Source organism: Sphingomonas gellani (assembly GCF_900110035.1).
Taxonomy (GTDB): Bacteria; Pseudomonadota; Alphaproteobacteria; order Sphingomonadales; family Sphingomonadaceae; genus Sphingomonas; species Sphingomonas gellani.
Window position 1 is genome coordinate 1 of the sequence record NZ_FOCF01000012.1, and the last position, 55,027, is coordinate 55,027.

61 protein-coding genes are annotated in these 55,027 nt (G+C 64.0%); 35 read left to right on the forward strand and 26 right to left on the reverse strand.

Annotation, left to right across the window (positions count from 1 at the left end; genetic code table 11):
- The 4 genes from BMX37_RS16990 to BMX37_RS17010 all read right to left on the reverse strand — a co-directional run.
- Positions 1 to 582: GNAT family N-acetyltransferase (locus BMX37_RS16990; RefSeq protein WP_170842050.1), on the reverse strand; the 582-nt coding region annotated here is incomplete at its 3' end.
- Positions 583 to 1,660: 1,078 nt separating this feature from the next.
- Entirely contained in the window at positions 1,661 to 1,978 is a 318-nt protein-coding gene (locus BMX37_RS17000; RefSeq protein ID WP_093666985.1) for a DUF6968 family protein, read from the reverse strand.
- A 299-nt stretch (positions 1,979 to 2,277) separates the two neighbouring features.
- Complete coding sequence (locus tag BMX37_RS17005) at positions 2,278 to 3,078, reverse strand: helix-turn-helix domain-containing protein (RefSeq protein ID WP_093666986.1); 801 nt, start codon at positions 3,076 to 3,078, stop codon at positions 2,278 to 2,280.
- A 261-nt stretch (positions 3,079 to 3,339) separates the two neighbouring features.
- A protein-coding gene (locus BMX37_RS17010; RefSeq protein WP_244501661.1) for an IS3 family transposase occupies positions 3,340 to 4,469 on the reverse strand; the annotation gives its coding sequence in 2 pieces (ribosomal slippage) (positions 3,340 to 4,220 and positions 4,220 to 4,469; 1,131 coding nt in all).
- A 280-nt stretch (positions 4,470 to 4,749) separates the two neighbouring features.
- Between BMX37_RS17010 and BMX37_RS17015 the strand changes: the two genes are divergently transcribed.
- Together BMX37_RS17015 and BMX37_RS17020 are read left to right on the forward strand one after the other, a co-directional pair.
- Positions 4,750 to 5,523, forward strand: a complete 774-nt coding sequence (locus BMX37_RS17015) for an SDR family NAD(P)-dependent oxidoreductase (protein ID WP_093666988.1) — start codon at positions 4,750 to 4,752, stop codon at positions 5,521 to 5,523.
- 56 nt (positions 5,524 to 5,579) lie between these two features.
- Complete coding sequence (locus BMX37_RS17020; RefSeq protein WP_170842051.1) at positions 5,580 to 6,179, forward strand: TetR/AcrR family transcriptional regulator; 600 nt, start codon at positions 5,580 to 5,582, stop codon at positions 6,177 to 6,179.
- 48 nt (positions 6,180 to 6,227) lie between these two features.
- Here BMX37_RS17020 and BMX37_RS17025 read toward each other — a convergent pair whose 3' ends face one another.
- Entirely contained in the window at positions 6,228 to 6,899 is a 672-nt protein-coding gene (locus tag BMX37_RS17025) for a TetR/AcrR family transcriptional regulator (RefSeq protein ID WP_093666990.1), read from the reverse strand.
- An 80-nt stretch (positions 6,900 to 6,979) separates the two neighbouring features.
- On the opposite strand from BMX37_RS17025, the gene BMX37_RS17030 reads away from it, so the two are divergent.
- Positions 6,980 to 8,110 carry an FAD-dependent oxidoreductase gene (locus BMX37_RS17030; RefSeq protein WP_093666991.1) on the forward strand — a complete coding sequence of 377 codons (1,131 nt, stop codon included), beginning with the start codon at positions 6,980 to 6,982 and terminating at the stop codon, positions 8,108 to 8,110.
- 328 nt (positions 8,111 to 8,438) lie between these two features.
- A complete protein-coding gene (locus BMX37_RS17040) occupies positions 8,439 to 9,251 on the forward strand; it encodes a hypothetical protein (protein ID WP_093666992.1) in 813 nt (270 codons plus the stop codon).
- Between the two features lie 39 nt (positions 9,252 to 9,290).
- Here the strand turns inward: BMX37_RS17040 and BMX37_RS17045 are convergent, their stop codons facing one another.
- A complete protein-coding gene (locus tag BMX37_RS17045; protein ID WP_212611484.1) occupies positions 9,291 to 9,851 on the reverse strand; it encodes a TetR/AcrR family transcriptional regulator in 561 nt (186 codons plus the stop codon).
- 52 nt (positions 9,852 to 9,903) lie between these two features.
- Here BMX37_RS17045 and BMX37_RS17050 point away from each other — a divergent pair, with 52 nt between their 5' ends.
- From BMX37_RS17050 to BMX37_RS17065, 4 genes are all read left to right on the forward strand, one after another.
- Entirely contained in the window at positions 9,904 to 10,605 is a 702-nt protein-coding gene (locus BMX37_RS17050; RefSeq protein ID WP_212611485.1) for a DUF1349 domain-containing protein, read from the forward strand.
- Positions 10,605 to 11,159, forward strand: coding sequence for a sugar O-acetyltransferase (locus tag BMX37_RS19355; protein WP_093666993.1), 555 nt, complete (start codon positions 10,605 to 10,607; stop codon positions 11,157 to 11,159). Before BMX37_RS17050 ends, BMX37_RS19355 begins: the two co-directional genes overlap by 1 nt.
- A 71-nt stretch (positions 11,160 to 11,230) precedes the next feature.
- Positions 11,231 to 13,672, forward strand: coding sequence for a glycoside hydrolase family 3 protein (locus BMX37_RS17060; RefSeq protein ID WP_093666994.1), 2,442 nt, complete (start codon positions 11,231 to 11,233; stop codon positions 13,670 to 13,672).
- A 46-nt stretch (positions 13,673 to 13,718) separates the two neighbouring features.
- Positions 13,719 to 15,059 carry a glycoside hydrolase 5 family protein gene (locus tag BMX37_RS17065; RefSeq protein ID WP_093667061.1) on the forward strand — a complete coding sequence of 447 codons (1,341 nt, stop codon included), beginning with the start codon at positions 13,719 to 13,721 and terminating at the stop codon, positions 15,057 to 15,059.
- Here the strand turns inward: BMX37_RS17065 and BMX37_RS17070 are convergent.
- A complete protein-coding gene (locus tag BMX37_RS17070; RefSeq protein WP_093666995.1) occupies positions 15,056 to 15,985 on the reverse strand; it encodes a DMT family transporter in 930 nt (309 codons plus the stop codon). The genes BMX37_RS17065 and BMX37_RS17070 overlap by 4 nt on opposite strands.
- Before the next feature lie 50 nt (positions 15,986 to 16,035).
- On the opposite strand from BMX37_RS17070, the gene BMX37_RS17075 reads away from it, so the two are divergent.
- The 4 genes from BMX37_RS17075 (at position 16,036) to BMX37_RS17090 (ending at position 18,227) form a co-directional block, all read left to right on the forward strand.
- Positions 16,036 to 16,566, forward strand: coding sequence for a helix-turn-helix domain-containing protein (locus BMX37_RS17075; RefSeq protein WP_244501662.1), 531 nt, complete (start codon positions 16,036 to 16,038; stop codon positions 16,564 to 16,566).
- Positions 16,567 to 16,821: 255 nt separating this feature from the next.
- Positions 16,822 to 17,211, forward strand: a complete 390-nt coding sequence (locus BMX37_RS17080) for a hypothetical protein (RefSeq protein ID WP_093666997.1) — start codon at positions 16,822 to 16,824, stop codon at positions 17,209 to 17,211.
- 153 nt (positions 17,212 to 17,364) lie between these two features.
- The gene (locus BMX37_RS17085; protein ID WP_093666998.1) at positions 17,365 to 17,838 is read left to right on the forward strand and encodes a VOC family protein; all 474 of its coding nucleotides are present in this window, start codon (positions 17,365 to 17,367) and stop codon (positions 17,836 to 17,838) included.
- A gap of 125 nt (positions 17,839 to 17,963) precedes the next feature.
- Positions 17,964 to 18,227, forward strand: coding sequence for a hypothetical protein (locus tag BMX37_RS17090; RefSeq protein ID WP_093666999.1), 264 nt, complete (start codon positions 17,964 to 17,966; stop codon positions 18,225 to 18,227).
- Between the two features lie 223 nt (positions 18,228 to 18,450).
- On the opposite strand, the gene BMX37_RS17095 is transcribed toward BMX37_RS17090, so the two are convergent.
- A complete protein-coding gene (locus tag BMX37_RS17095) occupies positions 18,451 to 18,741 on the reverse strand; it encodes a hypothetical protein (protein ID WP_093667000.1) in 291 nt (96 codons plus the stop codon).
- A gap of 706 nt (positions 18,742 to 19,447) precedes the next feature.
- On the opposite strand from BMX37_RS17095, the gene BMX37_RS17100 reads away from it, so the two are divergent.
- The 4 genes from BMX37_RS17100 (at position 19,448) to BMX37_RS17115 (ending at position 23,568) form a co-directional block, all read left to right on the forward strand.
- A complete protein-coding gene (locus tag BMX37_RS17100) occupies positions 19,448 to 20,455 on the forward strand; it encodes an IS110 family RNA-guided transposase (protein ID WP_093667001.1) in 1,008 nt (335 codons plus the stop codon).
- Positions 20,456 to 20,725: 270 nt separating this feature from the next.
- On the forward strand, positions 20,726 to 21,097 hold the full coding sequence (locus BMX37_RS18580) for a hypothetical protein (protein WP_212611486.1): 372 nt from the start codon (positions 20,726 to 20,728) through the stop codon (positions 21,095 to 21,097).
- A 1,336-nt stretch (positions 21,098 to 22,433) separates the two neighbouring features.
- A complete protein-coding gene (locus BMX37_RS17110; RefSeq protein ID WP_170842052.1) occupies positions 22,434 to 22,907 on the forward strand; it encodes a Crp/Fnr family transcriptional regulator in 474 nt (157 codons plus the stop codon).
- A 139-nt stretch (positions 22,908 to 23,046) separates the two neighbouring features.
- Positions 23,047 to 23,568 carry a GAF domain-containing protein gene (locus BMX37_RS17115; RefSeq protein ID WP_139198140.1) on the forward strand — a complete coding sequence of 174 codons (522 nt, stop codon included), beginning with the start codon at positions 23,047 to 23,049 and terminating at the stop codon, positions 23,566 to 23,568.
- A 181-nt stretch (positions 23,569 to 23,749) separates the two neighbouring features.
- Here BMX37_RS17115 and BMX37_RS17120 read toward each other — a convergent pair whose 3' ends face one another.
- Both BMX37_RS17120 and BMX37_RS17125 read right to left on the reverse strand, forming a co-directional pair.
- Complete coding sequence (locus BMX37_RS17120; protein ID WP_093667004.1) at positions 23,750 to 24,121, reverse strand: response regulator; 372 nt, start codon at positions 24,119 to 24,121, stop codon at positions 23,750 to 23,752.
- Between the two features lie 7 nt (positions 24,122 to 24,128).
- Positions 24,129 to 25,199, reverse strand: a complete 1,071-nt coding sequence (locus BMX37_RS17125; protein ID WP_093667005.1) for a sensor histidine kinase — start codon at positions 25,197 to 25,199, stop codon at positions 24,129 to 24,131.
- A gap of 277 nt (positions 25,200 to 25,476) precedes the next feature.
- Between BMX37_RS17125 and BMX37_RS17130 the strand changes: the two genes are divergently transcribed.
- The gene (locus BMX37_RS17130) at positions 25,477 to 26,166 is read left to right on the forward strand and encodes a chloramphenicol phosphotransferase CPT family protein (RefSeq protein ID WP_093667006.1); all 690 of its coding nucleotides are present in this window, start codon (positions 25,477 to 25,479) and stop codon (positions 26,164 to 26,166) included.
- Here the strand turns inward: BMX37_RS17130 and BMX37_RS17135 are convergent.
- Complete coding sequence (locus tag BMX37_RS17135) at positions 26,129 to 27,034, reverse strand: LysR family transcriptional regulator (RefSeq protein WP_093667007.1); 906 nt, start codon at positions 27,032 to 27,034, stop codon at positions 26,129 to 26,131. The two genes, BMX37_RS17130 and BMX37_RS17135, sit on opposite strands and share 38 nt — an antisense overlap.
- Positions 27,035 to 27,114: 80 nt before the next feature.
- On the opposite strand from BMX37_RS17135, the gene BMX37_RS17140 reads away from it, so the two are divergent.
- Complete coding sequence (locus tag BMX37_RS17140) at positions 27,115 to 27,645, forward strand: NAD(P)H-dependent oxidoreductase (RefSeq protein ID WP_093667008.1); 531 nt, start codon at positions 27,115 to 27,117, stop codon at positions 27,643 to 27,645.
- A gap of 68 nt (positions 27,646 to 27,713) precedes the next feature.
- Here BMX37_RS17140 and BMX37_RS17145 read toward each other — a convergent pair whose 3' ends face one another.
- Positions 27,714 to 28,184: a MarR family winged helix-turn-helix transcriptional regulator gene (locus BMX37_RS17145; protein WP_212611487.1), complete on the reverse strand. Its 471-nt coding sequence runs from the start codon at positions 28,182 to 28,184 to the stop codon at positions 27,714 to 27,716.
- Positions 28,185 to 28,246: 62 nt separating this feature from the next.
- On the opposite strand from BMX37_RS17145, the gene BMX37_RS17150 reads away from it, so the two are divergent.
- Positions 28,247 to 29,749: an FAD-dependent oxidoreductase gene (locus BMX37_RS17150; RefSeq protein WP_093667063.1), complete on the forward strand. Its 1,503-nt coding sequence runs from the start codon at positions 28,247 to 28,249 to the stop codon at positions 29,747 to 29,749.
- A gap of 106 nt (positions 29,750 to 29,855) precedes the next feature.
- On the opposite strand, the gene BMX37_RS17155 is transcribed toward BMX37_RS17150, so the two are convergent.
- Both BMX37_RS17155 and BMX37_RS17160 read right to left on the reverse strand, forming a co-directional pair.
- A complete protein-coding gene (locus BMX37_RS17155; protein ID WP_093667009.1) occupies positions 29,856 to 30,971 on the reverse strand; it encodes an NADH:flavin oxidoreductase/NADH oxidase in 1,116 nt (371 codons plus the stop codon).
- 43 nt (positions 30,972 to 31,014) lie between these two features.
- Entirely contained in the window at positions 31,015 to 31,524 is a 510-nt protein-coding gene (locus tag BMX37_RS17160; RefSeq protein WP_093667064.1) for an SRPBCC family protein, read from the reverse strand.
- A gap of 99 nt (positions 31,525 to 31,623) precedes the next feature.
- Between BMX37_RS17160 and BMX37_RS17165 the strand changes: the two genes are divergently transcribed.
- Positions 31,624 to 32,544: a LysR family transcriptional regulator gene (locus BMX37_RS17165; protein WP_093667010.1), complete on the forward strand. Its 921-nt coding sequence runs from the start codon at positions 31,624 to 31,626 to the stop codon at positions 32,542 to 32,544.
- 336 nt (positions 32,545 to 32,880) lie between these two features.
- Here BMX37_RS17165 and BMX37_RS18930 read toward each other — a convergent pair whose 3' ends face one another.
- Positions 32,881 to 33,057 (reverse strand): hypothetical protein, encoded by a 177-nt coding sequence (locus BMX37_RS18930; RefSeq protein ID WP_170842053.1) that lies wholly within the window; start codon positions 33,055 to 33,057, stop codon positions 32,881 to 32,883.
- 84 nt (positions 33,058 to 33,141) lie between these two features.
- Positions 33,142 to 33,555, reverse strand: coding sequence for an NUDIX hydrolase (locus BMX37_RS17175; RefSeq protein WP_093667012.1), 414 nt, complete (start codon positions 33,553 to 33,555; stop codon positions 33,142 to 33,144).
- A 212-nt stretch (positions 33,556 to 33,767) separates the two neighbouring features.
- Here BMX37_RS17175 and BMX37_RS17180 point away from each other — a divergent pair, with 212 nt between their 5' ends.
- Together BMX37_RS17180 and BMX37_RS17185 are read left to right on the forward strand one after the other, a co-directional pair.
- Positions 33,768 to 34,784: a hypothetical protein gene (locus BMX37_RS17180; protein ID WP_170842054.1), complete on the forward strand. Its 1,017-nt coding sequence runs from the start codon at positions 33,768 to 33,770 to the stop codon at positions 34,782 to 34,784.
- A gap of 98 nt (positions 34,785 to 34,882) precedes the next feature.
- Positions 34,883 to 35,425, forward strand: coding sequence for a GNAT family N-acetyltransferase (locus BMX37_RS17185; protein ID WP_093667014.1), 543 nt, complete (start codon positions 34,883 to 34,885; stop codon positions 35,423 to 35,425).
- A gap of 71 nt (positions 35,426 to 35,496) precedes the next feature.
- On the opposite strand, the gene BMX37_RS17190 is transcribed toward BMX37_RS17185, so the two are convergent.
- Positions 35,497 to 36,456 carry a GlxA family transcriptional regulator gene (locus BMX37_RS17190; RefSeq protein ID WP_244501663.1) on the reverse strand — a complete coding sequence of 320 codons (960 nt, stop codon included), beginning with the start codon at positions 36,454 to 36,456 and terminating at the stop codon, positions 35,497 to 35,499.
- A gap of 40 nt (positions 36,457 to 36,496) precedes the next feature.
- Positions 36,497 to 37,648, reverse strand: coding sequence for a DJ-1/PfpI family protein (locus BMX37_RS17195; protein WP_093667016.1), 1,152 nt, complete (start codon positions 37,646 to 37,648; stop codon positions 36,497 to 36,499).
- Positions 37,649 to 38,139: 491 nt separating this feature from the next.
- Here BMX37_RS17195 and BMX37_RS17200 point away from each other — a divergent pair, with 491 nt between their 5' ends.
- A complete protein-coding gene (locus BMX37_RS17200) occupies positions 38,140 to 39,183 on the forward strand; it encodes a DUF1176 domain-containing protein (RefSeq protein ID WP_170842055.1) in 1,044 nt (347 codons plus the stop codon).
- Between the two features lie 120 nt (positions 39,184 to 39,303).
- Here BMX37_RS17200 and BMX37_RS17205 read toward each other — a convergent pair whose 3' ends face one another.
- A complete protein-coding gene (locus BMX37_RS17205; RefSeq protein ID WP_139198142.1) occupies positions 39,304 to 39,903 on the reverse strand; it encodes a hypothetical protein in 600 nt (199 codons plus the stop codon).
- A 352-nt stretch (positions 39,904 to 40,255) separates the two neighbouring features.
- On the opposite strand from BMX37_RS17205, the gene BMX37_RS17210 reads away from it, so the two are divergent.
- The gene (locus BMX37_RS17210; RefSeq protein ID WP_139198143.1) at positions 40,256 to 40,699 is read left to right on the forward strand and encodes a hypothetical protein; all 444 of its coding nucleotides are present in this window, start codon (positions 40,256 to 40,258) and stop codon (positions 40,697 to 40,699) included.
- Between the two features lie 32 nt (positions 40,700 to 40,731).
- On the opposite strand, the gene BMX37_RS18585 is transcribed toward BMX37_RS17210, so the two are convergent.
- Complete coding sequence (locus BMX37_RS18585) at positions 40,732 to 41,322, reverse strand: hypothetical protein (protein ID WP_139198144.1); 591 nt, start codon at positions 41,320 to 41,322, stop codon at positions 40,732 to 40,734.
- A gap of 224 nt (positions 41,323 to 41,546) precedes the next feature.
- On the reverse strand, positions 41,547 to 42,338 hold the full coding sequence (locus BMX37_RS17220) for a hypothetical protein (RefSeq protein ID WP_212611488.1): 792 nt from the start codon (positions 42,336 to 42,338) through the stop codon (positions 41,547 to 41,549).
- A 92-nt stretch (positions 42,339 to 42,430) separates the two neighbouring features.
- Between BMX37_RS17220 and BMX37_RS17225 the strand changes: the two genes are divergently transcribed.
- The 3 genes from BMX37_RS17225 to BMX37_RS17235 all read left to right on the forward strand — a co-directional run bounded on the left by BMX37_RS17225 (position 42,431) and on the right by BMX37_RS17235 (position 44,435).
- On the forward strand, positions 42,431 to 43,408 hold the full coding sequence (locus BMX37_RS17225) for a DUF4424 family protein (protein ID WP_170842056.1): 978 nt from the start codon (positions 42,431 to 42,433) through the stop codon (positions 43,406 to 43,408).
- Positions 43,409 to 43,474: 66 nt separating this feature from the next.
- The gene (locus tag BMX37_RS17230; RefSeq protein ID WP_093667021.1) at positions 43,475 to 44,092 is read left to right on the forward strand and encodes a hypothetical protein; all 618 of its coding nucleotides are present in this window, start codon (positions 43,475 to 43,477) and stop codon (positions 44,090 to 44,092) included.
- Positions 44,093 to 44,207: 115 nt separating this feature from the next.
- Positions 44,208 to 44,435: a hypothetical protein gene (locus BMX37_RS17235; protein ID WP_093667022.1), complete on the forward strand. Its 228-nt coding sequence runs from the start codon at positions 44,208 to 44,210 to the stop codon at positions 44,433 to 44,435.
- Positions 44,436 to 44,966: 531 nt separating this feature from the next.
- On the opposite strand, the gene BMX37_RS17240 is transcribed toward BMX37_RS17235, so the two are convergent.
- The 3 genes from BMX37_RS17240 to BMX37_RS17250 all read right to left on the reverse strand — a co-directional run bounded on the left by BMX37_RS17240 (position 44,967) and on the right by BMX37_RS17250 (position 47,172).
- Positions 44,967 to 45,926, reverse strand: a complete 960-nt coding sequence (locus BMX37_RS17240; protein ID WP_093667023.1) for a hypothetical protein — start codon at positions 45,924 to 45,926, stop codon at positions 44,967 to 44,969.
- A 501-nt stretch (positions 45,927 to 46,427) separates the two neighbouring features.
- Positions 46,428 to 46,730, reverse strand: coding sequence for a transcriptional regulator (locus BMX37_RS17245; protein WP_093667024.1), 303 nt, complete (start codon positions 46,728 to 46,730; stop codon positions 46,428 to 46,430).
- Positions 46,720 to 47,172, reverse strand: coding sequence for a hypothetical protein (locus BMX37_RS17250; protein WP_139198146.1), 453 nt, complete (start codon positions 47,170 to 47,172; stop codon positions 46,720 to 46,722). Before BMX37_RS17250 ends, BMX37_RS17245 begins: the two co-directional genes overlap by 11 nt.
- Before the next feature lie 113 nt (positions 47,173 to 47,285).
- Here BMX37_RS17250 and BMX37_RS19045 point away from each other — a divergent pair, with 113 nt between their 5' ends.
- The 8 genes from BMX37_RS19045 (at position 47,286) to BMX37_RS18590 (ending at position 52,889) form a co-directional block, all read left to right on the forward strand.
- Positions 47,286 to 48,044, forward strand: coding sequence for a CPBP family intramembrane glutamic endopeptidase (locus tag BMX37_RS19045; RefSeq protein WP_212611489.1), 759 nt, complete (start codon positions 47,286 to 47,288; stop codon positions 48,042 to 48,044).
- Positions 48,045 to 48,264: 220 nt separating this feature from the next.
- Positions 48,265 to 48,468, forward strand: coding sequence for a hypothetical protein (locus BMX37_RS17260; protein WP_170842057.1), 204 nt, complete (start codon positions 48,265 to 48,267; stop codon positions 48,466 to 48,468).
- A 28-nt stretch (positions 48,469 to 48,496) separates the two neighbouring features.
- Positions 48,497 to 50,278 carry a sensor domain-containing phosphodiesterase gene (locus BMX37_RS17265; RefSeq protein ID WP_093667026.1) on the forward strand — a complete coding sequence of 594 codons (1,782 nt, stop codon included), beginning with the start codon at positions 48,497 to 48,499 and terminating at the stop codon, positions 50,276 to 50,278.
- A 205-nt stretch (positions 50,279 to 50,483) separates the two neighbouring features.
- Positions 50,484 to 51,302, forward strand: coding sequence for a histidine kinase dimerization/phosphoacceptor domain -containing protein (locus tag BMX37_RS17270; protein ID WP_244501664.1), 819 nt, complete (start codon positions 50,484 to 50,486; stop codon positions 51,300 to 51,302).
- Positions 51,245 to 51,412 (forward strand): hypothetical protein, encoded by a 168-nt coding sequence (locus tag BMX37_RS19380; protein ID WP_342027882.1) that lies wholly within the window; start codon positions 51,245 to 51,247, stop codon positions 51,410 to 51,412. Before BMX37_RS17270 ends, BMX37_RS19380 begins: the two co-directional genes overlap by 58 nt.
- Positions 51,413 to 51,544: 132 nt before the next feature.
- Positions 51,545 to 51,730: a hypothetical protein gene (locus BMX37_RS17275; RefSeq protein WP_093667027.1), complete on the forward strand. Its 186-nt coding sequence runs from the start codon at positions 51,545 to 51,547 to the stop codon at positions 51,728 to 51,730.
- 302 nt (positions 51,731 to 52,032) lie between these two features.
- A complete protein-coding gene (locus BMX37_RS17280; RefSeq protein ID WP_093667028.1) occupies positions 52,033 to 52,695 on the forward strand; it encodes an RBBP9/YdeN family alpha/beta hydrolase in 663 nt (220 codons plus the stop codon).
- On the forward strand, positions 52,692 to 52,889 hold the full coding sequence (locus tag BMX37_RS18590) for a hypothetical protein (protein ID WP_139198147.1): 198 nt from the start codon (positions 52,692 to 52,694) through the stop codon (positions 52,887 to 52,889). Before BMX37_RS17280 ends, BMX37_RS18590 begins: the two co-directional genes overlap by 4 nt.
- 295 nt (positions 52,890 to 53,184) lie before the next feature.
- On the opposite strand, the gene BMX37_RS17285 is transcribed toward BMX37_RS18590, so the two are convergent.
- Positions 53,185 to 54,009: a gamma-glutamyl-gamma-aminobutyrate hydrolase family protein gene (locus BMX37_RS17285; protein ID WP_244501665.1), complete on the reverse strand. Its 825-nt coding sequence runs from the start codon at positions 54,007 to 54,009 to the stop codon at positions 53,185 to 53,187.
- Positions 54,006 to 54,923, reverse strand: a complete 918-nt coding sequence (gene epsC, locus BMX37_RS17290; protein WP_093667029.1) for a serine O-acetyltransferase EpsC — start codon at positions 54,921 to 54,923, stop codon at positions 54,006 to 54,008. The genes BMX37_RS17285 and epsC overlap by 4 nt, the downstream gene beginning before the upstream one ends.
- Between the last annotated feature and the right edge of the window lie 104 nt (positions 54,924 to 55,027).

Genomic DNA, 55,027 nt, shown 5'->3' on the forward strand with positions numbered 1-55,027 from the left:
TGAGTAGAGGGTTCGGCCGTTTTCGGTGGCAACGAGCAATTCCGTGGCGCTGGGGTTCTGCCGAGCGTCATGTAGCGTCTGCATAAGGGCTCGCCCCAAGCCTCTCCGGCGGTGGTCAGGCTCCGTTATGATCCGATCGTACACGAAGACGTCGTTGGTTTCTGCCGCGTAACCGCTTGCTGCAAGCGCGCCTGCCTCTGTGAATACCCGTGCTTCCGACACCATGCCGGTTCGCTTGACCTCAATCGTGTATCCAAGCGGCAGATGTCCGATGGGGGCTTTGGATGCAGCCCGCATGAAATAGCCGGGAGCGTGCAGCTTCCAGCCGCTCGGGAGGGCTGATTGCAGATCATCGGCCGTGCCGCACAGCTTCAATAAATAGCGGGAATCGCTGATGGAACGAGCAAGGTGTTCGAGGCCGGAGCTTGCCTTGGGGAACACCCAGCGAGCAATTTCAGCATCCGAATTAGTATCGACGCGGAAGCCGCCGTGGTCCGGGATCGGCAACGGCAACCCACGAGCGATTGATCTGGCCGAAAGCCATGCTTCCAGAACCGCAGGATCAACGCCTTGGTTGTTCATAGCCCACTGCATAGCGAGCTGGTCGGCAAAATCCCATTCGACCCTCGTTTCCCGATCAACCATCCCATCCGAGACGGCGTCGGCCGTCTCGCTGGCCGTTCGTTTTTGGGAACGGCAAGAAGCGCCCACTTGTCGACGTTGGGATGGGCGAGCATCACAGAATGCGGAGGGCGATCATGATGTATTTGGTATTTGGATGCGACCCCGTTGGAGATCGTGTTCTCTGGGAAGAGGACGAGGTGCACGGGAATACCATGTCGGTCAGCCTCCCTCCGGATCTAGTCACGGATATGCTGGCTTGGAACGAGCAAATGGCCGGCGCGGTGCTTGCAACTGCGGAGGCGACCAGCGCATTGGCTCGCCTAAATTCGGACGGCGCGAACCTCGCAAAGCGGATCGCGGCCGCAGTACCCGGCGGGGCAAAGGTTCGGTTCTTAAGTGAGTAGAGTGACCGTCCGACATCGCCCACACCCAGCCGTAGCAGCGCCCACCAGGCAATCCTGATTGCCGCCCCTCGTTCACGTGCTAGAACTTGGTGGGATTTAGAAACAGGAGACGCTCAATGATTGGCCTCCTACTAGTTGCGGCAGCTTCAACAGCTTTCTGTCCGGTAGAGCGGGCGAAGTATGCTTTCCGCAATGATCCAAGCGTGATCGCTTATTTTCGCTCTGTTGATAGCGGTCCAGATTGGCCGAGCCACATTGCTTTAGCAGTACACTATAAGGAAACAGGAAGAACCTTTTGGTGGCTGCCATGGAACGGCGGCTCGGACGGCCTGCAAAACGTAGCCTCTACGGAAGACATTACAGCGAAGGATTGGAGACCTCCAGACCCAGATGGGGGACCTCGCCCCTTCGGAGACCGGCAGTATATCGTCACTGACGACGCCTATAATATTATGAACCATGTTCCGACGTTGGGAGAGCGTGCACCAGCTCACATGCTTTTCCCAAATTCCGCAGGTTCTGGGGATACTGCCTTCCTAAACAGACAGTTCTTCGACTTCGTAGGTTGCCGTAAGCCCGGCGAGTAGTAGTCCCGAATGGGAACGCGTAAGCGGACGGTCCGCTTTCCGATGTCACATTTCGTTCTCGGGATCCCAGTGTCGAATGGTTCGCGCGATGGGCATTCCGAGGCTTCGCCCGTCCAGCCACTCAACATTCCGCCCATCCATGTTCCGCGCGGCTAACAGATTTGCGTGTGCGCCCATCATGGCAAGCAAAACGGCCTGCACTTCGTCGACACCGCCGACCCTGTGGCCCGCGACGCCCTCAGGCCAGTCAATCTCATATCGGCAGAAGAAGCTCCCACCATCCTCTTCCGGTCTCAGAAAACGGCACTCGGCATCGCGTCCATCAACTTTGAACGTGCGTCGCACAATCACCCGATCGATCACTCGCAGCTCCCCTCGTCGAGATCGTAGCGCCCTTTCCTAGGGCTGTAATTAGGCAGTCTGCCGGCCGACCGTCCCCCCGCCCGACGGAGGTGGCCGGACGCTTACGGCTCGCGCGTAGGCAGGGCAGTTTATGGCTATCTGGACAATTCCGCCTGACGATCAGGCGTTCGGTCCTTGCACAAGGATGAGGGCGGCTTTCCCGAAATTCGATCGTTGATCGGGAATGGAGGCGGCTTCCCAAAACCTGTTGGAGTCGATTTTGGGAACGCCACTTGAGCAGGTGGAGGTGCAGCGGCGCCCTACTTGATGAAGTATCCTGCGACCTTCCATCCGTCGCTCTCGTGAGCGAGCGTGATGGTCTCGATAGAACCGGGTTTGTGGGCGAAGTCTGTCCGGAACTGGATGACTTCATAGTCTCCGGGTGGCACGCCAGGAAGCGAGTTGGTCTTCGTAACGCTCTGGAAGGTGCGCGAGGACGCGGCTCCAAGCGGCAGGCGAACCGGCTGGATCGTCGTAGCCCATTGTGACGCCGATATTTGGGATTTGAAAACGCCAGCGGCAGCGCGCCAGCTTGCTTCCCAATTTCCCTTGTCCAGTAGGGCTAACCATTGGCGTGCCGCGCCTTGGCTCATCGAGGCAGACGCATCGACGGTCGTAATGCTCGATCCCGCACTATGCGCGGTCGACGTGGCATCCCCATGAAAAGCCGTCGCGAGGACAGCCGCTGCTATTAAAAGTGACATGACCAACATTCCTCCGCTGAGCCAGGCGAGCCGGTGAGCCGTGCCCTGCCGGTGGCCTGCCGGTGGAGCGGAGAGCACTTCGGCAGGGTTAGCGGTCACCCCCAAAAATTCGTCCCCAATGTGTTCGGGGTCAGCTCGCTCCGCCTCGGCAAGGAGCCTTGCCGCTTCGCGGCTGCTCGCGACGCACAATTTCCTGCGCGCATCGCGCAGCCGCTCGTTAATCGTGTGAACCGAAAGATCGAGGTGGCGAGCGATCGATTTCGCATCATACCCTCTGAGGAGCAGCCGTAGCGTTTCTCTCTCCCGCTCGGTCAGGGTCGCGATCCTATCGCGCACAGAGGCGGCCAGTTGCTTCATGCCGGCCACATTAGGATGCGACATAACGGCTCGCTACCTGCCAGTGACCGTAAGTGGTCCAACCGGCCTTTCCCAGAAAGGAAGGTTCAGCGAGATGGCCGGCGCGTCCCCGTTAGAATCGAATTTCGGGAATGTCCGGCTTGGGTGGTTAGCGGACTTCAGGGTCGGACGAGATCTGCCGACTGTTCAGCAGCCGCTTTCGCCGTAGCCACAGTCCTCTACCGGCTAGCACACCTGACGTGCTCCCCGAAGCTCTACCAGTCATAACTGGAGTCCGGGGTTGGTATGGTGCCCCTCGGGGCGGTGTTGCACAACCCATCTGGCAGCATCGGCGGGCGTCAGCCCGCCAACACCGCTATGCGGTCGCACGTGGTTGTAGTCGTCGCGCCAGAGCCGCAGCACCGAGCGGGCATGGCCGAGCGACACGAACAGCGTCTCGTTGAGGCACTCGTCACGCAGTCGGCCATTGAAGCTCTCGACGTAACCGCTCTGCTGCGATTTGCCGGGTGCGATGTAGTGCCACTCGACCGGGCGTTCCTGCGTCCATCTCAGGATCGCTAGGCTGGTCAGCTCGGTGCCGTTGTCGCTGACAATCATCAGCGGCGGCGCGCCCCTAGCCGCGATGATGGCGTCGAGCTCGCGGGCGACACGCGCGCCTGACAATGAGGTGTCGACCACCAGCGCCAGGCACTCGCGCGTGAAGTCGTCGACTACCGCCAGGATGCGGATGCGTCGGCCGCTGATCAGCGTGTCGCTGACGAAGTCGAGGCTCCACCGCTGGTTCGGTCCTTGCGGCAGCGTCATCGGCGCTCGGGTGCCCATCGCTCGCTTACGGCCACGCCGGCGCCTGACCCGCAGGTTTTCCTCGCGGTACAGCCGCAGCAGCTTCTTGTGGTTCATGACCAGCCCCTCACGGGCCAGCATGATCCCCAGCCGCCGGTAGCCGAAGCGCCGACGCTCGGCCGCGATCTCGCGCAGCCGCGACCGTAGGTCGCCATCATCACTACGCCGGGGCGCGTAGCGCACCGACGTTCGATCTACGCCGAAGATGGTACACGCCCGACGCTCGCTGATGCCGAACAACTGCCGAGCATGCTCGACAGCCTTCCGCCGAGCGGCGGGCTTCACCAGTTTTTTGCCGCGACTTCCTTCAGCACGGCATTGTCGAGCATGGCGTCGGCCAGCAGCCGTTTGAGCCGACCGTTCTCCTCCTCGAGCACCTTCAGCTTGCGCGCCTGCGACACGTCCATGCCGCCATACTTCGCTTTCCACGCGTACAACGTGGCACTGCTGATACCGTGCTTGCGGCACACGTCGGCGGTCTTCATCCCGCCCTCCTGCTCGCGCAGCACCGCGATGATCTGCTCCTCGCTGAACCTGGTCTTCTTCACGTCCGTCTCCTCACGAAGGCGGACTCTAGCTCAAAGTGGCGGAGTTTCAGGGGAGCACGTCACACCTCCACCTGCTCAAGTGGCGTTCCCAAAAATCGACTCCAACAGGTTTTGGGAAGCCGCCTCCATTCCCGATCAACGATCGATTTCGAGAACGCCTATGCCGCCTCGATCGCCGGTCGTTTGCGGGAATGCGAGATCAGGTCCGAGGCCTCAGACCGCTAACTTGAAGTGACCAGCGGTCAGATACAAATGACCGCTGGTCAATAAGGAGGATGGTGTGGCAACGAGTGGATCATGGGCGGTCGTCACGGGTGCTTCCGGCGGCCTCGGAGCGGCGCTTGCACGGGAGCTGGCGAAGCGGGGTTACAATCTCGTGCTGTCCGCACGGCGGCAGGAGGCGATGGACACGCTCGCGGCAGAGCTTCGCACTGCTCACGGTATCGCGACGCGGGTGATCGTCGCCGATCTCGCCGATCGGGCAAGCGTTACTGCACTCGCCGCCGACATCGCGGATCTGGACGTCGAGGTGCTGGCCAACAACGCGGGCTATGGACTGCATGGTGATTTCATGGACATGCAGCCGGACGCGGTGACCGCCATGCTCGAGGTGGACGTGATCGCGCCGACGTTGCTCACCCGCCTTCTTGCCGAGCGGATGGTGGCACGGGGTGGCGGCCGCATCCTGCTTGTGGCGAGCCTTACCGCGTTTCAGCCGATTCCCAGCTATGCCGCCTACGCCGCGGCAAAAGCCTATGTGCGCTCGTTCGGCGAAGCGCTCCACGTCGAGTTCGCCCCCAGGAAGGTCCATGTGACCGTGCTTTCGCCGGGTTTGATGGACACAGGCTTCCTCAGCACTGCCGGACAGGAGTCCAGCGCGTCGCTGCGCCGGATGATGAGCCCCGTCGCAGGTACGGCGAAGCTCGGGGTGGATGCGCTGTTCAAGGGCCGTGCAAGCGTGATCGCGGGTATGGCCAATCGCGTGATTGCGCTCGCGAACCGGTTTACGCCACGCATGGTGCAGGCGAAGGTCGCCGGGCGGATGATGCGATGAGGACGGCGGGCGTACGGCGGGCGCGCGACGCGGACGGCAAGGCGGCACGGCGCGAGGTGATCCTGCGCGCCGCCGAACAAGCGTTCGCAAAGACCGGCGATGCGCTTCCCACCGTCGCCGAGGTGGCCGCAGGGGCGGGGCTGGCGAAGGGCACGGTGTACCTCTACTTCGCTTCGCAAGCTGAGATTTATCTGGCTTTGCTGCTGGAGGGGTGGAGCGCTGTGCTTGCCCGCGTCGCGGCGGCGGCAGGCGCGTCCCCCACCGATGCCGGCCGGATCGTGACGGCGCTGGCTGCCGCGCTTGGCGAGCGGCCTGATCTGCTCAGGTTGGACAGCTTCGGCGCTGTTTTGGAGAAGCAGGCCGATCCAGATGCTCTGCGGGTGTTCAAGACGGCCTTGACGGCGCGCATCGCGGAGGCTGCGCAGAGCATTGAGCAAGCGCTTGATCTGCCGGCGACCGGGGCCGAGCGATTGCTGATGAACAGCTATGCATTCGCACGCGGACTGTGGCAGGCATTCGGTGGGGCAGACCCATCGTTGCTGATTGACGGACAGACGAGGGCGCGGATGCATCCTCCGTTCATGCCGGAGCTGAAGCGGGCGCTATTGGCATACTGGCGGGGCGAGGCGAACACGGATCAGCGGTCCGAGAGTTGATGCCGGATGCGCCGAACACGTCGTTGGTGGGAAGCGATCCTTGGTCGGTTACCGGATGCTTTCGATGCCGGCCAGGACAAGGTTTACACCGGCAAGGAACTGCTCGCGGTCGTCGTGTCCGGGCAGTTGCGCCGCCAGGTGATGCACGAACGGATATTCGGCTAAATCGAGCTGGGTCCACCTCTCGGCAATGGCGGCGAGATAGACGCTTCGCTCCGTTCCCCGCGGCAGGCGTTCGGCGGCGGCGTGCTGTGCCGCCACGCCAAGGATGCAATTCAAGAGCGCGGTGGTGGCATTGAACAATGCACTCTCGGGCACACCGAGCGCCTGAACCTGCCTGCCAATGCCTTCCAATATCCGCAGCAGCCCTTGCTGCCAGGGATCGCCCGACAACTGGGCGCCAATCCATGGGTGAGCCTCGATGGCATCGAACATACCCAGCGCGACAGTGCGGATCGCGTCATGGTTAAGCGTGGATCGCTCTGCCACTTCGGCCATGACGCTGGCGAGGATATGGTCGGTGGCCGCAGCAAGCAGCGCCTGCTTGTCGGCGACATGCCAGTAGATCGCGCCACTGCCCGTCGCGAGCCGCGTAGCAAGCGCGCGAAAGGTCAGGGCGCGTTCGCCCTCGGCGTCCAGGATATGGATCGCCGCCTCCACGATCCGCTCCTTCGACAATGCTTCGGTGCGCCGGTCGGTGCGCTTGGTGCTGAGTGCCATGACGCTCCCTTGACAGATCTGGAACCGTGTTCCAACAGCGCGAGAATGGAATGTTGTTCCAGCGGCTCTGGAAGGTAGTTATGACCACTCACGTGACGATCGTTGGGGCGGGCCTGGGTGGTCTCGTCCTGGCGCGTGTCCTCCACATTCACGGCATCGCTGCCACGATCTACGAGTCCGAAGCGGGTGCGATGGCGCGCAGTCAGGGCGGCCAGCTCGACATTCACGAAGAGGATGGGCAGGTCGCGCTTGCGATTGCCGGGCTCACGAACGAATTTCGCGCGATCATCCATCCCGGCGCAGAAGCGACCCGCGTGCTCGATCCGAGCGGCGCGGTGCTGCTCGACATTCCCGACAACGGCAGGGGCGGTCGTCCCGAAGTGCTGCGCGGTGACCTGCGGCGCATATTGCTGGAGTCGCTGCCTGACGAAACCATCCAGTGGGGCAAGAAGCTCACCAGCGTCACGGCGGTTGGCGAGGGGCGGCATGCACTGCGGTTCACCGACGGATCCAGCGTGGTTACCAATCTTCTCGTCGGCGCCGACGGCGCCTGGTCGAAGGTCCGTCCGCTACTGTCTGATGCGGTACCGCAATATGCCGGCACGACCTTCATCGAGACGTATCTCCACGATGTCGACGCTCGGCATCCCGCGACGGCGCAAGCGGCCGGCATGGGCTCCCTGTTCGCCGTTGCGCCCGGGCAAAGCATCCTGGCACACCGCGAGGCGGGTGGCATCCTCCACACCTATGTTGCATTGAAAAGGTCGGCCGAGTGGATCGCAGGCCTGGACACCGATGACGCCGCCCCAGCTCTTGCGCGCGTCGCGGCGGAGTTCGGAGGCTGGGACCCTGCTCTCCTGGCTCTGATCACCCAAAGTGCGACAGCTCCTGTGGCGCGACCGCTCCACACGCTCCCAATGGGCCATCGATGGGACCGCGTGCGGGGAGTGACGCTGGTCGGGGATGCGGCACACCTCGCGCCGCCAGCAGGCGACGGCGCGAATCTGGCGCTGCTCGATGGTGCCGAGCTTGGCCTGGCGATCGCTGCAAATCCCGGCGACACCGAAACGGCACTCGCAACCTATGAGGCCGCGATGTTCCCGCGAGGCGCGAAAGCTGCGGCAGACGGACACGAAATGCTGGAGCTTTTGCTTGGCGAGCAGGCGCCAGCCCCGCTCGTCGAGTTCTTGTCCAAGGCCCTCGACGTGTGACTGGTCATGTCAGAGGCGGCGGTTGGGCATCCGTGATCCATGCCAAGCGACATGCCCAGCACGTCTCCATAGAATGCCTTGGCTGCGTCCATCTGGTCAGTTGCGATGTTCGCTACGACGCGCTTGACCGCCATGCCTCGGCTCTTTTTTACGATCGGGGTGGATAGCACATCGGGGCGTTGGATGACCTTTCCCAACCAACCTTTTCTATAGGGACGATAGCTCCGCTGAATGACGTTGGACGGACGGGAGCCATTCAGCTTCTCCATCGTACATGACTGCCCTGCTCTTCGGGGCACCCTGATACTCTCTGGAGCAATGTGTCGTCATGCGTCGTGCCTTTCCATGTCTCGCGCTTGCTTCGTTCCTCGCCCTCGGCGCGCCAATCGCAGCGCAAGGCACCCCGGAGCCGGCGGTCGCCGCGCTGCACCAGCGAGCGACGGTTCTTGATCGGCGCATCGATGCTGCCCTGCAAAGCGGGCGTCTGTCGCGCAGCAGGGCGACGACGCTGCACACGGCGGTTGGTCGCGTCCAGACCTCGGCCGGAAACTACGAAGCGCGCAACGGCGGCATCCCGGCCGGCGAACTGAATCGGCTGGATCGGCAGCTCTCCAATGTCGAAGCAGCGCTACCCGGAATGCCGTCGCCGCAAAGGATCAACCTCCGGGCAACGGCCGACATGCGCTCACGCCTGGCTGCGGCCGACGACCGCATCGTGTCGGCGCAGCAGCACGGCAAGCTGCCGGCGGCCCGTGCCGCTGCGCTCCGCCGGCAGATCGCAGCGGCAAGACAGGATATGACCCAGTCGTCGCGGCGCCGGGGCTTCGTCAGTGCCGCGGAACTAGCGTCCTATGATCGTCTGGTAGTGTCGATCGATGCCGAACTGAGCGCCCATGCAGGCGACCATCCCTATGGCCGGGACATGCTGCCCGCGCAGGAGCATTCCTACGGCAACGATGCCCTGCCGAGCGCGGAGGTAACGGCGTTCCAGAAGACAGATGCACGCCTGCGCTACCGCAATGCCCGCATCGAGCGCGATGCCAGGGGTTGCGCGGTGTACCAGGGCACCGCTTCGGATGGCCGGGTCCGTCGTGAGGCGCTGCGTAACCAGGCCGGACGGCCGATCTGCTCGCCACGTTGACTGTAGGATCGTGCGGCTCCGTCACCCGGAGCCGCACGGTCATTCGGGCGGCATGGCCACGCGACGAAGGATCTGCTCGATCTGCTCGCGGTCGAGCGGCTCCGCGTCCACCGAATTGTGGATGCCGATGCCCTCGATCAGCGCATCGATCGCCCGCGCGGTCAGCGGATCGAAATGCCGGCCCAGCGCCGTGCGGGTCTGGTCCATCCAGTCCCGCATCACCGCTTCCATCGCCGGGTGGCGAACCGCGTAAGCGTAGAGCTCGTAACTCAGCAGCAGCGTTTGGGAGGTGGACCAGAGATTGCCGGCGATCACGTCCACCGTCGCCGTGATCGCCTCGTCTCGGGTCGACGCCTGCGCCAGGCGAGCGAGCGAAGCGCGCGATCCCACCTCCGCGACCTGTTCGAAGGCGGCTCTCAGCACCGCATCGAGGTCATCGAAATGATATGTGAGCGAGCCGAGCGGCACGCCGGCCTCCGCCGCGATCTTGCGATGGGTGGTGCCAGTCACCCCGTGCTGCGCGATCACCTCCACCGCCGCGTCGATGATGCGCTGGCGCCGGTCGGGATCGTGGCGTCGTCGCCTGGGCTCATCGGTCATCGGCATCATCCACAAGGCTTGCGTTGTACGTACATCTGTACATAACGGCGGCATGACAGAAAAGCTGGAGAGTGAGGCCGTGGCGGACATGCCGTTCGGAATGACGCGCCGGACCGTGGTCGGCGGTGCGGTCGCAGGAGCCGTGCTGGCGCGACCGGCTGTCGCGGCGAGCGCCAGCGCGTGGGATGCGGGCACATGGCTCAACCGGCCGCGTCAGGCGATCGCGGCGGGCGACCTGCTCGACGTCGTCACCAACAAGGGCACCGATTTCTGGCGCGAGACCTTTTACGGCTTTACGCGCGACAGCGGCCACTTCCTGGGCCTGGCGACCGGTCCGCGCTTCACCGCGCAGCTGCGCATTCGCGGTGATTACCAGCAGCTCTACGATCAGGCCGGGATCATGGTGCGGATCGACGCGACGCGCTGGGTCAAGGCTGGCGTGGAGCTGTCGGACGGGCGCGCGATGCTCAGCAGCGTGCTGACCGACGGCCGGTCGGACTGGGCGACCGCGCCCTACCAGGGGAACCCGCGCGATTTCTGGATGCGGGCGACCGTCGACAAGGGCGTGCTGCGGCTTCAGGTGTCTGCGGACGGCCGGACATGGCCGCTTGTCCGACTGTGCCCATTCCCTGTCGCGGACCGGTATCTGGTCGGCCCGATGACCTGTACGCCCGAGCGCGAGGGGTTGAAGGTCCGCTTCTCCGACTGGCAGCTCACACCCCCGCTCAACAAGCCACTGCACGACCTCAGCTGATGGCCAGCCAGAAGGACAAGATGCTCGCCGGTGAGCTGTACCTGGCCGACGACCCGGAACTGGCGGCCGCCTATGCGAAGGCGCAGGCGATCCTGGCACGGTTCAACGCGACGCGGGGCGACCACGTCGACATGCTCACCGCGCACCTGAGCGAGCTAGTCGATCATCTGGGTGAGGGCGCGATCGTGAAGCCGTCGCTGCGCTGCGACTATGGCTTCAACATCTCGATCGGGGCACGCAGCTTCCTGAACTACGACTGCGTGCTGCTCGACTGTAATCGCATCACCATCGGTGAGGAGGCGCAGATCGCGCCGGGGGTCCACATCTACACCGCCACCCACCCGCTCGACGCGGCGACGCGGCGGTCCGGGCTGGAGTGCGCGCAGCCGGTGACGATCGGCGACGGCGTTTGGCTCGGCGGTCGCACGGTGGTCTGTCCCGGCGTCACCATCGGCGAGAACACGGTGGTGGGTGCCGGCAGCGTCGTCGTCCACGACCTCCCCGCCAACGTCCTCGCGGTGGGATCGCCCTGCCGCCCGATCCGCGACCTTTGATACCATCCGGGCCCAGCGCCCGCTCGCTCCACCGTCATGCGCCGCATCGACCGGCGCCCGAAAGGTTTTTCATGAAGTTCAAGTCCGTTCTGATGGGTGGCGTCACCCTGGCCGCGGCCCTGACCACGGCTGCGGTCGCCCAATCCGGGTCGACCACCATCCATCCCGAGAAGTGGCCGGCGGGCCGCAGCGTCGGGCTGGTCGATCCCAAGACCGAGGCGTTCATCACCGACCTGATGCGGCGCATGACGCTGGAGGAAAAGGTCGGTCAGATGGTGCAGGCCGACCTGTCCAGCATCACGCCCGATGACCTCAAGAAGTACCCGCTGGGTAGCATCCTGGCGGGCGGGGGCGCGCCGCCCCTGTCGGGCAACGAGCGCGGGCCCTTGAGCGACTGGGTGAAGACCGCGCAGGCTTACCGCGCCGCCAATGCCCAGCGCCCGGCGAACCATCCGGTGATCCCGCTGATCTTCGGGGTCGACGCGCTGCACGGCAACAACAACGTCGTCGGCGCGGTGATCTTTCCGCACAACCAGGCGCTGGGCGCCGCCCACGATCCCGAGCTCGTCCGGCGCATCGGCGAGGCGACCGCGCAGGAGATGGCGGTCGCGGGGATGGAATGGACCTTCGGGCCGATGCTGACCGTGCCGCAGGACGACCGCTGGGGCCGCTCGCCCGAAGGCTATGGCGAACAGTCGGGCACCGTCGCCGCGATGGCGGCGCCGATCGTGGAGGGGCTGCAAGGCCCGCCCGGTCGCGGCACCATCCAGCAGGGCCATGTCGCGGCGTCGGTCAAGCACTTCATCGCGGATGGCGGCACCACCGACGGCGTCGACCAGGGCGACGCGCAGGTCAGCGAGGACGCGCTGATCGCCACGCATCTTGCCGGCTACCCGGTCGCGATCCGGTCGGGGGCGATGACGGTGATGGCCTCCTTCTCGTCGTGGAACGGGATCAAGATGCACGGCAACAAGAGCTTGCTGACCGACGTGCTCAAGAGCCGGCTGGGCTTCGACGGTTTCGTGGTGGGCGACTGGAACGGTCATGGTCAGATTCCGGGCTGCACCACCACCGACTGCCCGCAGACCTTCAACGCCGGGCTCGACATGGCGATGGCGCCGGACAGCTGGAAGGGGCTGTTCGACAGCACGGTCGCGCATGTGAAGGCGGGCGACATCCCGATGGCGCGCGTCGACGACGCGGTGCGCCGCATCCTGCGGGTGAAGGCGAAGCTCGGGCTGTTCGATCCCGCCCGCCCGCTGGAAGCCCATCCCGAGCTGATGGGTTCGGCCGCGCACCGCGCGCTGGCGCGCGAGGCGGTGGCGAAGTCGCTGATACTGCTCAAGAACAACGGCCACGCGCTGCCGATCCGGCCCGGCGCCAACGTGCTGGTCACGGGCAGCCACGCCGACGATATCGGTCTCCAGTCGGGCGGCTGGACGCTGTCGTGGCAGGGCACGGGCAACACCAATGCCGACTTCCCGAACGGTCAGTCGATCTGGAGCGGACTGCGACAGGCGATCACCGCGACGGGCGGCACCGCGACGCTCAGCCCGGATGGCCGCTGGCAGGGCAGGAAGCCCGACGTTGCGATCGTGGTGTTCGGCGAGCAGCCCTATGCCGAGCTGATGGGCGACATCCGCACGCTGGAGTTCTCGCCGTCCGACAAGTCCGCGCTTGAGCGGCTGAAGGCGCTGAAGGCGGCGGGCATCCCCACCGTGTCGGTGTTCATCAGCGGCCGTCCGCTCTGGGTTAATCCCGAGCTCAACCAGTCGGACGCGTTCGTGGCGGCGCTGTGGCCGGGGACGGAGGGCGCCGGCGTCGCCGACGTGCTGGTCGCGGGCAAGGACGGGCTCCCTGCGCACGACTTCAACGGCCAGCTCACCTTCTCCTGGCCGAAGACCGCCGGTCAGTTCGCGCTCAATCAGGGCAAGCCCGGCTACGACCCGCTCTACCAGGTCGGTTATGGCCTGAGCTACGCGCGCGCGGCCGAGCAGGGTCGCTATGGCGAGGCACCGGGCGTGTCGGCGGCCTATGCCAATATCGACACCTATTTCGTGCCGGGCCGCGCGCCCGAACCGTGGACGCTTGGCACGCAGGGTGCGGTGACGATGCGCAACGTCGATGGCGGCGGGCGGCAGGAGGGGGCGCGCGCCTTTGCCTGGACCGGCCCCGGCGTGGTGCGCGTGACGGGCACCACGCTGGACCTGCGCCGCCAGGCGAATGCCAAGGTGGCGCTGCGCATCGACTACCGCGTCGATGCCGCACTCAAGGGTCGGGTGCGACTAGGGTTCGATGATGCGGCGCGGGGCGTGGATGCGACGTCGCTTTTCGCGGGTCCGGTCGGGCAGTGGCGCACGGTCAAGGTGTCGCTGGCCTGCATGGGCGCGACCGACGCGGACCTGCGGCGGGTGACCGCACCTTTCGCGCTGCGCGCCGACGCGCCGTTCGGCGTGTCGATCGTTGGGCTGAAGCTCGATGCCGATCAGTCGAATGTGGTCTGCCCGAAGTAAGGGGCGGCACAATCCGGTACGGCCGGTTCTGAAGAGGATGGAGAACATGACCCTGGAACTCGATCGCCGGCACCTGCTGGGTGCGGCCGCGGCCATGGCGGGCGGCGCGGCGCTTCCCGCGTTCGCGGCCGGCGGAAAGGCGCCCGACCGCTTCGTGCGGCGGGAAGGTATGCGCCTGATGCTGGGCGACCGGCCCTACCGCTTCGCGGGCACCAACATGTGGTATGCCGCGTGGCTGGGGGCGGACGCCGTCTATGGCGACCGCGCGCGTCTGGGGCGCGAGCTCGACCGACTGGCGGCGATGGGGGTCACCAACCTGCGCATCTGCGCGTCGGGCGAGGAGGGGCCGCTGAAGGGCTCGATCAAGCCGGGCTTCCGTGGCCCCGGCCCTCACTACAACCAGACGCTGCTCGCCGGGCTCGATTATGCCCTTGCCGAAATGGGCAAGCGGGGTCTGCGCGCCGTTCTCCACCTGACCAACTTCTGGGAATGGTCGGGGGGCATGATGACCTACCTGTCCTACGTCAACGGCGGCCGGTACATCGACGCGCACGACCCCGCGCACCCGTGGCCGGCCTTTGCCAATTTTAACGCACAATTCTACGGCAATGCCAAGGCGGTGGCGCTGTACCACGCCTATGTCCGCAGCCTGGTCGGCCGGGTCAACACCGTGACCGGCACGCGCTACGCCGACGACGGCACGATCGTGGCGTGGCAGCTCGCCAACGAGCCGCGTCCGGCCGGCGACCTCGATCATGCCGACCTGCCGCGCTTCTATGCCTGGATCGATGGCACCGCGCGCCTCATCAAGTCGATCGACAGCGACCATCTCGTCTGCACCGGCAGCGAGGGATTGAAGGGCTGTCTGGAGCAGGAAAGTATCGTGCTCGCCGAGCATCGCTTCGCGTCGATCGACTATCTCACCTGCCATATCTGGCCCAACAATTGGGACTGGGTGAAGCAGACCGATCTGCCCGGCACGTTCGCGCGCGGCGAGGAGCTGACCGACGACTATATCGCGCGTCACGTGAGCATGGCCCGCCAGCTCGGCAAGCCGCTGGTGATCGAGGAGTTCGGCTATCCGCGCGACGGCGGCAGCAACGATCCGAAGGTCGCGACCACCTACAAGGACCGTTTCTACCGCCGGATCTACGATGCCGCGCTCGATGACATGCGGGCGGGCGGCCCGATCGCCGGTACCAACTTCTGGGCATGGAACGGTGAGGCGCGCGCGCAGCACGCCGATTACGTCTTCCACCCCGGCGATCGCCAGTACATGGGCGACCCGCCGCACGAGCCGCAGGGCTGGTACGGCGTGTTCGACGGCGACAGCACGGTGCGCCTGATCGCCGACCATGCCGCGTCGATCGCGCGCCTGCCCGCCTAACCCGCCCGGTCCGCGACCAGCCCATCGTCGGTCCTGCCCGACGATGGGAGCCGGCGTGGCTTCCATTCGCTCGCGATCACGCCTGCGACGATGAAACCGGCGCCCAGCACGGCGAGCGCCGGCAACCGGTCGTCCGCGAGCTTGCCGACAACGCCGGCCCAGACCGGCTCGCTGGCGTAGATGATTGTGGCACGCGTCGGCGACACCGATTTCTGCGCCCAGTTCATGGTCAGCTGGATCAGCGCGCTGGCGACGCCCAGTCCTAGTCCGGCCGCGAGCCAGACCCAGGAGAAGGCCGGCACGGCCTCGCCCGCCAGCGGCATCGCCGCAAGGGACAGGAGTCCGCCGCTGAGTAGCTGCACCACGGTGACCCGGCTGCTGTCCACGTCCCCTGCGAAGCGGCCGATCAGGATGATCTCGCCCGCGATAGCCACGGCGCTGACGATCGTCGCGATTTCGCCCCGACCAAGCCCGACATGCAGCGCCTGCGGCCCCGCGAGCAACACCAAGCCGACGAACGCGAGCGCAATGCCGACCCAGGCCATCATCTGCGGTGCCCGGCGCATGAACAGCCACTGGAGGAGCGGCACCATTGGCACGTAGAGTGCGGTCAGGAACGCCGACGTGCTGCTGTTGATCGTCTGGAGGCCGTAGGTCTGGAGCGCATAGCCGAGGAAGATGGTGACGCCGATCGCGGCGCCCGCCATCAGCTCGCGCCGTGTGAGGCCTGATAGCGCCTTGCGAAAGACGAGCAGGCCGAGCAGCCCGGCCGTGACGAAGCGCAGGCCGACGAAGAACAATGGTCCCGCATGCCCGACCGCGACATGTACGATCAGGAAGGTCGCACCCCACAACATGGTGATGCCGACCAGCGCCAGTTCCTGGCGGGAGAAGAAGCTTTTGCGTGGAGGTGGCGTATGCAGCATAGTGCGTTAATATGAGTAATATAGTGCATGGTCAATCAGAGCGAGCCGAGGTGCTGGCGCATGTCTCCAGCAACCTCCGCCGTCTGCGTCGTGCGGCGGGTATGAGCCAGGATGCGCTCGCCGCAGCATCCGGCATCAGCCGACGCATGATTGCCAAACTGGAAGGTGGCGACACCAACATCAGTCTCACCAGCCTCGACAAGCTCGCCGAAGCGCTGGCCGTCGACTTCGTGGCCATGGTCGCCGATCCCGCCGCCAGCAGTCGTCGGATCGAGGCGGTGGCATGGCGCGGCGATGACGCGGCAAGCCGCGGCGTGCTGCTGGGCAGCGTGCCGGCGAACAGTGAGGCGCAGCTTTGGTCGTGGACGCTCGCGGTGGGCGAACGGTATCAAGCCGAACCCGACCCGGCGGGCTGGCACGAGATGATCGCGGTCAGTGAGGGCCGCCTGCGGCTCGAGAAGTACGATGGCATCATCACTATCGAGGCGGGCGACTTCGCGATCTACAGCAGTGCCCAGCCTTATGCCTATGCCAACGCTGGTTCTGTGACGGTGCGCTTCTCTCGCGTAGTGGTCCGCTGACTAGCTCGCAGTGGTACACCCTGTGCGGTTTGGCGTGAACCGTGGGTAGAAGTGCTTTCCTATTTCACCGTCCCATTGGGAATGCCTCGGCCGCCTCACAGGTCGTTTTCATGCGGAACACCCTCGGACCGCTTCATCGTTAACGATAAGTGGGGTTACGGAGCAAGGATATCGCCTCGCAGTTATGATATCATGCCAGACCCCGAAGATTTGCTCGCCCATTGCCGGGACAACGCCCATCGTGAGACAGGCTTGATGCTGTCGCGGTTGACCGCGCTGCTATCGTCACAATCGTTCTTGCTGATCGCCTATGCGACCAGCATGGCAAGCGCGCATGGACGCTGGCATGAACCGTTCACGCTGGCCATCCCGCCGGTGCTGGCGCTGCTCGGCATTGCACTGGCGATTGAGGGGCGGCGAGGCATAAAGGCCGCTGCTGCCGCTTCGTGTCGCTGGCAGGAGCGAGGGGATCATGTCATCACGGAGCATCCCCACCTGCTTCACTGGCCCGATATCTCCCGATCAGAAGCGTCCGCCGCACGGCGCGCAGGGGAACAATTCCCACTACACGCGCCCGGCATCTTCCTGGTCGCATGGGGCTGGTTTGCCTGCCTGCCGCCAGCGTTATTCCTCGCCCATATCTGATCCTGTTCGGTATATCCCCGGCCTTCTACGTCATCGACGAACTCTTGAGACCGAGGACAGACCGTCCCGCATTCGATCGTTCGCGAGGAAGCTTACTCGACCGGTGGTGACCCAGAGCAGCCGAGCAGCCCGTTTGCCAGTAGGACAATCGACATGACTGAGCATGCAAACTTCCAGATACGGCGAGCCGACCACGTCGGCTTCGCGGTCGCCTCACTCGACGAGGCGCTTCGGTTCTGGGTTGAAGGGCTCGGCGCGCTGCTCGTGCGGACGGGCAAGATGGGGGGCGAGTTCCTTGGCCAAGTGACCGGGGCACATGGGGCGCAGGTGCGTATGGCGATCGTGTCGCTGGCAGATCAGACGATCGAACTCCTAGAGTACCAAGGCGTGGCTCGGCCGAGCGCACCGGCCAAGCCGTTCGACCCAGGCTTCGCGCATCTCGCCCTAGTGGTTGATGACATTGAGGCGCTCTTGGCGCGGATCGCCGCCTATGGCTGGAAAGCGCAAGGCACACCCCAGCCGATCGCGGGTGGCGAGCGGGCTGGAACGCAGGTGATTTACGTCGTTGGCCCTGACGGCGCGACAATCGAGTTCATGCAGCCGCCGACCGCTTTACGCGATCATTAATCCTGCCGATCAAGGGTCCGGTTCCACCCCTGCAGAAGTAGGCCGGGCGAGTGGGCGTGCAGCTCCCAGCCTTTTTCAACAGCCTCGCTCGTTTGCCGCACACCCTGTTGAAAGGAAGGTAAGCCATGAGCAGGGTCGGCTTCCACCAGATCGTGGAAGGCATCGACCGGCACCTGCCCTACCTGCACAAGGAGCGATGGGCGATCGAGCTTGCCGAGCTGCGCGAAGCTGCCCGCAACGCGGTGGGACACGATCGCGAGCGCGCGAAGCAAGCGGTGCTGGATCACTACAAGACCGAGTTTCGGCCCGAAACCAGCCGCGCCGTCCTGATCGAACAGGCACGGCAGAACTACGACACGCCGCCAGCGGAAAACGCCGATCCGGCATGATATCGACCCTCGATACCGTGCGCAAAATCGACGTCTTGCGCACGGTGGCGTCCGCAAGCTTCTCTTGGTGCGACAAGGATATAGCAACAATCCCGACTTAGAAGCCCGGTCAGGACGTCGCCGCGTTGCCCTGTTCGGATTGGCGGCGTCCCACCTCACATGGCTCATCAAGTGCTCAGGGATCGACTCTTGCGGCTTCGCCAACAACCGGCGCGTTGGCGAGTTACAGAGGCCGATCGATCTCAAGCGTTTCGAGCGGGTGCGTCAATGTACCTGTGCTGACAAAAAGACGCTCAACGCCTACGCTCTCGGCCCATGCAAAGCCGTCAGCCTCGGCATCGGCGACACTCGAGAAGCGTGGGCCGTCGACCATCGAGACGGAGTCGCCGTCGTCGGACCCGCGACACAGTGCGGATGCGGTCAGCGTGTACGTCCCATCGGCTTGCTCTTCGATGCGGATCCAATCCACGTCGATCGGCGCCTGTTCACCTACCGGGAGCTTGACGATGTCCATTGGGAATTCCTGATATCCAGCGCAGGCGAACGCCGAGCGCCGGTATACGATCCGTCAGAAGCCTTTATCCTCGCACGCGTATGAGGCTGGGCCCGTCTTGGTTCGCCCATGCTGTTCGGGTTGTGCGCGCGTCCAGTCCGTCTCTGATTAGGCCAACTTCCAACGTTTGATGTTCCAGAAGCGTAACAGCCTGCATTTTTTGAGTTTTTTAGGTCTCGTAAAGGGTCCTAAGGCTACCCTTCCTTCCGGGGCGAATGATCGTGCCGTAGCAGGAGTTTAGAGGTCCCCAGCATGACCACGATCAGCGCACATCAGGTCGCTGATCATGATCTCGGACGATCGGCGACGATCGCCGACTACGACATCGCTGACTCAATACCAGAAGCCGCTCATATCGTGGAACTGACGGGGCGGCTGTTCAGAACCTCTGCCGCGATGATCTTGATGGTTTCGAGCGACGTTCTTCACTTCAAGGCGCACATTGGTGTGGATGTCTGCGAGCTCAACCCCGGCAATGCGGATCGAGTACAGTGCTCATCGTACTTTCTTAAAAGTGGAGAAATTCCACTGATCTGTCAGGTTATGACCGTAACCGAGCGGTCGCTGACCGGCAGCTTTATAAGTCATCGTGTAATTTGTGGCTGCTTCCTCGGGCCGGCTGAGCGGCGCACCTTCTGGTTGTCGGACCTGAAGGAAGGAAGCAGCCATGAAGCACTATGCCGGAATAGATCTGTCGATGGAAACCTCGCACGTCTGCGTCGTCGACGCGGAAGGGCGCAAGGTCGCGGCGCAATGCGTGGACAGCACGCCCGAGGCGATCGCGGCGTTGCTGGAGCGCCACGGGCCGGTGGAACGCGTGGTGATCGAGACCGGTCGGATGACGCCGTGGGTCGCGCGGGGCCTGCACGAGCTGGGCGTCGCAATCGTGTGCATCGATGCACGGCAGGCGCACCAGAGCCTGAAGGCGATGAAGGCGAACAAGACCGACCCGCATGATGCGGCGGGGCTCGCGCAGCTGGCTCGAACGGGCTTCTACAAGGAGGTGCACGTCAAGTCGCCGACGTCGCATGGCGTGCGCTCGGTGATCACCGCCCGCGCGCACCTGGTCGAGGCGCGCGTCCGGCTCGACAACACCATCCGCGGCCTGTGCGCCACCTTCGGTATCAGGCCGGGAGCCGGCCAGGGCGAGCGGTTCCTCGCGCGGGTGCAGGCCGCCGTCGCGATCCCGGGTCTCGGCGAGGCAGTAGCCTCGCCGCTTCGGGCGCGGACCGGCCTGGTCGACGAGATCCGCCAGATGGATCGCGCGCTCAAGGCGATCAGCATTGCGTCTCCGGCCTGTCAGGCGCTGATGAGCATCCCGGGCGTCGGTGTGCAGACCTCGGCCGCGTTCGCCGCCGCCGTCGATGAGGCAGACCGGTTCAAGCGGTCGCGAACGGCTGGCGCTTACTTCGGCCTTGTCCCACGTCGGCACCAGTCCGGCGAGCTAGACTGGACCGGCCGGATCACCAAGCAGGGCGACGGCACCGTCCGCAAGCTCCTCTACGAGGCGGCGAACTCGATCCTGACGCGCACGCGGCAGACCTTCGCGCTGAAGACCTGGGCGCTGAAGATCGCGAAACGGCGCGGCCTCAAGAAAGCCCGGGTCGCGCTCGCCCGCCGCCTGGCCGTCATCATGCATGCCATGCTGCGCGACGGCACCTTGTTCGAGGCCTGAAATGCGATAAGCTCCCCCTCGCCAGCGGTGATGCTCTCCAGCTGACCCGATGGCGGTGTCCCGCGAGGGAACGCAGGGACGGACGATCTGCGAAGGTTATCAGATGGGCTCCAGAGCCCGCTTCGAGTCAATGCAACGTCCGACCTTGTGAGACCCGATACAGCACCGCCAACCTCCGGGTCGGTGAGTGCGGACAGATCCTTGATACCCTCAAGGGACAACCGCCGAGCGGACGCAAATTACAGATCTACACCTAGCACAAGAGGCGTGATGACAGCCCGATACAGCTTCGGTTTTGACGAGCCAACACGATCACTTCGCGTATTGAGCCACGGCACATGGACGTTAGAACAGGCTGAACGTTACAAGCAGGCTTTTTGCAGCCACCTCTCAGTGGCGCGTGAGCGGTTCGGCTGTGCCCGTGTGCTCGTCGATGGTCGAGCGGCAGCTACCAATGATGTTGCAGTTAGCCGACTTCTGGGCAGTCTTGGGACGCTGTTCAATCAACTAGGCGATCGCCTGGCCATCGTCACACCTTCGAGCCTTCGAAAACAACAGGCAGTGCGCGAAGGGTTACCCGATACCATAATGGTGTTTTTATCTCCCGATGCGGCGAAGACGTGGCTGTTTGCTCACGATTGATCTGAAGGCGCTTTAAAAGCGATTCATTCCAAAGAAATGGGCAAGGCTACAGCTCCAACGTTTACAGCTGCCTTATCGCAAAAGTGCGATTTCCCGGCATTGCGCATTTTGGCGGTTTCACGGCACGGTGAAATGCCCGAAGATGTGAGAAGCGGACGCTGAGCGGAGGCACTTAAACCTTAAGACGTCAAATTAGCCGGTCCCTGCCAAAAGCCGTGTAGAAAACCGGAGATGAAGTCGGGACCAGCCCAGACAGCGAGCGCTAAACCAGCAACAACCAGGATAATCCGCACAGTCTTCTTTCTGCGATCAGCCGTCGTGGTGGCACCGTTCATAGCTACCCTCTTCTGCTTTGCATTAGCTAGCATACGCGTCGCCGCACGTCGACCGTACGTCGTGCCAGCACCCGACGATTAGGACGAGCGTCCGCCGCTGGGCGTTAGCGAAAGGTCTCAGTCTTCGGGCGATCCGAAAACGCTGAACTGCGCCCAGGGCGGCAGACAGGCACAATGGGCTGACAGGCAATGCCAATGATCGAGCAACGCTGCTTGCCCGTGCTTCTGGTGCAAGCGCGGCGTTGCTGGTGAACGTCGCTGCATGTCGGCGGGACGGCTAACAGGACCGCAGTGCGAACCAGTCGGTACGGTCGGCCCGCGCGGATGCCTGTGATGGTGGTTAGCTGCTATTGCGACCTTCCGAACTGCCCAGAGTCACGGCCGACAAAATCACGATTGGGGTGAGCAGCTTTGAAAATGAGGACGTCGGAATGTCCGTCATCGCGCACCAGAGAAGATAGCAGAGGTTGGCAAGCGCAACCACGATCAGACCGGTCCTAACCTTATGGTCTAGAACCCAATCCAAGGCCCTCATTGCCGTCAACCTCCCCCGCAGTCACGCCGCGACGATATCGAGAGGATCGGGTGTCCGCAACTTGGCGGTATCGAACGCAACCCTGTCGCACCAGAAGAGGATCACGGCCGATCCCGACGATGCTGCTCGAAGCTGTTGTGTAATATGGTTAAATGTGATCGGGTGCAGGGGGGGGGTAGGTCAGGTAATGAACGCAACAGTCCGTGCTGTGCCGTGTAGGGCTTTCCATCGGCTGGAGGAGTTCGGTTGTCTCAGTTCTGCTGAAGCCGCGGCTGTTAAGGGCTTAGGGGGACCACCAGAAAGATATGAGCGGAATGCCACAATTCGTGACGAGGGTGTCGCCGCAACAGGCTTTTACCTGCTGATTTAAGGGTGGGTTGCCGCGTCCCAAACGCTCCCCAACGGTGGGCGTCAGATCCTGAAGGTACACCTTCCTGGCGACGCCCTTGGAACGCCAAGCATGTGCATGACACATACAGCCGAAGCCCTGACGGCGATCACACCGGTGAGTGTCAGTGCCGTGTCGTTCGACCGTTTTGGCAGTCTGCTGGCGCAGCATCCCCGGGTGGCGGCTCAGTTTCTGCTCAATGTGCAACGTGAACGCGTGGCGTTGATGGACCAGCTCAGTGCGATGAGACGAACGTCAGCGCAGTCTCGCCTTGCCGCTTTCCTTACCGACCTTCTTGAACGGCTCGGACGCCTGGCGGCCGTAAAGGAGGACAGCTTCACCATGCGGCTCACGCAGGAGCAGATCGGGGATGTGCTCGGGTTAACCAGTGTCCACGTCAATCGTCTGCTGCGCGATCTGGAGGAACTGGGTTTGATAGCACGCGATCGGCAGGTCGTGCGGATCCTTGACCGTCAAGCCCTCGTCCGCCTCGCTGTCCGTCCCCACCGGACGCTACGCACGGATCTTCCCTGGTTACCGCCGCACCGCTAGAAACGACGGGGGACTGAGGACGTCTGCGGGGCATACGATTCGCCTCCGACCTGCGGCGACCCGAATGGCAATGCATGCGTGTTCTGACATCGACACCAGCAGTAACCAACCGTTAGCAGGCGGTACGTAGGACTGATCCATGGTCAGGTCGCGCCACCAACTCGACGAGGCAGAGAAGCAGGGTCTTTCCGCTCTTGCCGGCTACGGCATTCTCGACACACCCAACGAGCCAGAATTCGATGCCATCGTTAAAGAGGCGGCAAGAACGTTCGACTTCCCCATCGCGCTGATCTCGCTGCTCGATGAAAATCGCCAATGGTTCAAAGCCAAGGTTGGACTCGAACCCTCCGAAATACCGCGATCCATCTCCTTCTGCACGCATGCGGTTCGTGGAAGCGGTGTGTTCTCGGTCGCCGACACAACCCAGGACGAGCGGTTCGCATCCAATCCACTGGTGACTGGAAGTCCAAACATTAGGTCCTATGCGGGTGCCCCGCTCAAGACCTCAAACGGCAGCAGGGTGGGAACATTGTGCGTTATCGACACACGTGTCGGGAGGAGCCTAACCCCAGCCGAGCAAGTCAGGCTGGAGGAACTGGCCAACCGCGTCGTGAACGCGATGGAGAGACGTAGGAACGAAAAGAAATCAGCATCGGTGTGAAATCGGGAAGGTGGTCGCGCAGAGGTGCCGCGGCCCAGCATCGCTAAGCCCTCCAGGTGTTGGCAGCCGAGGGGATTGTTGCACCTCGGGCACTGGCCTCCCCCTAAATCCATCCCATGAAGGCTGCGGCTTGCGGAGCGTGAGAAATGTTTAAACAGCTCCGGCCGTTTTCTGGAGAGGGTCAACTCAGGCGTCGAATCTCGTCGAGTACAAAGCGTGGATCGAATGGCTTGGACAGGAACATGGTGCGGTCCGGCAGTTCGTCGGCCGATAGCTTCACGGCGCCGGAGGCGACCACGAGCAGGGTCGGGGGAAAACGGTCGCGAACGTGATGAGCGAGTTTTACCCCATCCATCGAGCCAGGCATCCGCACGTCGGTGAGCACGATCCGGACGGACGGGTTGGTTTCGAGGATAGCGATAGCGGTGTCGGCGTCCTCTGCCTCGAACACGCTGAAGCCTTCATCCTCGAAGAAGTCGGCGAGGTTGATCCGGATCAGCGGCTCGTCATCGACGACCAGGATTGAACGATTGGGACTGTTTGCTTCTCGCATTGAGCACCTACTTCCCGTCGAAATGCGCCGCTTCCACAGGCGCATCGATCCTGAACACCAGCCCGGCGGGGTCATAGCTGACCGAGGTCTCGCCCCGGAAGTAGGACCGGAGCGAGCGCTCGATCATGACGGACCCGAATCCGCGCCGTGTCGGCGCCTTGACCACGGGCCCGCCAGTCTCCCGCCAGGTCAGGCAGAAACGTGACTGATTGGGATCGGGTCCCTCGTTCAGTGTCCAGCTCAGATCGACATGGCCAGTATCGTTGGAGAGTGCACCGTATTTGGTGGCGTTGGTCATCAGCTCGTGCAAGGCAAGCGTCAGCCCCATTGCGACCTGCGGGTTGAAGCGGATCGCCGGACCATCGATCCGCAGTCGATCGACCACCGCCGAGCGGCTCGCGAAGGCGGAATGTGCCAGCGCATGCAGATCGGCCGACCGCCATTCGCTCGCGGTCAGCATATCGGTCGCGCGACCGAGCGCCGCCAGGCGCGCGCCCAGCGCTTCGCTCGCGGTCTTCATGTCGCTCGATTGCCGGAGCGTCTGGCCGGCGACGGCCTGCACGATCGAAAGCTGGTTCTTGAGCCGGTGGCCAAGCTCCTGATTGATGAGCTGGAGATGCTGGTCGTGCTCGCTCAATCGCCTGTTGGCGTCAGCCAGTCCGGCATTGGCCTGCTCCAGCTCAGCTGAGAGCTGTTGAGACCGTTGGAACGCCGCCCGCAGTTCGGCCGCCGTCAACGACACGCCTGTCATGACGATCGCGTAGAGCAGGGTAGCGCCCCATTGCGTGAGGGTCAGGCCCCCTGCGTGGCCGGTCTGGATCAGCGTCAGCGCGGCGAGCAGGGCCGATACCCAGGTCGCATAGATGCCGGTGCTTTTGCCCAGCAACAGCGCGATCAGCAGCACGACGGGGATGAACAGCAGGTACGGCAGCAGGCTGGTGACAAGCAGCGCACGGATCAGCGCTGTCACGATCAGCGCCACGGTGGCCGTCAGGTAACCCGCAACAGGCGATAGTGGGTGACGAATTGACCAGGCGAGCAGCCGGTCGATCGTTGGCGATGTTCGTGTCCTGTCCATGGGCGCTTCGCGGATACGCGAGCCCCCGTGGCTGGCGATGATGCCGGATAGCACCGATGAAATGACAAGGCGAGATTGTACCGGTTACGTTCTGTTTCCTAAACTGGCTTGTGCGGCAAACGACCGGGGCTGTTGAAAAAGGCCCGACGCTGCCCCGGCCGCCCGTCCCGCACGGTCTGGATCGTTGATCGGGAAAGCCTCTGTTGCTGGCGGGAGGCCAACTCGCCATGCTGCGAGGTAGGCCTTAAAACGCCGCAAGTTGGGCGGAACGACCGGTATGGCTGCACGCATCATCTTGCTCAACGGCACCTCTAGCGCCGGTAAATCCACGCTGGCGACTGCTCTCCGCCCGCTGCTGCCTAAGACGTTTTGCTACTATGCGTCCGACCAGCTCGCCGACGCTGCCTTTCGGCCGCTCACCGAGCCTGCACGATGGGAAGGACGCGAAACCTTCTTTTCGGGGTTTCATCGCTCCATTGCAGCCTTCGCCGAAGCTGGGCTTGATCTGCTGGTTGAGCATATTGTCGAGCGAGCATCGTGGGCGGACCAGCTCAGAAAACTGCTGCATCCCTTCGATACTTTTTGGGTCGGTGTGCATGTACCTCTCGGCGTGCTGGAACGGCGAGAACGGCTGCGAGGGGATCGAGCGTTGGGCGAAGCGCAAGAGTATCACCGCACCCACGATCATTGCGCCTATGATATAGAGATTGAAAACGTGGGGACGCCTGACATGGCCGCTACCCAGGTCTTTCAGGCGTGGAGCCTAAAGCGGCAGGACGACCCAATCCCGGCCATTCGCGGCTTGTTTTCCGCTCGCCGACTTCTGCCATTTGTTCATGTTCAGAGCGGAGCCCTGACGAGTCCCGGAGCTCACCCGTGGCACGGCCGTCGTCCTCGCAAACGACGGTCGATGAGACATACCGCACTGCTCACCTCGTGGTATTGGCCAAGCGCATCATCTCGCTAGCGACATGCTGAACGGCAACATCGTGCGTGTTACGTCGATGCCAGGCGAGGCGCAGGGAAAAACCGTCGATCGGAAGTGGCGGCTCGAAAGTGACGACACTGTTCGTCACGGCTCCGTCCATCATCAAGGCCGGCACGAGAGCGACCAGGTCGGAACCCGCCAGCAGGTTCGGCACCATGACGAAGCTCGGCACCACCATCCCTATCGAGCGCGAGCGTCCTATCGTGCGCAAGGCCGCGTCTACCGGCGTATCGGTCGCGCCACTCGCCGAGACGATCAGGTGCGGCCATGCCAGCCACGTATCGAGATCGAACCGGTCGGCAGCCGGATGATCGCGCCGCATCGCGACCAGGTAACGCTCGCGCAACACGATCTCGCTGTGGATCGCAGGATCGTTCGATGCCGGCAGCACAGAGATGACGAGGTCCAGCGGACCACGCGCTAGTTCCGCCAACGCCGCCGATCCACCGCGCCAGGGGTGCAACGCGAGCACGATGCCCGGCGCCTGCGCGGCCAGCGCCTCGTGCAGCATCGGGCCGAGCCGGGTCGCGACCGCATCGGCCATGGCGAGGTGGACGACCCGCTTGACCTCCGAGAGCGGCGGCGGATCGAGACCGATCAAGCCGGCGATGGTGTCCATGATCTCCGCCAGCGGTTGGCGTAGTGCAGCGCCCCTGGCGGTCGGTGCCATGGCGTTGCCATGCCGTTCGAGCAGCGGATCGCCGAACAGGTGGCGGCATCGTTCCAGCGCGCTCGATACTGCCGGCTGCGACATGCCGAGCCGGCTCGCAGCGCGCGAGACGCCGCCCTCTTCCAGCACCGCGGTGAGGATCGTGAGCAGGTTGAGATCGACACCACGCATATTCATGCGGTGGATGATGCCATATGTAACATATTGATTGGAAGGTGTCCCGCTCCGCCTCCATGTCGCCGGCAAGGAGATAGACGATGCGGACGACCATCCTGCTATTCCATCCGGCTTTCGCCCGATCAAAGGCGAACCGCGCGCTGGCCGACGCCGCCGTCGCGACCGGCGACGTCGATCTGGTCGTCATGGACGCGCTTTACCCGTCGGGAGAACTGGATGTGGAGGCGGAAGTGGGGCGCCTGCTATCGGTCGAGCGGCTCGTGCTGCAATTTCCGGTGCAATGGTATTCGACCCCGCCGCTCCTGAAGGCATGGCAGGACACGGTGCTGACGCGCATGTACTACGTCAACGCCGCGACCGAGGGGGAGCGGTTGCGCGACCTGCCGGTCATGGTCGCAGCGACCGCCGGCAATGATCCGTCGGCCTATGCGGCGGACGGCGTCAATCTCTTCCCGCTGCCCGACCTCCTGCGGCCGCTACAGGCGACCGCGCACCGCTGCTTCTGGCGCTGGCACGAGCCATTCCTGATCTACCGCGCGAACAAGTCCTCGCCCGAGGAACTGGCGGCAGCCGGCGATCGCTACGCCGCGCGCCTCGCCGGCTGGGCATAGCCGGTCACCGCGCTGTCATCCCGCCGCCCGACCACGTTCCCGTCGGGATAGTGTCTTGAGCAACAGTGTCAGCCTTGCTCGGCGGGGTCGTGCTGCACAGCATCGGCGAAGCGGCGCATCAGCCGGGCAAGATCGGCGACGTCCTGATCCGTCCAGTCGGCGAAGATCGTGCGCGCCATTCCCTCACGTGCCATGTCGATCCTGTCGGTCAAGGCTTTGCCGCTGGCGGTCACTACTGCCTCACGGACACGCCCATCCGCCGCCGTCGGTCGGCGCTCCACGAAGCCGAGGCCTTCGAGCTTCGTGATCTGTCGGCTGACGGTCGTGTAGTCGCGCCCGACCCGATCGGCGAGATCGACGATGCCGATCGGCCCAAGCCGTTCCACCATCACCAGCAGCGGGAACAGCGCGCGATCGAGCGCGATCCCTGCCTCGCGGACCATCGCCTCGTCGCGCTGCGGCCGGTTCATGACGCTGACGATATCGATCAGCGCCCCGTGCAATTCACGCAGCAGTGTCGAGGTGGGTGTATTATGCACTTTTCTGATTGACTCCAACACGTCGCTCCATCTATGTGCGTATTACACATATGGAGCATGGCATGACAAACGGTTTCGCAGCGGATGTACTCATCTGCGGCGCGGGCGCGGCTGGCCTGACGCTGGCGATCGACCTCGCCCGGTGCGGCGTCTCGTTCCGACTGATCGAGAAGCTGGACGATCCCTTCCGCGGTTCGCGCGGCAAGGGCATCCAGCCCCGCACGCAGGAGGTGTTCGAGGATCTCGGCATCCTCGACCGGATCGTCGCGGCAGGGGGCTTCTACCCGCAGCAGCGCGAATATGCCGACGACGGCAGCTTCACGGACACCGACGTGGTGGAGGCCGAACCTGCCACAGCCGCAGAGCCGTACCACCTGCCGCTGATGGTGCCGCAGTTCCTGACCGAGCGTGTCATGCGCGAGCGGCTGGTCGAACTGGGCCATGTGCCCGAGTTCGGTTGTGAACTGCTCGGCTTCACGCAGGATGGTGAAGGGGTAACGGCACGCATCGCGACCAGTATTGGCGAGGAGGCGATCCGCGTCCGCTGGCTGGTCGGCGCCGACGGCGGACGCTCCTTCGTCCGTCACGCGCTCGACATCGGCTTCCCCGGCAAGACGCTGGGCGTGCGCGCCATCGTCGCCGACGTGACCCTGTCGGGGCTGTCGCGCGACGTGTGGCACCGCTTCGGAGAAGGCGACATGCAGCGCCAGATTTCCGCCTGCCCGCTCGCCGGGACCAACCTTTTCCAGCTCCAGGGACCGATCCCGCTAGAAGGCGATGTCGATCTGTCGGCCGAGGGGCTGACGGCGCTGCTGCGCGAGCGGACCGGGCGTGACGATCTGATCGTCCACTCGGTATCCTGGGCATCCGCCTTTCACATGAACGCGCGCCTTGCCGATCGCTATCGCGACGGTCGCGTGTTGCTCGTAGGCGATGCCGCGCACACCCATCCTCCGACCGGGGGGCAGGGCCTCAACACCAGCGTACAGGACGCCTATAATCTGGGCTGGAAGCTCGCCGCGGTGGTGCACGGCGCTCCCGATGCGCTGCTCGACACTTACGAGGAAGAGCGCCGCCCCGTCGCCCAAGCCATGCTCGGTCTTGCTACCGGCCTGCTCGACGCCATGAAACGCGGCGAGATGCGGCGCGGGCGCGATACGCATCAGCTCGACATCGGCTATCCGGGTTCCCCTCTGGCCGTGGAAACGCCTGAACGGCACGGCGTCCTGCTCGCCGGGGACCGCGCCCCCGACGCACTAGTACGGGGTGCAGCCGGACAGCCGCGGCGGTTGTTTGACCTGTTCAAAGGCCCCCACTGGACGCTGCTCGCCTATGGCGATGGCTCCATGGCAACGCGGCCGGGGCTGCACGTCCACGCCATCGGCCAGCGTGGCGACCTTGCGGACGATGCCGGCGAGTTCCAGGCCGCCTATGGCGTTGAGGCCGGCGATCGGGTGCTGGTGCGACCGGACGGCTATGTCGGCGCGATCGTCTCCACTGACGCGGATGCGGTGCTGGACGCATACCTCGCACAGGTGGGCATGGCGGGCCAAGTACACGGCTAAGCCCGTCGCCCTGTATGTCGAGGGTCAGCGCGCGCCCCGATTGGAAGCGGCCGGCAAGACGGCGCGAATGTTCTCGGAATTGATCGATTTCGATAACCCACGCAGCTTATTGCGCTGCGGCCTTGCCGATGCCGCGATACCGCTCCAGCCAATAGGCATAGGGAGCGGGAAGCACCCATGACGGCCGATCCTCTTCCAGCGCCAGCGCGGCGACATAGGGGTAGTGCGGATCGGCGAGGTGGGCGCGCGCGACCATCACGAGGTCGAGCTGGCCGTCCGCGACCGCCGCGTCCGCGACCCGGGGATCGTCGATGCACCAGCCGGTCGCGACCGGGAGGCCGGTCTCCTGCCGCACCCGCGTAGCATAGGGCGCCATGAAGCCCTCCGCCCAAGGCGTTCTGCCCTCGATGGTCGAGAAGCCGATGCTGACGTTGAGCATGTCGAGCCCGCGCTCGCGGAACGCCTTCACGAGCGCGATCGAGTCCTCCAGCGTCTCCTCGTCGCGGCCGTCGAACTCGATCACGCCGAAGCGGGCGGTAAGCGGCAGGTGCTCGGGCCACACCGCGCGCACCGCCTCCAAAGTCTCGGTGAGGAAGCGTCCACGACCCTGCCAGTCGCCGCCATAGGCGTCCGTTCGCTTGTTGGCGTGAACCGAGAAGAAGCTCTGCGCGAGGTAGCCGTGCGCGAAATGCAGTTCCAGCCACTCGAAGCCGGCCGCGAGTGCCCGCTTGGCGGCGGACACGAAGTCGGCCTTGACCCGCTCGATGTCCGCCAGCGTCATCTCGCGCGGGGTTCGCGACAGGCCACCACCGAATGCGATCGGCGACGGCGAGATCGTCTCCCAGCCGTTCGGATCGCCCGCCGGAATATGATCGTCGCCTTCCCACGGTCGGTTGGCGCTCGCCTTGCGCCCGGCATGGCCGATCTGAATACCGGGCACCGACCCTTCGGCTTTGATCTCAGCCGCAATCCGCGCCATGCCCTCGATCTGCCCGTCATCCCACAGGCCGGTGCAACCGGGGGTAATGCGGCCATCGGGCGAGACGCCGGTCGCCTCCACGATCACCAGCCCCGCGCCGCCCCGTGCGATCGAGGGGTAATGCACCCAGTGCCAGCGGTTGGTCACGCCATCAACGGCGCTGTACTGGCACATCGGCGGCACCGCGATGCGATTGCGGAGCGTCACGCCCTTGAGCGTGAAGGGCTGGAAGAGAGCGGACATGGCGGTTCCTCGTGATTTTCAGTGCGGTTGGGCGTCGTAGGGCTCAGCCCTTCGCCTTTCGCGCGGCGGAGATGAGACCGTCGAGCCAATCCTGATGGCCGTTAATCATCGGGTTCGGCTTGGTGGTCGCCAGGTCCTTGGCCGGCTGCCCGTTCTGCGTCTCCTGCGTCAGGATGCGGACGCGGCCGTCCGACAGGTCCTCCACCAGCCAGACATGATGCACGTCGAGGCGGGTGTCGCCCTCGCCCGACCAGCCGTGCCAGGCGACGCGACCGGGTTCGTTGCCAGCGGGTGCGACATACTCCACCACCTCGGCATCGACCGGGAAGCCGAAGGTTTCGAAGTAGAAGCGCATGCCGTTGGCCAGCTCGGGGCCGGCCCCTTCGGGCAAGCGGATGTTGGCACTGTTGGCATAATAGTCCGGCCAGCGCGGCGCCTCGGCGAGGAACGGCCAGACCTCCGCGGCGGACAGCCCCGCGACGATGACCTCGTTGGAAGCGAAATTGTCGGTGAAACCGGGAACATAGCCTTCAGGCCAATGGATCGAGTTCATGTCGGACCTGCTTTGTTGCGTCGGCATGCTGCCGCTTCCCAACATATGGCCATCGTGCCATGATAACGCCAATAAGCCTCAACTATCGGGCGTATCAGCGTGCGTGATATCAGGACGATTGATCTCAACCTGCTTCGTGCGCTTGATGCGCTGCTCGACGAGCGACACGTCAGCAAGGCAGCCCATCGACTCGGCGTTACCCAGCCGGCGGTCAGCGGCATGCTTACACGGCTGCGCGAGAGCTTCGACGACCCGCTCTTCGTGCGCGGGCAGCGCGGCGTACAGCCAACGTTGCGGGCGCTGGCACTGGCGGCGCCGGTCAAGCACATCCTGGCGGAGGTCGAGGCGCTGCTGCGGCCGGCTGCCTTCGATCCGGCGACGGCAGCCTTCACGCTGACGATTGCGGCCACCGACTATGCACTGCAAGCCGTGGTGGTGCCGTTCGTCACCGCGCTGCGCCGTCAGGCGCCCGGCATCCGGGTGGCGACGCGGCCGGTCGACAATGCCCTCGTGGCCCGACAGCTCGAGCGCGGCGAACTCGACCTCGCCCTCATGACGCCGGACACCGCCCCGCTCGATCTCCACGCGCGCCGGCTGTTCGACGAAACCTACGTTTGTGCGCTCCGTGTCGGGCACCCGGATGCGGCCGGTGACGCCCTGTCGCTTGATCGCTTCTGCTTGCTCGATCACGCGCTCGTGTCCTTCTCGGGCGGCGCATTCCACGGCGTCACCGATGAGGTGCTCGCCGGATTGCACCGGGAGCGGCGTGTGGCGCTATCTTTCCACAGTTTCCTGGCGCTTGCGGAGGTGCTGCGCACGACCGACCTGATCGCAGTGGTCCCGCGCCGCCTCGCGGCCGGTGCGGACGGATTGGCGCTCGTCGAGCCTCCCGTCTCCGTGCCGGGCTTCACCAAGCTCGCCGTCTGGCATGGCCGGACGCACAATGATGACGGGCAGCGCTGGGCTCGGACACTCCTGTTCGAAACGTGCGAAGCGGTCCGAGCCTTCAGCGGTGAGTAGCTGCATCTGCGAAATCTAGATTGGGAACGGCCAACGCGACGGTGCACCCGTCCCGATATCGATGATTGATCGGGAAAGGCGCTACGTCACGGCGGCGAGGCTCCGGGCACGCTCAATGTCCTTGGGGCGGCCAAAAGCGGTGAGCCTGGCCTGTAGCTCCATCCTCTCGGGGACGAAGACGACGGCACCTTCGACCTCGACGCTTTGTCGCGTCGCCGGTCGCACCGGCAACCATGCTTCACCTGATCGACGTTGGAAGTCTGCCATAAACTCGACCGGCAACGTGGTCGCGGTTCAAGTGCCGAAGATGCTCGACCGGAACGCCGCGTGCGGCGATCATGGCCGAAGCTCAATGCCGATCGCCGGCAGGATGCGTCGTGCGTCGGCAACGCTCAACAGCACATCCACGTCGGCGACATGGCCGGGATCAGCCCCATGGAGGGCAACGGCTGCGCTGGCGATGATCCACCAAGGATCATGCGCTTCTGCCATCACGTTGCCGATCGCCTTCAACGACGCTGAGAGGACCGGATTGAATATCATCGGTCTCTTATAGCGCCGGCCGTCCCGCCAACGATCGTTGATCGGAAACGCGGATCAGAGCGCGCGAGATAGGGGGAGGATGTGGTCACGGGTTAAAGGGGCGAGGGGCAGCGCCGTTGCTGCAACATGATCGACCCAGACGGCCTCCTCGATCTCTGATCGCGTAGCGGGGGCGTGCCGCATCCGCACATGGAAGATTTCAGCCTCAACGGTATGGCCGGGCTCGTTCGCTGCGGGTGCGGAGTAGCGGCCGAGATGCCGCGCATCATCGTCAGCGGCCAGCACCAGCCCTATTTCCTCCCTCAGCTCGCGACGCAGGGCACCTACAGGGCTCTCACCATCCTCGATCTTGCCACCGGCCTGCATAAACCATTCGGTTCCTGTCTTGCGTACCAACAGCAAGCGTCCGGCACCGTCATCTATCAGGGCGGCAGCTATTCGAATGGTGCAGGGGGCCTCGTCGCTCATGAACCCATGCTAGTGGGTGCGCCTCGCCGCTCAACCGCCTTCCCGGTTTCGATCGGGAAAAGAGAACGGCAGAGACGTTCTCAAATCTGGTCAGAAAGGCTATTCCGAGAAGATGGTGACCCTGGTGATCGCTCGCAAAGCCAGCGTATAAGCACGGGTGACGCTGCGCCAGACCAGCATCCGGTCGTTCGCGCGGGCGAACGGGGATTACTATGGTAGCCCAGACCAGTAACGGCGTTGGTCGCCGACATGTCGCCGCAAGCATCACACCCGCCATCATCGTCGCGCTTGCTGGAATGGCGGTACGGACGCCGTTGACGAATGCCTATCCGTTTGCAGCGCTATTGCTGTTCCTGTGGGTGGTCGCGGACACGCTGATGCTGTCGTTGATCGCCCGATCAGAAGGAAAGCCGCCATGGAGCGCCGTGCTGGGCGTGCTGGCCGGCGCCAGCTTCACCGTTTGGCTTGGTTCGCCATCGGCGATGCGGGAAGCGCTATTGGAGACTCCAGCGCTGGTAGTGACGATGGCGGCCGTCGTTCTGGGTCATGTCGCCTGGGCCACGTCCCGAGCGCGCCAGGCGGTGGGCAAGAAAGGCATCGACCAGAAGCAGCGATGGGTGTCGGCCGCATCCGAGATATTCCCGCCGGCCCTGGTCCGCTTGGCCGTGGCGGAGATGACGGTGATCCACATGGCGCTGTTTCGCTGGGGCGGACCGGCAGACGTGCCGGCCAACGCCCGCGCTTTCGCCTACCACAGGCACCTGACGCCGATGTGCGCGACGCTGCTGATCCTGTCGGCGATCGAGATCGCCGTTTACCATCTGCTGGTCGGACACTGGAGCCGCACCGCCACGCTGGTCATGTTCGTCCTGAGCGACGTGGGGTTCGTATATCTGGTCGGCCTCATCAAGTCGTTCAGGTTCAGGCCGGTGCTGTTGACACCCGAGGGTGTGCGCGTGCGGGCCGGCTTCCTGATCGACCAGCTCGTGCCGCTCGATGCGATCGTTGCCATAGAAGGCGGCTTCACTGGCGAGGAGGTACGCGATCCCGCGACCCTCAATGCGGCGCTGCTTGCCTGGCCCAACATTATGCTGCGGTTGGATCGCCCTGTGCCTCGTCGCTCACTTCTGAAAAGGCGAGAGCCCTTCGTTCGTGTTGCGTTCCGCCTGGATGATCCGGAGCCTTTCACCCGTCTCCTTGCCTGGCGGCTAGATCACCGCTCAAGCTAATCAGCCTTTTCGCGAACGGCACGCGAAACGGGCGAGGCTCGCCTTGTTCGGTCCCTTGATCGGCGTCATGCTGATCCGTCTTTGAGAAGGGGGAGTGGATGTCTACGGTCAACTACCGCCCGGCAACGGCTAGAGATGCGTCGTTACTCGGCGCGCTGCACGTCACGTCATGGCATGAAACCTATTCCGGGTTGCTTCCTCAAGACATGCTGGACGGTTTGTCGGCTGAAAGCCGGACTGCGATGTGGGCTACGGTTCTCGACGCCCCCACCAACTCGAATGGAACACGGGTGTATGTAGCGGAAGGCGCGGCCGGGATCGTGGGTTTCGGGGCATGTGGCGGCCAACGAGACGATGTGATGCGCGAGAGTGGCTTCACCGGTGAGATCGGCGCGATTTATATCCTTCGCTCGCAACAAGGTGCTGGCGTGGGGCGAGCGCTCATGAGCCTGATAGCGCGCGATCTAGTGGAGCGGCCGATACCAAGCGCTAGCCTTTGGGTGCTGCGCGAAAATGTGAGAGCACGGGGCTTCTATGACGGCTTGGGGGGCGCGATCATCACTGAGAAGGAAGTCGCGGAAGGCGATACGACCTTGCACGAGGTGGCATATGGTTGGCCGGACCTCGCGCACCTGATCTGACCGAAGGGCCATCCCATTAGGATGGTGTTTCGAGAAGCTCGTTCGACGATCCCGTAAGACCGTGCCTCCACTCAGTAACGAGAGAAGCGGGCTCGATGGGTTGCCGGATTGGTGCCGAGCTGGCGCTGGAACGCACGACGCAGCTTCTGCTCATCGCCATAGCCAGATTGAACGGCGATGCTCTTCAAGGGAAGGCCGGTTTCTTCGAGAGCCCGGCACGCAGCCTCTAACCGCATCCGCTCGACCGTCTTGGCGGGCGTACAGCCGACTTTCGCCGCGTAGCTGCGGGCGAACGTGCGCGGCGCCATGCCCGCGCGTGCCGCCAGGCGGGGGACGGTCAGGTCCGATCCGAGGTTCGCGGCCATCCAGGCGTGGAGCTCGACGAAGCCGTGATCCCTCGTCTGGGCGGCAAGCGGAACACTGAACTGCGACTGCCCTCCCGCTCGCTTCATGAAAACGACCATCTGTCGTGCCGCATCGATCGCGATGCGGGGGCCGTAATCCTCCTCGATCAGCGCCAGCGTGAGGTCGATGCCGGAGCTGACGCCTGCGGACGTCCATAGCGTGTCGTCGCGAACGAAGATGCTGTCGGCATCGACCTCCAACGCGGGGTGCCGGGCCTTCAGCTTGTCGAGCCATGCCCAATGCGTTGCCACCCTGCGCCCATCGAGCTGGCCCGCAGCCGCGAGCAGGAAGGCACCCGTACACACCGAACAGAGTCTCCGCACCGAGCCGGCTCGCGCGACGATGAAGTCCCGCAAGGCTGGTTCAACCTCATACTCCTCGCCCCAGCAGCCACCCGGCGCGATGAGCGTGTCGATCGGCACGTCGGCGAGCGCCGACACCGGGACCGTGACGAGGGGGAGGCCCGAGCTGGTGACGACAGTGCCACCGCTGCCAGAGGCCACGATCGTCTCGTATTTTGCGGGATCGCCGGTCCGGACACTGCGGTTGGCAGTGGTGAGCGCCTGCAACGGTCCTGCGAGGTCGAGCAGGTTCATCCCATCATAGGCGAGCAGCACGACGCGCACGGGCCGTTTTGCCGGTCCTGCCGGCCTGTCGATTGCTCCATCAGCCATTGAAGCCGGGGTACTCGAAGTCGAGCGCGACACCATAGGCCGTCTGCCGGCCGTAAGACCGTGCGATGTCCGTCAGCACGCGGTCGAGCGCCAAACCGGGTCTGCCGGTGGGAACCGCCACCTGGCGGTCGAGGGATCGTGCGTCGGTACGCTCAGGAAGTACGCGCAGCCCGTGCAGAGTCTCGACCGGTTCCTGATTGGTACCGAGCGCATAGGCGTGGGCGCGATTGCTCCGCGTGTAGGCGTCTGCCGTAAGTGCCAGGGCGACCTCGTCCACGCCCGCGTCGACCGGAATGCCCAAGGCTTGAGGCTTGTGGAACCAGCCGTTGAGATACTGGGTGGTGGCGAACGCGGACAGGTTGCGGCCGAGCTTGGGATGAAAGCGCCGGCTGTCATGGTTCGGGCTCCAATCGGGCGTGCCGATCTCGGCCGCGACCGTGGCGGCGCGTTCACGCCCGGCGATCGCCTCCACCAGTGCAAGCGAGGTCGGGATGGCGGCGCTGATCCCGGCGCTGGAGACGATGGTCCCGTCGGCGACATAGCGTCGATCATCGACCCAACGGATGTTGGGGTAGTGCTTGCGACGGTAGCCCGCCGTCGCCCAGTGCGCCGTGGCGCGGTGTCCGTCCATCATACCGCTGCCGGCGACCACCAGCGCGCCGTCGCAGATGCTGACTAGCGTACTTCCTTTCGCCGCCTGCTCCCTGATCCAGGCGAGCAAGGCAGGATCATCGCGCCGAACCACTGCCGGCACCACCACATAGTCGGCACCCTCGGGATAGCGTGCATCGAAATCGGCGACCGAGCCCTGCGGCTGGAGACGCAGCGCGGGCCGCATCGTCATCGGCCCTGCCTTAGTCGCGATAGGCACGACCTCGCCGACGTCGGCCTGGCGCAGGATACCATAAGGAATGACATAGTCGGTCAGCTCGGTGCCGCTGTTCTCCCCGACGATTGCTATGACCGGCCGCGTTCTGCCGAAGCGGGCATGGTAGGGCGTGATGCGTTCGTCGCCCGCTTTTGCAGCGATGCTCTGCTGTTGCGGCGCGGCAGACGTGCGACCGGTAGCGACCGAGCCGCAACCGACGATGAGGCTCGCTGCGGAAAGCATAATGATGCGGGCACGGGCGCTGCGAAGGGTCATGGTGGAAAGTTCCGAACGAGAGTTGCCACTCGCTTCTCGATCGAAACCCGCTCAGCTCAAATGCCGGCCTTCTATCATTCTCTGCCATTACAGTGTTTCCCAGAAACGAACCAACGGCGGGAAAGCGGCGTCGCGGGCGGTGCTGGCTACCGTCTGAGAGTGCCGCTTTCCCGAAATCCGTTCCCGATTGCGTTTTCCCGAAACAGGCGAATGGAGATGAAGAAAGGGGAAAGTCGCAGCCGCCTTAGATGAGGGTCTCCCAGACCCACGCGAGCGCCGGCTGCGACCCGCAGTCGGCCATTCAACGCAGCCAGACCGCTTCCCAGAAGCGGACGCCCGTTCATCGCGCACGGAAACAACCTCGCGCTAGTCGCGGCAGGCGAGCTGAAAGGCGTGGGTCGCCCAACGCGGTTGCAGCTTGATGCATTGTCGGTAGTTAGCACGCGCAATCGATCAGCAGGGATAAGACGGCAAACAGGATGGTGTCAGAAGTGACTAGCGCCGTGCTGCTCGCTTTCGGGATGACCGCAGGTCTCAGCGGATCACTGAGCGTCGAGCCTATCCAGTCTTATGACAGCTATCAAAGCTGGTTCGTTGCATGTGACAATACGCTAACATGTGTCGCCAAAGGGTTCGATGATGGAAGTGGTGGCGCGGAGATCCGGATTGAGCGCCATGCCGGCGCAGATGGCGAGCTTGTGGCGTCGATCAGCAGCAACGAGCGGTTTACGCCATCGGATATCAGGATCGACGGTAAGCCGGCCGGATTGGGAGGAGCGGCTTGGGAATACACCAGTTCGTCGGACGGAAGTTCGATCACCAGCAGCGATTTCACCGCAATCCGCGCATTGATACGGAAATTGCGCAACGCGACGCACGTGACGATGGGTAGTGAAGAGGCTATACCCCTGGCCGGGTTCAGCGCGGCGATGCTGCGCCTCGAAGATCGCCAGGGCAGGATCGATGGCGTCACCGCGCTGCTCAAATCCGGCTCTCGACCGGCGTCGTCTGTTCCAGCCGCCCCGCCGCTGCCGCACATTCCCAGCCATCCAATCAACGCGCGCTTCAGGCCAGGTGAGGAGACGAAGCTTATCGCGCTTGTTCGTGCCGATCAGAAGGCATTGTTCGCCAAAGAGGAATGCCAGGACACACAGCAGACACCTGAAGCATTCGCGCTTGATCAGGCTCAGGCGCTTGTTCTGGTCCCCTGCATCATGGGCGCCTACCAGGGATCATCGCTTGCCTTTATCGCACGACGGGGCAGCGGCCGAGCCCAGCGGCTGATCGCGCCCATGCCCTATCTCGGCAACGATCGAGATCGCGCCAATGCCGACTATTTCACCGAAGGCAGCTTCGATCCCGCGACCGGCACATTGAGCATGGCTGCAAAAGGACGGGGGCTTGCAGATTGTGGTGTCGCCGCGAGCTGGATTTGGAACGGTAAGGCGTTCAACTTGTCGGCGATGTCACTCCAACAAACATGTGGCGGGAGTGAACCAGGCGATTGGCCAGTGCTTTTCAGGTCCACGCAATAATGTGAGCGGAAAAAAAAGCCGGACCAAGCTCCGCCGTTCAGAGGAACTCGACCGCTTCCGAGTATCAGCGTTTGGCTCGGGCTCTGACGTCGGCTCGGACTGGCTGCTATCGGACGTCCCTCAATTGCCGCGATCGAGCAGCTCGAACTGATCGTTGCTGTCGACTGACCAAGTGGCGGCCTCCGGTCGGCGATACTCGCATCCGATCAACAGCTTTCCAGCCAGCCGCCCTTCCGGAGCTGCATAGGCAACCAAGTGCCGCGTCTCGGTCAGTTCACGTTCGTCGGGAATGTAGTCATTGCCGCTGGGCGTGATGCCCTGCGCGCGTTCAACGGCAGCCCGATCGGCGATTGGCAGTAGCGCCAACACCCGCCCGGGCTGGAGCACGATTGAGGTTGTCTGCCGGCCAAACGCCAAAACCGGGGCCGTGAGGGCGAACAGGTTGTACGTCGGAGCGCCGTGATATTCGCTGGCGCGGGCGAAAGCAGCGGGATCGGCCTTTGCGAGGGCAGCGGGAACACCCGCCAGTTCGCCATCCGTCAGCTTGCAGGCAAGCGCTCGGTGCAACAGCGCCTCGGCGCCGGCCGCGCGCGCTGGAAGCGTGGTCAACATCGAGACGACAAGCGAGGCGAGGACGCACAGCTGGCGGGCGCCCCACAGGGCCTTGACGTCCCCGCCGTCACCGGTCCGACCACTTCGTCCTGAAATCATGGCGTACACCCCTTGTGATTGACCTTGTCGGCCTAGAGAAGCTGCCGGCTGCGAAACGTCGTCAGCCCTCCAGCCGCCGCAGCAACGCGTAGGTATGCCACACATGATCGTTGGGAATAGGTTAGGTCGACGCGCAATGCGCGATTGCCCGGGGCATTGTCATTCCCGACGTTTAATCCTTACTCACTGAATTTGGCCGGTTCGAGTGCTCCGAACTCGAACCAAGGCGGGTTCGCCTTTAAAGCCCCATAGCGCGAGCCTTTGCCGTGAACGCATCGCGCGCGAGAGAGTTGGTGTGCTTCGGAGAGCGGCGGCCGTTTCCGCGGCACACAAGAACACGATCCCGCGTCAGGAGGCCATAATGTTGTTGATCCGCGTGGCGCTCTTCGCCGTTCTTCTCGGCTTCGGTAATTTCGCGGCGGCATCCGTTCACTCGGCGCCAGTCGATCGCGCAATCAGCCCGCTCCTCGCGCTGAGCAACAGCGACGAGGAGTCTACGACGGAGACCGGCTGCACCTCGACCTTTTATGTCGGCAGGCGCGACTACCTCCAGCTTGTTGGCACCGAAGTGATGCTTCGCGACATGCATGGGCTTCACGCCTGCCGGCTTACCAAAGCGGGTACCCAGGCGCTCGAGACCGGGAAGGCCAATGTCGCGTGTTCACAATACCGCCTGCAAGTCCGGACAGTCGGCCAGGCGACGACAAACGCCGCATCGGACAGCAGCAGCACGAACGCGGTCCTCACGATCGATCGCCGCGGCGTGGTGGCAACAATGCGCGGGCGTTGGGGCGTGGCCTGCTGAGCCGGTCGTGCCATCCTCCTGGATGGCATCAGTTACGGATGCCGCTCGTACCGACCGCGCACCGCACCGTTCAGCAGCAGCGCACCATGATCAAGTCGCAGCCGCAGCTGCCGAAAGGCCTTTTGCCCGTCACCGCCCGATCGGGCGTCCAGCAGGACGGCGTCGCCATCGATCCGCCATTTGCCCTGTGCCTCCTGATCGACCGCGCCGTAGCTCATGAGCCAGGCAAAGCTTCCATCCGGGCGGAGCAGCAGCTCCGATCCCGTCTCCATCACGCCCGACAGGTAATAATGACCAGCCAGTCCGCGCCGCGCGCTGGCCTCTGCTTCGGTGACCGTAAGGTCATAGCTTGCGGTGCACTGAAGCTTGCGCATGTCCTGCGGCGACAAGTACAAGTATGACGTAAACGCATCACCCTCCCCGACATCTTTGTGCACGTAGAGTCGGCCGCCGCCCAGCTCGAACGTCATGAACTTGTCATCGGTTCTCACGTCCGTGATCGCGCCCTGATCCGTCGGCGCCCGATACGTCATCGCGGCCAAATCGAAGCTATAGCTTTGCCCGACATCGCCCTTGGCGGATTGGCAGATCTTCCCCTCCCCGCAAGCGCGCGCTTCGACCACCCTGCATTCCAAATCGATCAGTGAAGGTGACGCGGTGGACACTCCGGCACATGCTAGCGATCCGGTGGCCGCAATCACTGATAGAAGCCGTTTTGCCACCCTCCACCCTCTCCACCAAACCATCAAACTGCCGCACGGCATGGACCAAATCCTGTGTAGAGGTAAGGAATGCGGCTGAAGTTGCGCAAGCAGGTGGCCTTGCGCTCAAGCCGCACGAGCTTGTCTCAGCACCACAATGCATCCCGTTCGAGATGCGGCCGCACACATCCGCCATCGGGCAGCGGCAGGGGTTGCCCCTGTCGCCAAAGGCCGAGCCGCTGCTGGATGTTCGGCATCTCGGAATCGATCACCGCCAGTCGATTGCCGTCGCCATAGGTCGTCGCGCTACGGTAGCGTAGCACCTGCGTATAGCGTCCTGGCGCTACGAAGCGGTTCACTGTTACCCAGAAGGCAAACGGTGCGTCGCGGGTCGGCTCCGCCGAGATGACCGCACCCCGAAGGATGCCCTTGACGACGTAGCGGACTTCCTGGTTGTTGTTCCTGCCGGTGACATGCGCATACACGCGCGAAACACGATCCTTTGCACGATCATAGCCGAACAGCAGCGTTGCGGATCGCTGGTCGCCGTTCATGGCGGGTAGGCTGGCGACCTGCACGAGCAGCAGCGTCGCCGCGTCGCTCGGATGTACCAGCAACGCTTTGTCGAGGAAGTGCGGCTCAGAAAACAGGTCCGGGCCGGTTCCCATGACCAGGCTGTCGTTGAGCCCCGCAAGACAGGAGCGGGCCTGGTCGTTGCTGATGCACATCGCAATTCTGCCGTCCTGCGGTTCACCGGACAGCCCCTCCACCTCAGGCCCCTGCGTGGCCGTGAACCGCCATGGCGAGCGGGCTGAAAAAGGCCGGGACAGATCGATGACCGCTATGGTTCGAACCGGTGCCGCCGCAGTGATCGTGACGGGCACGGCCAGTGCAGTGAGGTTCAGCGCCGACAGTCCAAGGCGCAACATCGCTGTCATCTACGTCCCTCTTGATTGTTGCAGAGGCTCCAGACGGATCAGGCCTCGTGGAAAAGGTTGCGATCTGTCCGTCCTGCATGGATGAAAGAGTGATGATCAAGCAGATTGCGCTCGCCTTGGCGGTTGCGGGGCTTCTCATCGGACCCGTGCAAGCCAATGACAGCACCGCCGAGAGAGCGGCGGGCGGCCTGGTCCTCACCCGCACCGACGCGATCGACATGGTGGCGGAAGACCTGTTCGTGTCCGCCACGCTGGTGCGGGTACGCTACGTTTTCCGCAACCGTACGCCGGCCGACATCCGTACCACCGTCGCTTTTCCCATGCCGGACGATGATCTTGCACAGCGTGAATATGGCGATGTGGCCGTCCCCCGCGGCTTTGCGACAGCAGTCGATGGCAGGCCGGTGAGGATGGCGGTCGAGCGCAAGGCGATGGTGAAGGGCCAGGACCATAGCGCGCTGCTTGCTTCGCTCGGCATTCCCGTCACCGGCGACATGGATACGCAGTTGGATCGGCTCGGCCAGGATGGGCGCCGACGGCTGATCGCGGCCGGGCTCGTCACGGCGGAGGACGGCGTCCAAGGCACCGCTGGGCACCTGACGCCGCTTTGGACGGTGAAGGAGACATGGCACTGGGATCAGGTCTTTCCGGCAGGTCAGGACCTGTTTGTGGAGCATCGCTATCAGCCCGGCACAGGCGGGAGTGTCGGTACGGATCTCACCTTGCCGGGCTTCCGTCGAAGTGCGGATGGCAGGGCCTTTGCCGCGCGCTATTGCACGGACGCGACGTTCCTGGCGGGTATCGATCACCTTGCCCGGCTGGCGGGGCCGGACAAAGCAGCGGCCCTGCCCGAGGAACGGGTAAGCTACATCCTCAGGACAGCCGCCAACTGGCGCAAGCCGATCGCGAGCTTCCGGCTGGTAATCGACAAGGGTGCGCCGGAAAACCTCGTGAGCTTCTGCGCGGAGGGCGTGCGCAAGATCTCCCCCACGCGGTTCGAAGTGCGCCGAACGAACTGGCGTCCCGACCGTGACCTGGATGTGCTGATCATACGTCCGCGCGATCGATGACCACGAGGCACGATCCGCAAGACGCTTTCTGCCCGACCGTTACCGATCACAAGGATTTCCCCCCGCATGTACCTCGTCCCCGCTCTACTGCTCGCCCTGACGCTGCAGCCCGCCGGTAAAGCGCCGACGAACCCTGCCGATGTAGCGGAAGTTGACGCCATCGATTGCCGCCTCGACCAGGCGAGCTACATGCAGTTCGCCATGGCAGTCGCGGGCGAGGAGCAGCTTGCCCGCAAACGGCACTGGAAGAAGGTCGCGCCGAGAAACTCGTTCATCGACGAGTACGAATTGCCGCAGCCGATCGTCGTTGCCGGTTCCTACAGCACGCGACATATCGGGTTCACCGGCAACGGTATCCTCGCCATTCTGGACGTTCCCGATCCGGCCATCATCGCGCGCGCGGAGCATGTCGACAATGTGGTGACCGCCCAGCCGGTGATCGACGCCATCGTCGCGACAGGCAAGCGCACGCGCTCTCAAGCGGAGGCGGACATGCCCTTCCGCAAATTCCTGGGCGAGCGGATCATCCAGGACAAGACCGAGCCTGCCCGCGAGGGCGAGGACTTCGGCAGCCACGTTGTCGTAGCGCGCACGATCTCCAACGCCACCACCCATCCGGGCAAGACCTTTTACGGCTGCTCCTACAGGTTCGAAATGCTCGACAAAGACGGCAAACCGCTGTGATGGCGCTCACCTTCGGCTTGACGGCAGGCCATCGAGATCCTTTCACGGCCGAAACAGGGTTTCGGGCCACATTGCAGGCACAGCAAGCGTGAAACGCCAAAGGAGATGGCTTACGGTGTTCGCGCGCCTGGCTCGCGTCACCGCGCTGCTCATTCTAAGCCTCATTCTTGCGACCGTCTGCTCGGCATTGCTCGCTCAGGAAGGCGCACTGGGCTCCTGCTTCGAGGGGAGTTGCGGGTACATCGGCGCCTTCTTCTGCGTGCCTCTCCTGACGATCACGTTCTACATCTTCTTCAAGAAGCTCACGAACCGGTGGCTCGGCCACAAGCCACTTCTACCATAGCCGGATGTACCTTGAGCCTGCCGACACTTACCGCGTGACGGATGGCCCCGGCATTCACGGCTGTGTCTGCTCAGATGGCCGTGCAGGGCCAGGTGGAGGCCCATCCGGGTAGGGGATCAGGTCCCCCGTTCCCCATAGCAGCCACACGAACGCAGCTAGAAGGAGCAACCCGAGCGCGGTCGCTGCGATCAGAGACCAGCGCAGATAACGCCTTGGCAACGCTGATCGCCGGATCCACATCGATCGTTCCTCGAAGCTCAGGACCCAGCTGCGCCGCACGATCTGCCTGTTCTGCCATCGGTGCCGTTGCTCGACAACCGTGATGATCGAAAGATGCGCTAAACGGGCGTTCAACTGAAACTGGGGAACACATCGCACTTCCTGTAAGGTGCGAGCCGACCCATTTCCGGTCGTTCGGGCCGGCCTTTCCGCATCCCAGCTTCGGTCATTTGTTAATCTGACGCAGAGCCACTTTCGAGCACGTTCTTCGGCATTGCGACGGGCATGGTATGGTGGCCGGCGGCCATGACGCTACATCCGACCAAGAGCCTCGACAGCATCTCCAACCTGCCAACTATACCAAACGCCATCATTGATGAGGTTGAGCATGTCGCCCCTGCCGGCGAGCAGCGCCGGTCGCTCCCAGATGAAGTGCTCGGCAAGCGACGAGTGCTCGTGGTCTGGCGAAAAACGCTCGATGAGTGGCAACCGCCACGAAGCGAGCATCCTCACCTCTTCACCCTGACCATCGCCACCCAACTCAACCAGCGCAAGCCGCGCGGCGTCGTCTCCGTAACCGCCCGCAAGCAGCGCGTGGCGGCCGTCCGTGGCGATTGCATTCACTCCAGACAGTCCGTTGCGCCACCACCGGACCGGTTGGCCGGGACGTAGGTGAAGCAGCGGAAATTCAGTGTAGGGGCACACCCACGCGCCATCTTCAGTTACCGTCATCGCATAGACGTCCGCCAGGAACCCGGCATCGTCTGGCACTGGCCCGACCGGCAGCGTCGCGCCATCGGCGGCGAAGCAGGCCGCAACTACCGCCGTCCGATCGATAGTTTCGGGGAAGCGGTCCATGTTGCCGAAAATGCCCTCGTCGAACCAACCCACCCAAACACGGTCGGCGAGATCGACACCTACGTATTCAATAGCGTCGCCGAGATGGAGGCGTACGAGCAACGTGCCATCGGACGTGAACAGCCGGCCGTTGGGCTCATCGCGCCCATTCGTGGCGGCAATCAACCAGCGACCATCCGGAAACCCGGCGAGTGCAAGCGAGGGGCTTTCGAGCGGGACCGTCGGGCCATGATGGAGCGTCGTGCCGTCGAACCGCCACAGGCGGGCGATACCACGCGCCGCGACCGACTGCGGCCGCTCCGGCGAGTCAGCCGCAAGCGGCTCAGTCTCCTGCCGCCGCACCCGCGCCCAAGCGCCCGCGAGATCGACATTGGTGCCCAGTAGGCCGAGCGCCCCATCAGGTAGCACTGCCATCGTGACTAGCTGCCAACCAGCGGGCAACGGCGGGAGGTGCACGGGTGAGTGAGGAAGGCTTGTCGCTTGCACGAAGTATGAGTGAGCGCGTTCTGGAGCGGCGGCAAGGGGCAGTCGGGCGGAAGGTTCTTTCCAGCGGTTGCCCGGCTGTACGTCAGGCTGTGGGCGTGAGCGGCCCAGCTGCTCCTCGGTAGGGGCGACCCACATGCGGTCATTCGCGGCCTCTTTTCGCTTCCTCAACTTCGGCCTTTCATTCAGTTCGGCTTGACGGCAGTTTTCGGTGGGTCGGGTCAGTCGGCTATGTATCGTGAGGTGGGTGGATCGCGGACTGGCAGCTATGGGCCAGACTGGCGGCAACGGACATTACAAGTCGTTCCACGCGCTAACACCACTCGCGCATACAAGGCATTCGCGACATTGGGGTGACGGACCGCCAAGCAACCAGAGGGTAGGTACCATTCGGCCTTCTTGACGAAGATTGCTGGGCGGGAAACCGTTTGATCATGCGGTAGGTGATCTGCCCGTTGCAAGTGCCTGGAGCGCAGCTACGTGGCCTTGAAAGGCGGATCGTCCCGCGGCTGTCGCGGCGATCCAGGTCCTCTGGCGGGTGTTAAGCGTCGCCTTACGTAGCTGGACATACCCGCCATCGCTGAGCTGGGCGAGATGCTTGGATAAGACGGAGTCGCTCACGCCCAGGATCTCGCGGGCCGTCGCGAACTCCATCTCGCTGACATCCGCCAGCAGCGCCATGAGTTGAAGCCGTGCCGGCGGGTGGATCAGCGGATCAAGCCGTTCAACGCTCACGACCCGGTTCCTTCAATTCCTGCCGGTACACGCGTTCCCATACGATGCTCACGATTGTGGCTACGACGGCGAGCACGATCCCGATCGCCACGGGCGCCCAGTCCAGGCCGTATCGCTCCTTCAGAAGGATCGCGCTCACCAGAGCGGCGAACGCGATCGCCACGAGCGTGAACGTGATCCGTCTTGTGCGGCCTATGCGATAGCCGTTGACGAAGAACCCATCACGCCGACGGTCCCGCGCGACGGTCATAACGGTGGCGGCCAGACAGACCATGACCACTACCACCGGCCAGGAGCCGGGCAGTGCATAGCCTGCGATCAGACTGCCCAACAGCACTCCGACCGCGGCATGCCGGGCAAGCGACCACCTAGTCCGCGTGGCCAACACGCCGCGCGTCGCCCGCATCATGTCCAGTGTCCGCGCTGCCTCCTGTTCGTCCATGTCCATTTTCCCAACACCACCATCCGTTTTCCAGATAGGCAACTTACGACTTGACGATTTGGAAAACAACTGTCACTTTCCAGCTTGGAAACAAGGTCCAGAGAAGTGCCGTCATGCTGATCTTGGGGTGGATGGCCGTTATGGCTGCGGGTGGTACATGGTGGGTGCGGCGCGATGTTACGGCCTTTGCGCGGTTCGAGGCGCTGTCCAACACGAGCGACCGGCAGCGATTCTACCGTCGATGGCTCGTCGAAAGCTTTGCCGTTCTGGTGGGCGCAAGCGTGATCAGCCTTTGGTTGGCAGACGCGCTGTCACCTTTCAGCGCCTTTCCTCACGCATTCGCGCCCGCGAACCGCGCATTGCAGTCCCGTGGCCACCCGTCCGGCGATCATTGGCTGCCCATGGCCGTGGGTCTGTCGGCGGGGATCGCAATATCGGTCGCAATCCAGTGGCGCCGTCTCAAGGCGGCGCTTTCTCCCCAACCCGGCGCGGATGCCGCGCTGATCCCCCGCAACCGGCGCGAGGCCGCGCTCGCCCTGCTATTAAGCCTCAACGCTGGCTTCAGCGAAGAACTATTCTTCCGCCTGGCGCTGCCGCTGCTTCTTTTCCATGTCACCGGCTCGCTAGCAACCTCGCTGGCTGTGTCGATGCTGTGCTTCGGGCTGGCGCACGCGCACTATGGGTGGAAGGGCGTTCTCGCCACCATGGCCGCCGGTGCGTTGCTGACGTTCTACTATCTCCACCATCGATCGTTACTGCGAGTCATGATTGCGCATGCGGTGATCGACGTGCTGGCCTTCTTCATTCGGCCGGCGATCGCCGACTGGATCATCGCGCGCAAACCGCCGCGATGGGCTTTCCTGGCGGCGTGAAACGGCTGCGCTGGTGTCGCAGCGGAAAACCGGTCCTGAGCGACCGACTTTGGGCGTGATCGGCTCGGCCGATCTTGGCTGCCCCGACCCACAATGCGACACTCAGGACTTGTTCGAGGCTCCTCAACTTCGGCGATCCCGTCATGTTCGCTGAACGGATATCCTCTTCCGCCTGGAAAGCGATGAGTGGCGCCAGCCGACGGAGCTGCTCCGCGATATCATGGAAGATGTCGCTGATCCACCGCTCGTGCGGATGCGGAGGCTCGTCCATGCCTTCATTCATTCCGAGTGCGAGGAGGCGCCCGTGCGCGTCGCCCTGAACGATGCCGCTCCGCTCTACCGCGACGCGCCCCAGTCCGCCGACCGTCAACAACCCTGGGAGACGGCTTCGATCCTCATTTGGAAGCACTTGTTAACACTCTGATGGCAATGCTCCTGATGGGAGCATCCGTTTGCAAAAATATCAGGAAGAAGCCAGACTCGCAGCCTTGTGCCAGCTCAAGCTGCTGGATACCCCGGCGAGCGAGAGCTTCGACCGCATCACGCGCATGGCAAGCCAGATCTTCAACCTGCCAATCGCCGCCGTCTCCCTGACCGACCGTGATCGACAGTGGTTCAAGTCGCGGGTTGGCATCGACCATTGCAGCATCCCGCGAGAGAAGGCGCCTTGCGCCCAGGTGGCGGAGACCACTGAGCCGCTCGTCATCGAGGACTTCGCCATCAGTCCCTGTTACGCCGACAGCCTGCTGGCCCGCGCGGGTACGCGCTTCTACGCCGGCGCGCCGCTGGTCACCAGCGACGGCTATGGTCTGGGTTCCTTGTGCGTCCTCGGAACAGAGCCACGTCAGGTAACTCAGTCAGAAATCGCGGCTCTGACCGACCTTGCTGCCATGGTGATGGCGCAGATCGAGCTGCAGCATGCCTTTGGACGTATCGATCCGGTCAGCGGCCTGGCGACCCAAACGCAGTTCCGCGACGACCTCCTGGACCTCGCCCGCGATCACCCAAGCGAGCGGCGGTTTGCCGTCGTCGTCGATCTCGCGCGCGATGACGAACTGAGCCAGTTCCGCCAAGCAATGGGTGGTGCGCGGGTCGACGACATGATCCGGGAAGCGTCACTGGCGTTGCAGACAGCGCTGCAACCTGCGCGGACGGCCTATCAGGTCGGTGCGGCGCAGTTGGCCTTTCTGTCACCGCCCAACGTTGAGCAGGATGCTTACCTGAGCCTCCTGCGCTCGACCTTTGGCGCCATCCGTGCGGTCTCGTCGGTCCGGTTCGTAACCAGCGTCGCTATCGGCGTTCGCCCTTTCACCTTGGGCGATGTGTCGGCCGACGACGTTCTGCGGGGTGCCTGTAGCGCCGCACAGGACGCCCGGCGAGAGGACGGCGCCATCGCAGTCTTCTCCGCTGCCAACGACATGGCTCATCGGCGTCGCTACCGCCTGCTACAGGATTTCGGGGCGGCTCTGGAGGCCGACGACCAGCTCCGGCTCGTTTACCAGCCCCGCCTGGATCTGGCGACGGGTCGCTGCACCAGCGTGGAGGCCCTGCTCCGCTGGCGCCATCCGAACCTGGGCGACGTCTCCCCTGGCGAATTCATCCCGATCGTCGAGCGAACGTCGCTGGCGCGTGCGACCACCCAGTGGGTTCTCGACGCAGCGCTCGACGAGCTTGCCGAGTGGCAACGATCGGGTTCCTCGCTCAACCTGTCGATCAACATCTCGGCCACCAACTTCGGCGAGGCCGACCTTGTCGAGCGCATTCAGCTGGGCCTGTTACAGCGTCGCCTACGCCCCGAGCGGCTTGAAATCGAGCTGACCGAGAGCGCGATTATGGATCAGCCGGATCGGGCGCTGGTCATGTTGCACCAGCTCGCGGAGACCGGTGTGTGCCTGGCGATCGACGATTTCGGAACCGGGCAGAGTAGCCTCGCGTACCTGCAACGGTTGCCCGCTCATGTGGTAAAGATCGATCAGGCGTTCGTGCGCAGCCTTTTGTCTGGCGATAGCAGCGACGCAGTGCTGGTCGAAACCATGGTGGATCTGGCTCACAAGCTGGGCTTCCGCGTAGTCGCCGAGGGCATTGAAACGCAGCAAGCCGCAGCACTGCTGGCACGGATGGGCTGCGAGGAAGGTCAGGGTTATCTGTTCTCGCGCCCACTGGAATCCGCAGCACTGGTCGCGTGGCTAGCGGAGCAGGATGCCGCGTCGGCAGCATCTATCAAGGCTGCGTAGCCCTTCATCGTTGCCGCATGACGTTGCAGGTTCGAAGAGCCAAGTTCGCCTGTGGTAGAAAAGGCTCCCAAAAAGAGCCGGCACTGTCGAGCGGCGGCTTCACTCGGCGCGCCTGGTATGATCACGGCATTTATAAAGCTGGCAAGCTCGATTGCACCCTGGATGCCGCGTGACGGATCGAGCTGACGGTCGTACCGCCTCTGCTATGATGGAAGTTCCGATCCAACCTGCTACTCACAGGCGCCGCCGCTGGATCGAGCGGCTTCCCGTCGCTCGCGACCGCCCGGTTCTCGGCACGCTCGCTACCCTCGTGATCGTAGCGGTCGCTTGGGCGCTACGCGCGGCCGTCGACCCGTTGCTGCCGTCCGGCTTTCCGTACGTCACCTTCTTCCCGGCCGTGATCGTCACCTCGTTCTTGTTCGGGGTGCGTCTCGGCAGCGTGGCCTCTATCCTCTGCGGGTTGCTCGCCTGGTACTGGTTCATACCCCCGGCCCGCGGCTTCGTGCTGACCCAAGGCGCCGGCTTCGCGCTCGGCTTCTACGTGTTCGTCGCTGGTACCGACCTGGCGCTGGTGCACTGGATGCAGGCCGCCAACCGGCAGCTCGCCGGCGAGCGCGAGTTGAGCCGGTCGCTCGCCGTCACGCGCGAGCTGTTGTTCCGCGAACTTCAGCATCGCGTATCCAACAACCTCCAGGTCGCGGCTGGCTTGCTGACCGTCCAGAAGCGACGGCTCGATGACGCTGAAGCGAGGGCGGCACTGGACGAGGCGGCTAACCGGCTCAACCTCATCGGGCGGATCAGCCGCCAGCTTTACGATCCATCCGGGGCGGCCCAGCCACTCGTGCCTTTTCTCGGCGCGCTGTGCCGCGACGTACTGGACGCCAGCGGAAGAACCAACCTGACCCTGACGCTTTCCGGCAACGAACGCCTGCGCCTGCAGCCGGACGCCGCGATCTCGCCATCACCGTGCACGACGACGGCAGGGGTCTGCCGCCCGGGTTTGATCCCGAGCAGACCAGCCTAGGACTGAAGATCGCGACCAGCCTGGCGCAGGGACAGGGAGGCCATTTTCGTCTTGAGCAGCGAGACGGCACATGCGCCACGCTGATCTTGCCTGCCAATCTGGTAGCCTAGTTCCGCTGCTGATGAGACCCATAGTCGGTCACTCAGGACCGATTCCTGGGCGCCGAAAGCCGCCATCTGCTCATCTCAGCGGGAGCCGAGCAATCGGCTGGGCATCAAGCGCAGCTTAAATTGCACATAGTAATGATGAGTGAACCGAAGATCGCCAAGATAGTTGAATCGACCGAGGAGCATCGGCGCGATAACCCGCTTCTTCCGTCTCGTGAGGATCACGAGGCGGCAAACATCTTGCAGCCTGCCGATCATGAGATCACCTTGAGCCTCATCGACGAAACGACGGATCAGCGGCGCAACAATGCGGAGGGGTAGTGGGTCAGGGCGAAGACGGCCGTTCCCGTGGCCTCGTCAGCTTCCTGAACCCGACATCCGTCAAGCTTCGGACCGTGGTGGAGCCCAATGGCAAGGCACAGCCACGAGGCGTCGATGCATACGATGGCGATGTGCCGGCGCGGCCCCCTTCACCTGTTGCCCCGATAGCGCGCGAAAACGTCGCTTTACCGCAAATTGATTGTCTACCAGATCGATAGGATTACCGTCCTGTTGAGGAAGGCGGTTGATCGGCTTCAGGCACAAGCGCCGATCGACCGCGCTCCTGGCATCGGAGGCGCACGATGGACACCTTTACTTCGCACCTCGCCGGCAACCCAGTGGTATTGACCGTACCTGGTCTCGGCGGGTCAGGATCTGCGCATTGGCAGACGCTTTGGGAACAGTCGAGATCGGACACGGTGCGTGCAGACCTTGGCATGTGGGACCGCCCTAAACGTAACAGCTGGGTGACGAGGCTCGACGAAGCGATCCGCCGGGCGCAGGCGCCAGTTGTGCTCGCGGCGCACAGCCTGGGTTGCCTGGCGGTGGCGTGGTGGGCGACGCTGTCACCGCAACCATGGGGCTGGCCGGTCGCCGGGGCGTTGTTAGTGGCGCCCCCTGATGTCGACCAGCCCACCGTCCGCGAGGAGCTTCGTGGGTTCGCCCCCAGCCCGCGCGCGATCCTTCCTTTCCCTTCGATCGTCGTTGCATCGAGCGATGACCCTTGGGCAACACCGCTGGCGGCGCGCAATCTGGCATCGAGCTGGGGCAGCCACTTGATCGACGTCGGCAGCTATGGCCACCTTAACGCGGCCAGCGGCATCGGTTTGTGGCAAGAAGGGCAGGACCTGCTGGAGCGCGTACTGGCGGCCGGATACGATCGGAACGGCACCAGCTTGACGCCTAGCGCCGCACGAACGGTCCTGGCGAACGGACTGCCCGCCAGCAACGCGGGTGCGGCGTGATGACCGCCTCCCGCATACCCGTCCTGACCTTGCTGCCGGATTGCCCCGCAGCCTTGCGCTGGAGCGAGGCTGCCAATCGTCGCCTGCGAGCGATGATGTGGAAAGGTCATTCGGTTGCCGAGATCGCGTTTCTGCTCGGCCGTCCGGTGGCAATGGTGCAGGTTCAATTGCGTACGCTGGGCCTCAAGGGCTGAACTTAGCCCGGTTGTACGCCGACAATACGGTCTGAACGATGGACCTTTGCTGCCCCGCCTCGTGAGACGTCACGATCCCACGCCCATAAAAGGCGGCCCGACGATCGCTCGCCGGGCCGAAGGTTACGCCAGGGAGCTTCACCTTGCGTACTTTGAAAGCTTGGGTGAGGAGGACCCCAGCACGTGGGGTGGCCCATCGCGCCTAGACATCCCTAATGCGATCGCAAACGCCGCTGTTGCCGACGCGACAACGGCAATCCCCTCGCGCCACAGCGGTCAATCTATCCATCGTCAGCTAATGCCCCCGCAACTGTCTCGCGCTCGGCCCGCGACGAGGGGCGTGGTGCAACGCACCCGTGGTTCTACCGCCAACCGGCCGGCGGGCTACCGCGTCGTGCAACGCCTCCCGGACCAGTGCGAAAAAGGCGCGACCGCCTACCGACTGGCCTGCGTTCCATTCCGGGTGCCATTGCACCGCCAGCACGGGCGCACCGCACGGTCGGGCGGAAATCGCCTCCACCAGCCCATCGTCGCTGGCAATCGCTTCGACCGCCAAACCGCCGCCCAGCCGGTCGATACCCTGCTCGTGGACCGAATTGACCGTCAGGCGCCGCACGCCGGTCGCCGCCGACAGCCTCCCGCCAGCGCTGAGGGAAACGTCGTGGCAGTGATCGAACAATTGCGCATAATCGCCATCCCACGCGCCGGCATGGTGGCGCTCACGGTATGGATTGGCCGACAGCGTGCCGCCGAACAGTACGTTGATCTCCTGAAGCCCACGGCAGATGCCGAACACCGGCTTGGCCGCCTCAATCATGCGATCGGCGAGCGCAAGCGCCACCTCGTCGCGTTCCTCGTCGAGGTGATGGGCGTGCCCCGCCCTATCGCCGTAGCGGCGCGGGGCGACATGCGAACGCGAGCCGGTGAGCAACAACCCATCGAGGAGGTCGGCGAGCAGTGGCACGTCGGCCGCGCCACTGATCGCCGGCACGAGCAGTACGGCCGCCCCGGCCAGCGCCGATAACGGATCGACGAAACGGCTCGCCACCACCTGTACCGGGCGGGACGCCACTTCGTTGCAGCACAACACCCCGATCACCGGGCGGCGCGACGCGATCACAGCCTGTCATCCGGCGCGATGCCGGCTGCTGCCGCCAGCAATCGTGCCTCCGGCTGCGCGACGACCGCATCGGGCGCCACGTCCGTCAGCAGCCACACGTTGCCGCCGATGGTCGCCCGATCGCCGATCCGTACCCGGCCCAGGATCGTTGCCCCGGCGTAGAGGACCACGTCGTCGCCGACAATCGGATGCCGGGCATGGCGCCCAAGCACGCTGTGCTGAGCCGCACCCAGCGGCCTGGCGCCGAGCGTGACGTGCTGATACAATCGCACGCGGTTGCCGATGATCGCGGTCTCGCCGATCACCACCCCGGTGCCATGGTCGATGAAGAAGCTGTCGCCGATCGTTGCACCCGGATGAATGTCGATGCCGGTGCGTTCGTTGGCGAGTTCGGAAATGATCCGGGCGACGATGGGCACCCCCAGCCGGTCGAGCTGGTGGGCGATGCGGTAGTGCAGGCTGGCGATCGCGCCGGGATAGCAGACCAGGATCTCGTCGACGCTGCGCGCAGCCGGATCGCCGAGGAACGCTGCCTCCACGTCGCTGTCGATCAACCGGCGTACCTCACCCAGCGTGGTGGCGAACAGGCGGACCACATTTGTCGCCTGATCCGCATCGAACGACCCCGCCGCCTCGCCCTGCCAGTAGCCGAACTCCACAGCGGTTTCGCGTTCGAGGGCGGCGAGGGCGGCGATCAGCTTGGCGGCGACAAACGCGTCTTCCTCGCGATCGCTGCCGCGAAAGCGGCCCAGCCGGCGTGGATAGAGCGCGCCGGCGAGCAGTTCGACGACGCCGGCAAGCTGGCTGCGCGAAGGAAAGCTCGCGGTATCACGCCCCTCTTCCCGCCGGGCGCGCCATTCGAGGCGGACCGTACGCAGCGTTTGAACCGCGCCATCGACGGCCGACGTCGCCATGGCACGATCGCTGGTCTCGTCGCTCGTGGCGGACGATACGGGGAAAACTCCGCCGGTAACAGCTGCAGCTTCGAGCGACATCATGAGCCTCCGTCAGCTAGCTA

Excerpts from the sequence above, each read along its gene's own strand:
- BMX37_RS17195 (WP_093667016.1), bottom strand. The coding sequence starts at position 37,648 with ATGACCCTTCGCAGCGCCCGTGCCCGCATCATTATGCTTTCCGCAGCG.
- BMX37_RS17240 (WP_093667023.1), bottom strand. The coding sequence starts at position 45,926 with ATGGCAGTGCTACCTGATGGGGCGCTCGGCCTACTGGGCACCAATGTC.
- BMX37_RS17060 (WP_093666994.1), top strand. The coding sequence starts at position 11,231 with ATGAAGTTCAAGTCCGTTCTGATGGGTGGCGTCACCCTGGCCGCGGCC.
- epsC (WP_093667029.1), bottom strand. The coding sequence starts at position 54,923 with ATGGCGACGTCGGCCGTCGATGGCGCGGTTCAAACGCTGCGTACGGTC.
- BMX37_RS17230 (WP_093667021.1), top strand. The coding sequence starts at position 43,475 with ATGTACCTCGTCCCCGCTCTACTGCTCGCCCTGACGCTGCAGCCCGCC.
- BMX37_RS18580 (WP_212611486.1), top strand. The coding sequence starts at position 20,726 with ATGACAGCCCGATACAGCTTCGGTTTTGACGAGCCAACACGATCACTT.
- BMX37_RS17085 (WP_093666998.1), top strand. The coding sequence starts at position 17,365 with ATGACTGAGCATGCAAACTTCCAGATACGGCGAGCCGACCACGTCGGC.
- BMX37_RS17225 (WP_170842056.1), top strand. The coding sequence starts at position 42,431 with ATGATCAAGCAGATTGCGCTCGCCTTGGCGGTTGCGGGGCTTCTCATC.
- BMX37_RS17030 (WP_093666991.1), top strand. The coding sequence starts at position 6,980 with ATGACCACTCACGTGACGATCGTTGGGGCGGGCCTGGGTGGTCTCGTC.
- BMX37_RS19355 (WP_093666993.1), top strand. The coding sequence starts at position 10,605 with ATGGCCAGCCAGAAGGACAAGATGCTCGCCGGTGAGCTGTACCTGGCC.
- BMX37_RS17280 (WP_093667028.1), top strand. The coding sequence starts at position 52,033 with ATGGACACCTTTACTTCGCACCTCGCCGGCAACCCAGTGGTATTGACC.
- BMX37_RS17040 (WP_093666992.1), top strand. The coding sequence starts at position 8,439 with ATGCGTCGTGCCTTTCCATGTCTCGCGCTTGCTTCGTTCCTCGCCCTC.
- BMX37_RS17260 (WP_170842057.1), top strand. The coding sequence starts at position 48,265 with ATGGAAGATGTCGCTGATCCACCGCTCGTGCGGATGCGGAGGCTCGTC.
- BMX37_RS17070 (WP_093666995.1), bottom strand. The coding sequence starts at position 15,985 with ATGCTGCATACGCCACCTCCACGCAAAAGCTTCTTCTCCCGCCAGGAA.
- BMX37_RS17185 (WP_093667014.1), top strand. The coding sequence starts at position 34,883 with ATGTCTACGGTCAACTACCGCCCGGCAACGGCTAGAGATGCGTCGTTA.
- BMX37_RS17065 (WP_093667061.1), top strand. The coding sequence starts at position 13,719 with ATGACCCTGGAACTCGATCGCCGGCACCTGCTGGGTGCGGCCGCGGCC.
- BMX37_RS17110 (WP_170842052.1), top strand. The coding sequence starts at position 22,434 with ATGACACATACAGCCGAAGCCCTGACGGCGATCACACCGGTGAGTGTC.
- BMX37_RS17100 (WP_093667001.1), top strand. The coding sequence starts at position 19,448 with ATGAAGCACTATGCCGGAATAGATCTGTCGATGGAAACCTCGCACGTC.
- BMX37_RS17160 (WP_093667064.1), bottom strand. The coding sequence starts at position 31,524 with ATGAACTCGATCCATTGGCCTGAAGGCTATGTTCCCGGTTTCACCGAC.
- BMX37_RS17275 (WP_093667027.1), top strand. The coding sequence starts at position 51,545 with ATGATGAGTGAACCGAAGATCGCCAAGATAGTTGAATCGACCGAGGAG.
- BMX37_RS17080 (WP_093666997.1), top strand. The coding sequence starts at position 16,822 with ATGCTGTCGCGGTTGACCGCGCTGCTATCGTCACAATCGTTCTTGCTG.
- BMX37_RS17050 (WP_212611485.1), top strand. The coding sequence starts at position 9,904 with ATGACAGAAAAGCTGGAGAGTGAGGCCGTGGCGGACATGCCGTTCGGA.
- BMX37_RS17120 (WP_093667004.1), bottom strand. The coding sequence starts at position 24,121 with ATGCGAGAAGCAAACAGTCCCAATCGTTCAATCCTGGTCGTCGATGAC.
- BMX37_RS17210 (WP_139198143.1), top strand. The coding sequence starts at position 40,256 with ATGTTGTTGATCCGCGTGGCGCTCTTCGCCGTTCTTCTCGGCTTCGGT.
- BMX37_RS19045 (WP_212611489.1), top strand. The coding sequence starts at position 47,286 with ATGCTGATCTTGGGGTGGATGGCCGTTATGGCTGCGGGTGGTACATGG.
- BMX37_RS17125 (WP_093667005.1), bottom strand. The coding sequence starts at position 25,199 with ATGGACAGGACACGAACATCGCCAACGATCGACCGGCTGCTCGCCTGG.
- BMX37_RS17045 (WP_212611484.1), bottom strand. The coding sequence starts at position 9,851 with ATGACCGATGAGCCCAGGCGACGACGCCACGATCCCGACCGGCGCCAG.
- BMX37_RS17005 (WP_093666986.1), bottom strand. The coding sequence starts at position 3,078 with ATGAAGCAACTGGCCGCCTCTGTGCGCGATAGGATCGCGACCCTGACC.
- BMX37_RS17135 (WP_093667007.1), bottom strand. The coding sequence starts at position 27,034 with ATGAATATGCGTGGTGTCGATCTCAACCTGCTCACGATCCTCACCGCG.
- BMX37_RS17155 (WP_093667009.1), bottom strand. The coding sequence starts at position 30,971 with ATGTCCGCTCTCTTCCAGCCCTTCACGCTCAAGGGCGTGACGCTCCGC.
- BMX37_RS17025 (WP_093666990.1), bottom strand. The coding sequence starts at position 6,899 with ATGGCACTCAGCACCAAGCGCACCGACCGGCGCACCGAAGCATTGTCG.
- BMX37_RS17140 (WP_093667008.1), top strand. The coding sequence starts at position 27,115 with ATGCGGACGACCATCCTGCTATTCCATCCGGCTTTCGCCCGATCAAAG.
- BMX37_RS17115 (WP_139198140.1), top strand. The coding sequence starts at position 23,047 with ATGGTCAGGTCGCGCCACCAACTCGACGAGGCAGAGAAGCAGGGTCTT.
- BMX37_RS17180 (WP_170842054.1), top strand. The coding sequence starts at position 33,768 with ATGGTAGCCCAGACCAGTAACGGCGTTGGTCGCCGACATGTCGCCGCA.
- BMX37_RS17175 (WP_093667012.1), bottom strand. The coding sequence starts at position 33,555 with ATGAGCGACGAGGCCCCCTGCACCATTCGAATAGCTGCCGCCCTGATA.
- BMX37_RS17220 (WP_212611488.1), bottom strand. The coding sequence starts at position 42,338 with ATGACAGCGATGTTGCGCCTTGGACTGTCGGCGCTGAACCTCACTGCA.
- BMX37_RS17270 (WP_244501664.1), top strand. The coding sequence starts at position 50,484 with ATGATGGAAGTTCCGATCCAACCTGCTACTCACAGGCGCCGCCGCTGG.
- BMX37_RS17090 (WP_093666999.1), top strand. The coding sequence starts at position 17,964 with ATGAGCAGGGTCGGCTTCCACCAGATCGTGGAAGGCATCGACCGGCAC.
- BMX37_RS17095 (WP_093667000.1), bottom strand. The coding sequence starts at position 18,741 with ATGGACATCGTCAAGCTCCCGGTAGGTGAACAGGCGCCGATCGACGTG.
- BMX37_RS17250 (WP_139198146.1), bottom strand. The coding sequence starts at position 47,172 with ATGGACGAACAGGAGGCAGCGCGGACACTGGACATGATGCGGGCGACG.
- BMX37_RS17130 (WP_093667006.1), top strand. The coding sequence starts at position 25,477 with ATGGCTGCACGCATCATCTTGCTCAACGGCACCTCTAGCGCCGGTAAA.
- BMX37_RS17150 (WP_093667063.1), top strand. The coding sequence starts at position 28,247 with ATGACAAACGGTTTCGCAGCGGATGTACTCATCTGCGGCGCGGGCGCG.